Consider the following 56469-nt stretch of genomic DNA (forward strand, 5'->3'; position numbering starts at 1 on the left):
CGCACCTCGACCCGAGTAGCCGCTTCGCGGCGCTCCGCCAGCTCCGACGCCGGCACCCATTCGCCGCTCTCCTCGTCATAGACATAATCGTCGTCGCTCATCGTACCGGCTCCAGACCATGCTGTTCGGCCGCCTTAGACGAGCGGAACGACGGCTGCGACAAGGAAAGCCCCTGATAGCCGCATGACGAGGCCAGGACACGGGCTTGACCGGCCAGCGACGGCGTGATGACTGTGCTGTCAGCAAGATAATCGACGAGGATCCTCCCCCATGAACATTGCGATCAAGGCGGCGACGTCCGCCATGGCGCTCGCCGTCTGGCTGGCCGGCGCGCCAGCGATGGCGGCCGAAGCAGCACCGGCGGCGACCAGCGCCACAAGCGCCGCGCCCACCGCTGCCGAAGCCGATACCTTCGTGACCGACGCCGAAAAGCAGCTGAACGACCTCGGCATCTATGGCGCGCAGGTCGCCTGGATCAATTCGACCTATATCACCGACGACACCGACGCCGTGGCGGCGCGGGTCGGCGCCGAATATACCGAATTGCAGGTCCGGCTCGCCAAACAGGCCGCACGCTTCGACGGGGTTGCCGGCCTCGGCTATGACACGAAGCGCAAGCTCGACATCCTCAAGCAGGCGATCGTCCTGCCCGCCCCGTCGACGCCCGGCGCCGCGAAGGAGCTGAACGACCTCGCGACGCGGCTTCAGTCGACCTATGGCAAGGGCCGGGGCATGCTGCGCGGGCAGGAGATCACCGGTTCGGACATCGAAGCGGCGATGGGCAAGAACCGCAACCCTGCCGAACTCAAGGAGATGTGGGTCAGCTGGCACGACACTGTCGGCAAGCCGATGCGCCAGGATTATGCGCAGCTGGTCGGGATCGCCAACAAGGGCGCGGTCGAGCTCGGCTATAAGGATGTCGGGGCGATGTGGCGCGCGGGCTATGACATGCCCGCCGACGATTTCGCGAAGATGATGGACCGGCTGTGGATCCAGGTGAAGCCGCTCTACGACGCGCTGCACTGCTACACCCGCGCCAAGCTCAACGCCAAATATGGCGATGCGGTCCAGGCGAAGACCGGCCCGATCCGCGCGGACCTGCTCGGCAATATGTGGGCGCAGGAATGGGGCAATATCTATGACATCGTCGCCCCGCCGGGGACCGGTGACATCGGCTACGACATCGGCGAGCTGCTGAAGGCAAAGGACTATGACGCGATCCGGATGGTGAAGACCGGCGAGCGTTTCTACACTTCGCTCGGCTTCGCGCCGCTGCCCGACAGCTTCTGGACGCGATCGCAGATCACCAAGCCGCGCGACCGCGAGGTCGTCTGCCACGCCTCGGCCTGGGACGTCGACAACAAGGACGACCTGCGCATCAAGATGTGCACCAAGGTCAATGCCGACGACTTCGTGACGATCCACCACGAACTCGGCCATAATTTCTATCAGCGCGCCTATAACAAGCAGCCCTATCTCTATCTCAACGGCGCCAATGACGGCTTCCACGAGGCGATCGGCGATTTCATCGCGCTGTCGGTGACCCCGGACTATCTGGTGAAGATCGACCTGCTCGATCCGGCCAAGGTGCCGAGCGCCGACAAGGATATCGGGCTGCTGCTGCGGCAGGCGATGGACAAGGTCGCCTTCCTGCCCTTCGGCCTGCTGATGGACAAATGGCGCTGGGGCGTGTTCAGCGGCGAGACGCCGCCGAGCCAGTACAGCAAGGCGTGGACCGACCTGCGCCTGCGCTATCAGGGCATCGCCGCGCCCGAGCCGCGCGACGAGGGCGATTTCGATCCGGGCGCCAAATATCACATCCCCGGCAACACGCCCTATGCGCGCTACTTCCTCGCCCGCATTCTCCAGTTCCAGTTCTACAAGGCCGCCTGCGACCAGGTCGGCTGGAAGGGGCCGCTGCACCGCTGCTCCTTCTATGGCGACAAGCGGGTGGGCGAGAAGCTGAACGCGATGCTCGAAATGGGCGCGTCCAAGCCCTGGCCCGACGCGCTGGAGGCCTTTACCGGCACCCGCGAGATCGACGGGTCGGCGATGATCGCCTATTTCAAGCCGCTGATGACCTGGCTGAAGCAGCAGAACAAGGGGCAGCGCTGCGGCTGGTAAGCTGCGGGCGGGGTGCGTTCACGGACCACCCCGCCGCCTTTCGCCGGCATGACCACGCCGCTACGGCAGGCATGGCTTTCGGCATTGCCTTTTTCCCGGATTCGCTGCACTGGCGCGCCCCATCGGCCTGTCGGCATCGCCGCGGATGCGGGACGTCCGTCTTGCATGGGTCCGGAGGAAGACCATGTCGGCTGCGGTGGTGAACGTCATTACCCTATGCTTCGTGTCCGCTCTGCTCGCGGGGATGATGGTCGTCGCCTGGCACAGTTTCGGACGCCCGGCCCATGCGATGATCTGGGCAGTGTCCTATGGCGCCTCGACAATCGAATGGCTCTGCAACCTCTATTTTCGCTTGAGTCCTTTCAAGAACCAGCTCTTTCTGGGGTTCGCCTACGGTCTGTGCTGCCTCGCGAACGGGCTTCTCGCGGCGGGCTGCTACAGCCGCATGCGGCCAGCGTCGCCCCGGCTTCCGCCGCTGGTGCTTGCGCTCGGTGCCGCAACCCTGATCGGGGCGATCGTCACGATCGTCGATCATCAGGGTCTGCGCGACATATTGTGGCTTTCCTTCGCCGGGTCGATGTTGCTGATCTGCGCTGCCTGCATAGCTCACCCCCTCGGCTCTGCGTCGCTGCCGGAGCGCACGGTTGCGGCAATGTTCCTGCTCTTCGCACTGGTCGACTTCTCCCTGGCGATGATGGCCCCCGGACAGGGTGCGCATGGCGAAGGACCAGGCCACGCGCTGTTCCGGACGGTCCTCGTGATCGCCTATCCGCTCGCCTCCACCGGGGTGGGGTTGTTCACGGTCTTCCTGGTGGCAACCGACCTGGCGGAATCGATGCGGCAGCTCGCCACGTCGGACCAGCTCACCGGCATCCTCAACCGGCGCGGTTTCGAGGAGGCTGCCGAACGCGTGATCTTCAACGCGCAGCGACAGCATCAGCCACTCGCACTGGTCCTGGCGGACATCGATAATTTCAAGGTGATCAACGACCGCCACGGCCACGCCACGGGCGATTCGGCCTTGAAGCATTTCGCGCAGCGGCTCGAACGACTTGTCCGGCGCGGCGATCTGGTCGGCCGCATTGGTGGGGAGGAGTTCGCCCTGCTGCTGATGAACACGCGCGATGCGAACGCGCTGGACGTGGTCGAGCGCGTCCGCCGCGACATCGCTGCGGTTCCCGTGCAGGGTGCCGGTCCGCTGATGATGACCGCCAGCTTCGGCGTGACCGGCATCCGCCCCGGCGACACCTCGCTGGCGCAACTGCTGATGCGGGCGGACCGGGCACTCTACCGGTCCAAGCTGGACGGGCGCGACCGTGTCACCCATGCCGACGAGCTGGAGGAGGCTCTCGCCGTCACCCACGAGCGGGTTTAGCCGGGCAGCATCCGCGTCACCGGAAGGGCGGCTCGTTGAACGCGCGAAGCTTGCGGCTGTGCAGGCGTGAGCCCTCGCCGCGCAGCTGGTCGACGGCAGCGATACCGATCTGGAGATGCTCGGCGATCGCGCGTTCGTAGAAGCGATTGGCCTGACCCGGCAGCTTGATCTCGCCATGGATCGGCTTGTCCGACACGCATAACAGCGTCCCATAAGGCACGCGGAAACGATAGCCCTGCGCCGCCAGCGTCGCCGACTCCATGTCGATCGCGACTGCCCGGCTCTGGCTGAAGCGCAGCGCGGAGGCGGTGTAGCGCAGCTCCCAGTTGCGGTCGTCCGAGGTCACGACGGTGCCGGTGCGCATCCGCAGCTTGAGCTGCTCCATGCTCTGGCCCGAGACGATCTCCGCCGCGCGGGTCAGCGCCTGCTGCACTTCCGCAATGGCCGGTATCGGAATTTCGGGCGGCAGTACCGCGTCGAGCACATGATCGTCGCGCAGATAGGCGTGGGCGAGGACATAGTCGCCGATCCGCTGGCTGGGGCGCAGGCCGCCGCAATGGCCGATCATCAGCCAGGCCGCCGGGCGCATCACCGCGAGATGGTCGGTTATCGTCTTGGCGTTGGAGGGTCCGACCCCGATATTGACCAGCGTGATGCCCGAGCCGTCCTCTGCGACGAGATGATAGGCCGGCATCTGGTGCTTGCGCCACGCGCTGTCGGCGATGGCCGCTCGCGGATCGGGATCGCCGCGCCGGATCTCCACCCCGCCCGCACCGCTGAGCATCGTGTAGCGGTCGTCCTTGTTCAGCTGCTCGATCGCCCACTGGACGAACTCGTCGACATAGCGGTGATAGTTGGTGAACAGGATATAGTCCTGCACATGAGCCGGCGGCGTGCCGGTATAGTGGCGCAGGCGCGCGAGGCTGAAGTCGACACGCGGGCCGTCGAACAGCGCCAGCGGCCGGGCTGATTCCCCGTCCTGAAGCCAAAGCCCGTCCGCCAGCTCGTCGCCGATCTGCGCCAGTTCGGTCGACGGGAAGATGTGCGACAGTTCGACCGGCGAAGCGCCGGTCAGGTCGAGGTCGTCACCGGCATCGAGCACATAATTATAGGGGATCTCGGTCGCGCTGAGCCCGACCTCGACCTCGACGCCATAATCGGCGACCAGCAGGTCGATCTGCTGTTCCAGATAATGGCCGAACAGGGCGGGCTGCGTCACGGCGACGGCATAATCCCCGGCCTCCTGCAGCCGGCCGAAGGAGCGCCCGAGCGGCCCCGGGTCGCGGCCCCCTTCATAATGGAGGCGTATCTCGGGATAGGCGAAACTGCCATTGGCGCGCAGCGCCGGATCGGGCCGCTCGCCCGTGCGGATATAATGCGTCAACGCCGCGCGCAGGCGGGAAACCGATTGCCGATAGATGGTGTCGAGCTGTTCGACGATGTCGCGACCTTGAGACGGCAAATGCGGCTCCCTTTTCCTGTGTTGCAAATGATCAGAGCTGGCCGAGCATATGCTCGGCGCTGCTCAACTGAAAGTCGCGCGGCTGCTCGATGTTGAGCGTGGTGACCACCCCGTCCTCGACGATCATCGAGAAGCGCTGCCCGCGCATGCCGAGGCCGAACCCGCGACCGTCCATTTCCAGCCCGATCGCGCGGACGAAATCGCCATTGCCGTCGGCCAGCATCGAGACCTTGCCGTCGGCCCCCGCCGACTTGCCCCAGGCGCCCATCACGAAGGCGTCGTTGACCGCCGTGCAGACGATCTCGTCGACGCCCTTCGCCTTGATCGCGTCGGCCTTGTCGACGAAGCCCGGCAGGTGGCGCGCCGAGCAGGTCGGCGTGAAGGCGCCGGGCACCGAGAAGAGCGCGACCTTGCGGCCGGCGAACAGCGTCTCGCTCGATACGTCGACCGGGCCCTCTTCGGTCATCGTCTTGAACGTGACCGCGGGGATCGCGTCGCCGGTGCTGATCGTCATTGCATGGTCTCCTCGAAGGGCTGCCCGAAGGCGATAATCATCCATTGTTGCATTTTCCGGTGCCGGAAGGCGAGCCTGCCCCTTCAAACATGCTCGCGCAGCCGCAACAGCAGCGGCGCGAGGAAGGGGGCGAAGCGCATCAGCGCCAGTGCCCGGCGCCAGCGGGGGCTGCGGTCACCCACACCGAGCCGGACGAGATCCGCGACCCCCGCGCGATGCTGGCCTGCCCGGATGCGCGCGAAGGCCTGCTCGATCGCCATGTCGTGCTCGATCCGCCGGCACATCTCGGCGGCGGCGGCGGCTTCGGGGCGATCGCCCAGTTCGCGCCGGGCCTTGTCCATCACGGCATGGGCGGTCTGGAGCATCACCGGGGTGTTGCCCGACATCTGGCCCTCGCGCCGGCGATAGCGGGCAAGCGGGCGGGGTACGTGCGCGAGCCGCCAGCCTGCCGCCATCAACCGGATCCAGGCGTCCAGATCCTCGGACGATCGCAGGCTGGTGTCGAAGCCACCGATACCCTCGATCGCCTCGCGCCGCATCATCGTCAGACCGAAGACGTTGAACTCCCGCCGGATCAGCTTTTCCAGCGTCGGCGGCCCCGCCTGGGGGCAATAAGACGAGAACAGCTCGCCCACCCGATCCGCGCCGAAGAAGCTGGCGTCGCCGGTTGCGAAGCCCGCGCCCGAATCGGCCTCCAGCGCCGCGACCAGCGCCGACACATAATCGGGTTCGAGCATGTCGTCGCCGTCGAGCAGCGCGACATAAGGCGTCGTCGACTGGGCGATGGCGCGGTTGCGCGCAGTCGGCAGGCCGCCATTGTCGGTTTCGAGCAGGGTGATCCGCGGGTCGCCCAGATAGGGTTCGACATGCGGGCGCACCCGGCGGTCGCCATCGTCGACCACGATCAGTCGCCAGTCGGGGCGATCCTGGGCGAGGACGGAGTCGATCGCATCGGCCAGCATGTCGCCCACGCCATAGGCCGGAACGACGATGGTGACCGTAGCGGCAGGCGCGGGTTCGATCGCCCGACCGGCGGACGACCGGGTCTGTCCGCCTGTCTCATCCGGTTCGCCTGTTTGCGTCGCCATGCCGGAGGACTATATTGCCCTCCATGGATACGCCAGTCTCTCTTCGCGGCCAGTATCTCCTGGCCATGCCGGGGATAGGCGATCCCCGTTTCGAGAAGGCGGTGATCGCGATGTGCGGCCACGACGCGCAGGGCGCCTTCGGCGTCGGCGTCGACCGCATCGTTCCGGGCCTCACCCTCCACGGTCTCTACGAACAGCTCGGGCTGGAACCTGGTCTCGCGCCCGACTGTGAGATCCACCTGGGCGGGCCGGTCGAGCAGCAACGCGGTTTCGTGCTGCACAGCACCGACTGGATGGGCGAGGACAGCCTGAACGTCGACGGGCGCTGGGCGCTCACCTCGACGCTCGACGTGCTGCGCGCGATCGCGGAGGCGAAAGGGCCCGCGCAATGGCTGGTGGCGCTGGGCTATGCCGGCTGGGGCGAGGGGCAGCTCGACGACGAGATGCGCCGGCACGGATGGCTCGCCACGCCGGGCGAACAGCGGCTGCTGTTCGAGCATGAGGCCCCCGAGCGCTGGGAACAGGCGATGCGCGACGCGGGCATAGACCCGCGTCTGCTCGCCTCGACCAGCGGTCAGGCCTGACCGCCGCTCCGCTGCGCCGGGGACCGCTTTGGCTCGGCTGCGGTTGACCGCAACAGAGATATAAAGATATCTTTATATTTGCGTATTAATGGCTCCCCCGCTAAGGCGCAGCCATAGCTACCGGTCGGCATGTCGCCGGCCGATGCCCGTTCCCCGAAGGAGAAGCCCGGTGGCCACCGCCGTTGCGACTGATTTCAACGACTATGTGATTGCCGATCTGAGCCTGGCCGAATTCGGCCGGCGCGAGATCGAGATCGCCGAGACCGAAATGCCCGGCCTGATGGCTCTCCGCGAGGAATTCGGTGCATCCAAGCCGCTCAAGGGCGCGCGCATCACCGGCTCGCTGCACATGACGATCCAGACCGCCGTGCTGATCGAGACGCTGGTCGAGCTGGGCGCCGACGTGCGCTGGGCGACCTGCAACATCTATTCGACCCAGGACCATGCCGCTGCCGCCATCGCCGCGCGCGGCATCCCCGTGTTCGCCGTCAAGGGCGAGAGCCTGGCCGATTATTGGGACTATGTCGGTCGCATCTTCGACTGGGGTGACGACACCACCGCCAACATGATCCTCGACGACGGCGGCGACGCGACGATGTTCGCGCTGTGGGGCGCCAAGCTCGAAGCCGGCGCGAGCCTCGGCGAGCCGGGCAACGCCGAGGAAGTCGAATTCCAGCGTGCGCTGAAGGCCTATATCGCGGCCAAGCCGGGCTATCTGACCGAGAGCGTCAAGGCGATCCGCGGCGTTTCGGAAGAGACCACCACCGGCGTGCACCGCCTGTACGAGATCGCCAAGAAGGGCGAGCTGCCCTTCCCCGCGATCAACGTCAACGACAGCGTCACCAAGTCGAAGTTCGACAACCTCTATGGCTGCAAGGAATCGCTGGTCGATGCGATCCGTCGCGCGACCGACGTCATGCTCGCCGGCAAGGTCGCCTGCGTCGCGGGCTTCGGCGACGTCGGCAAGGGTTCGGCGGCCTCGCTGCGCAACGGTGGCGCCCGCGTGGTCGTGACCGAGATCGACCCGATCTGCGCGCTGCAGGCCGCGATGGAAGGCTATGAGGTCGTGACGATGGAGGAAGCGGTGACCCGCGCCGACATCTTCGTCACCGCCACCGGCAACGAGGACGTGATCACCGCCGAGCATATGAAGGCGATGAAGCCGATGTCGATCGTGTGCAACATCGGCCATTTCGACAGCGAGATCCAGATCGCCGCGCTCAGCAACTACAAGTGGACCGAGATCAAGCCGGGCACCGACCTGGTCGAGTTCCCCGACGGCAAGCAGATCCTGATCCTCGCCAAGGGCCGCCTCGTGAATCTCGGCTGCGCCACCGGCCATCCGAGCTTCGTGATGTCGTCGAGCTTCACCAACCAGGTGCTGGCGCAGATCGAGCTGTTCACCAAGCCGGGCGAATATGACAACAAGGTGTTCGTCCTGCCGAAGCATCTCGACGAGAAGGTGGCCGCGCTCCACCTCGAGAAGCTGGGCGTCAAGCTGACCAAGCTCAGCCCGAAGCAGGCCGCCTATATCGGCGTGACCACCGAGGGTCCGTTCAAGCCCGATCATTATCGCTACTGAGCGACGGGGCAGTGTTCTCGCCCGCCCCCGCATTGCGGTCAAGGAAACAGGCCTCGGCACCCCGCCGGGGCCTTTTTTCTTGGAACCGGGCACCGCGTTGCTTTTGCGGTTCGCAAGTGATTCCCCGGCGGCACAAATGACACTAGAAGCTACGCCATGTCGCACATGATCCAGCTCGACCCGATCGCCGCCATGATGCTCGCGATCATCGTTGCGCTGTGGGTCGCCGCCGCCGTGGCGGCGATCGTCATGGGCCTGCGCCGCGACGCGATCGCCAAGGCGCGATCGCGCGATCTCGACCGGCAGGCGGCGCTGCTCGGCAGTTGCCCGGCCATTCCGTTCCGCGTCGGCCTCGACGGCCGCGTCGGGGCGGACACGCGCCTCGCCCATTGGCTGGGCCTGACCGAGATACCGACGACGATCGACGCGATGGCGACGCATGGCGAAGGCGGCATCTCGGTCGTCGACGCCGAGGGCCTGGCCGCCGACATTCAGGCCGCCAACCAGGCCGGACGCCCGTTCGAGCGGATCCTGCGCCTGGCCGGCAGCGACCGGGTGCTGCTGGCACGCGGGCGACCTGCGCCGGTCGCGCTCGGCGACGGGGTGATCGTCTGGCTGTTCGACAACAGCGAGGCCGAGCGCACCATCGCGCGCCTGTCGCAGGAAACCGGGCTGATCAGCGACGCGCTCGACAGCTGCCTCGCGCTGATCGAGGCGGCCCCCTTCCCGATGTGGCACCGGGGACCCGACCTTAAGCTTGCGCTGGTAAATTCGGCCTATGTCGAGGCAGTCGAGGGCGACAGCGCCGAGGATGTGGTGACACGCGGGGTCGAGCTGATCGACGCGGCCGACGGACGCGCGCCCCGCGCGACAGCGCTGGCCGCGCGCGACAGTGGGCGGATCAACACGCAGGTCGTGCCGGTGACCCTCGGCGGCCAGCGGCGGACGATGCGGATCGTCGACGTGCCGATGGGCGAACATGGTGTCGCCGGCTATGCGTTCGACATCCAGGACCTCGAGCAGACCCGCGCCGAACTCGGCCGCTTCCAGGAGGTCCAGCGCGAACTGTTCGACCGGCTGTCGGCCGGCGTCGCGCAGTTCGGCGCCGATCGCAGCCTGATCTTCTTCAACCAGCCCTTCGTGCAGTTCTTCAGCCTGCCGCCCGAATGGCTGGTCGACCGTCCCGAATTCGACCGCATCCTCGAACGGCTGCGCGAGGTCCAGCGCCTGCCCGAGGTGCGCGACTTCCCGGGCTGGCGCAACGAGCGGCGCGCCTGGTTCAACGCCGTCGACGCGGTCGAGGAGACCTGGACGCTGCCGGGTGGCCAGCATCTGCGCGTGGTGGCGCAGCCGCTGCCCAATGGCGGCCTGCTGCTGTTCTTCGAGGACCGCACCGAGCAGGTTCAGCTGTCGAGCGCACGCGACACGCTGCTGCGTGTGCGCACCGCGACCTTCGAGAATTTGTTCGAGGCCATTGGTGTCTTTGCGGCAGACGGGCGCCTCCACATCTGGAACCAGAGCTTCCGCGACATATGGGGCCTGTCGGACGCCGACCTCGCCCAGAATCTGCGCGTCGACGCGATGGTCGAGCTGGTCGGCGCGAAGCTGGCCGATCCGTCGCGCGCGCAGCTGCTCCGCGACCTGGTCCGCATCGCCACGGTCGACCGGCAGGCAAGGACGGGCCGGATGGCGCTGGCCGACGGCCGCTATTTCGACTTCGCGGTCGTGCCGCTGCCCGACGGCAACGCGCTGTTCACCCTGCTCGACATCACCGCCTCGCGCGGGATCGAGGAAGCGTTGCGGGGCCGCGCCGATGCGCTGGAGGAGGCGGACAAGCTCAAGACCGCCTTCGTCGCGAACATGAGCTACGAGCTGCGCGTGCCGCTGACGTCGATCGCCGGCTTCGCCGAACTGCTCGACGGCGGCTATGCGGGGGAGCTTCCGCCGGTGGCGGGCGAATATGTGAAGGCGATCCTGTCCTCGGTCGGCCGCCTCGGCTCGCTGGTCGAGGACGTGCTCGACCTGACCCAGGGCGCGGCGGGCAGCCTGCCGCTCGCGGAAGAGCCGGTCGACCTGAGCCAGGTGCTCGGCGAGGCGGTGGACGCGGCGCGCAAGGCCGCCGAGGCCAAGCCCTTGAGCCTGTTCGTCGACATGGAGCCCGACCTCGGTGCCATGCGGGGCGATCCCCGCCGCCTGCGCCAGATCGCCGATCATCTGCTCAACAATGCGATCACCTACACCCCGCCCCAGGGCCGGGTGACGATCCGCGTCCATGGCGACGACGACATGATCATCTGGACGGTCTCGGACACCGGGCCCGGCATGGACCCCGCCCAGCGCGCGCGCATTTTCGACAGCTATCCGCGCATCGACGCGAGCAACGAGGAGGGCAAGCAGCTGATCGGCATCGGCCTGCCGCTGACCCGTCAGCTGGTCGAGGCGCATGGCGGGTCGATCGCGCTCGACAGCGAACCCGGCCGCGGCACCACCGTCACCATCCACCTGCCGCGCCGCCATGGCGAAGGCGTCAATGTCTGAGCAGGCCGACGGCGCCCTGATCCTGCGCGGTGCGGAGGACACGCTGGCGATCGGCGCGCGTCTCGCCGCGCTGCTGCGCCCCGGCGACGTGGTCGCGCTGTCGGGCGATCTCGGCGCTGGCAAGACGACGCTTGCCCGCGGGCTGCTGCACGCGCTCGGCTTCGAAGGTGAAGTGCCGAGCCCGAGCTTTCCGATCGTGATCCCCTATAGCCCGCCCGAGCTGCGCCTGCCGCTCTGGCATGTCGATCTCTACCGGATCGACGACCCGGAGGAGCTGTACGAACTCGGCCTCGACGAGGCGCGGCTCGACAGCGCGCTGCTGATCGAATGGCCCGAGCGGATGGGCGCGATGCTGTGGCCCGACGCGCTGCGCCTGGTGATCGAACCGGCGGGCGAGGATGCGCGCCGCTTGACTTGGACGGCGCCGGCGCCATGGGAAAGCCGATGGCCGCCTCGATGATTCCCCCCGCCCATGCCCCCGCCTTTCTCGACGCCGCCGGCTGGACCGGTGCGGAGATCCTGCCGCTGGCCGGAGACGCCAGCTTCCGGCGCTATTTCCGCGTCCGTCGCGGTGTTGACAGCGCCGTGCTGATGGATGCGCCGCCCGAGCATGAGGACAGCCGCCCCTTCCTCGCGGTGGCACGCCATCTCGAAGCGATCGGTTTCCGTGCGCCGCGCATCCTGTCGGAAGATCTGGGTGCGGGCCTGATCCTGCTCGAGGATTTCGGCGACGCCCGGATGAAGGAGGTGATCGACGCCGATCCGGCCGCCGAACAGGGCATTTACGGCCAGGCGATCGACCTGCTCGCCGATCTGCACGCAGCCTCTCCGGGTGCGCTGCCGCCCTATGACATGGCGGTCTATCAGCGCGAGGCCGGGCTGTTTCCCGAATGGTATATGCCGGCTGTCGGCATTGCCGCGGACGCTGCAGCCTATGCTGCCGCCTGGGACGAGGCGCTGGCGCCGATTGCGAGCGACCAGTCGATCACGGTGCTGCGCGATTATCACGCCGAGAACATCATGCTCCTCGGCGATGGCAGCCTCGGCCTGCTCGATTTCCAGGATGCGCTGGCGGGACACGCCACCTATGATCTCGTCTCCTTGCTGCAGGATGCGCGGCGCGACGTCGACCCGGCACTCGAACGCACGATGATCGACCGCTATGCCGCGCGGCGGCCGTTCGACGAGGCCGCCTATGCGCTGCTCGGCGCGCAGCGCAACGCCAAGATCCTCGGCATCTTCACCCGGCTGTGGAAGCGCGACGGCAAGCCGCGCTACCTCGCCTTCCAGCCGCGCGTCTGGGGCTATCTCGAACGCGATCTGGCCCATCCGGCGCTGGCCCCGGTGCGCGCCTGGTTCGACGCGCATGTCCCGGTCGAGGCCCGTGCGGCTTTCTGGGCGGAGCATCGGGCATGAGCGGCACGACACCCCCGATCGGCACCGCGATGGTGCTCGCCGCCGGGCTGGGCAAACGGATGCGCCCGCTCACCGCGACCCGCCCCAAGCCGCTCGTCGAAGTGGCGGGCAAGGCGCTGCTCGACCATGTGCTCGACCGGCTGCGCTCCGCCGGAATCGGCAAGGTGGTGGTCAACGCCCATTATCTCGCCGACGCGCTGGAAGCCCATCTCGCACGCAAGGCGGCCGATCTCGACGTCCGCCTCTCCGACGAACGCGCGCTGCTGCTGGAGACCGGCGGCGGGGTCGCGAAGGCGCTGCCGCTGATCGACGAGGACCAGTTCCTGATCGCCAACAGCGACAATCTGTGGATCGACGGCCCGGTCGACGCAATCGAGCTGCTTGCATCCAGCTGGGACGATGCCGCGATGGACGCGCTGCTGCTGCTGGTCCCGCTCGCCCGGGCCAATTGCCATAGCGGATTGGGCGATTTCCACATGGACGGGGCCGGCCGCATCGCCCGCCGCCGCCCGTCGCGGGTCGCGCCCTTCGTCTTCACCGGGGTGCAGATCGTTTCCAAGCGGCTGTTCCACGACCTGCCCGAAGGGGCCTTCTCGTTCAACCTGCTGTGGGACCGCGCCATCGCCGAGGGCCGCGCCTTCGGGCTCGTCCACCAGGGCCTGTGGTTCGACGTGGGCACTCCGCCGGCGATCGCCCGGACCGAGATGCTGCTCGGGCTGGCCTGAATCGGAGCCCGAATCGTACGTGTGGCCGATGACGGCTTCCGCCGCGCCACGCTGCGGCTAAGGTGACTCGCATGACCCGTCCCGCCGTCCTCACCATCGCCCCGCACCGCGCCTTCGCGGATGCGCTGGCGACCGGGCTGATGACGCTGCACGGCCCCGATCCGCTGCGCCTCGCGCGTACGATCCTGCTGCTGCCCAACAACCGCGCCGTGCGGGCGATCAACGATGCCTTCGTGCGGCGCGCCGAAGGCGGATTGCTGCTGCCCCGGCTCGTGGCGATCGGCGATCCGGAACTGGACGAGCGGCTGGGCGGCCTCCTCGATCCGATCGGCGGCGAGGACGACGAGCCCATCCCGCCCGCGATCGAACCGCTCGAACGGCAGATGATCCTCGCCCGCCTCGTCGCCGAGGCGCGTCTGGCGGCGGGCGACCCGATCGATGGCGGCGAGGCGATCCGCCTTGCGGGCGAACTGGGGCGCACGCTCGACCAGCTGCTGATCGAGCGTATCGATCCCGGCCGCCTGCGCGACATGGCGTCACTGCCCGAACTGTCGAGTCACTGGCAGGCCTCGCTCGACATGCTCGAGACGATCCTCGACCGCTGGCCCGAGGAACTGGCCCGGCGCGGCCGGATCGACATGGCCGAGCGGCGCAACCGGCTGCTCGACCGCGTCGCGCGGCGCTGGCGCACGGCGCCTCCACCGGGTCCCGTGGTCGCGGCCGGCATCGGCAGCGCGACCCCGGCGGTCGCGGCGCTGCTGGCGACCATCGCGCGGTTGCCGCAGGGCATGGTCGTGCTTCAGGGCCTCGACACCCTGTCGGACGATGCGGAATGGGACGCGCTCGGACCGCACATGCCCGCCGACGAGGGCGACCGCCCGCCACGCCCGATCGAGAGCCATCCGCAATATATGCTCAAGCGGCTGCTCGACCGGATGAGCGTCGGCCGCGCAGAGGTGCGCAGCTGGCGCTGGGGCGGCGGGCGCGATGCACGATCGGTCCGCGCCCGCGCGATCGTCAACGCCATGGCTCCCGCCATGTTCACCGACAAATGGTATCGCCTGCCCCCGACCGAGCGAGGCCTGTCGGGCGTGCGCGCGGTCGAACTCGCAAACCCGGCCGAAGAGGCCCAGACGATCGCGCTTGCCTTGCGCGAAGCGATCGAGACACCCGGCCGGACCGCCGCGCTCGTGACGCCCGATCGCGTATTGGCGCGGCGGGTGACGGCGCATCTGGCGCGCTGGGGCATCGTCGCCGACGATTCGGCCGGCACGCCGCTGTCGCTGACGCCGGCCGGCACCCTGCTGCTCGCGATCGCCGAGGCCGCCGCCGAAGGTTTCGCGCCGGTGCCGCTGCTGGCCCTGCTCAAGCATCCGCTGGTCCGACGCGGCGAGGAGCGTGGTCCCTGGCTCGATGGCGTCCGCCGTCTCGACGCCGCGCTGCGGGGGCCGAGGCCACCGGCCGGGCTCGACGGCATCGGCCGCTTCCTGCGCGACGGCGACGACCATGCCCAGCGCGTGCGCAAGCCGGCGATCGGCTGGTGGGAAGCCACACGGCCCCTGCTTGTCCCGCTGGCCGAGGCCATCGCGGCAGGCCCGACGAAGGGCGCCCTGGCCGCCCTGCTGGCTGCGATTCGCGAAGCTGCCTCGACCCTGGCCGGCGACGCCGCCTGGTCGGGGCCCGATGGCCGTGCCGCCGCCGACCTGATCGCCGAGCTGGAGGCGACGGCGCCGCTCGGGCCGAGCGACTTCACCGGGGCCAGCCTCGCCCCCACGCTGCGGCTGATGATGGATGGCGTCGCCGTCCGCCCACCCCAGGGCGGCCACCCCCGCCTGTCGATCTGGGGCCTGCTCGAAGCACGGTTGCAGCATGCCGATCTGATGGTGCTCGGCGGGCTGAACGAGGGGGTGTGGCCGCCGCTGCCGAGCCCCGATCCCTGGCTCGCCCCCCGCATCCGGAGCGAACTCGGCCTGATCGGCCTGGAGGCGCGCATCGGCCTGTCGGCGCATGACTTCGCCATGGCCTTGGGGGCGCCCGAGGTGCTGATCACCCGCGCGCGCCGGGACAGCCGCGCGCCGACCATCGCCTCGCGCTTCTGGCTGCGGCTGGAAGCGATGACCGGCGGGGTGACCCGCGAACATCGCCTGCCCGCCTGGGCCGCCGACATCGACCGGCCCGAGGGACCGCCGCGTCCGGCCGGCCGCCCGGCCCCGCGTCCGCCGGTGGAGGACCGGCCCAAGCTGATCGCCGTCACCAAGCTCGACCGGCTGAAAGCGGATCCCTTCGCCTTCTATGCCGACACCATGCTCAAGCTGCGGCGGATGGATGGGGTCGATGCCGACCCGACGCCGGCCTGGCGCGGCACGGCGGTGCATGCGATCTTCGAAGCGTGGATGCTTGAGGACGCTTGCAAGCCCGACCGGCTGCTCCCGCGCGCCCGTCAACTGCTCGACGGCATGGCCGCGCACCCGGTGATGCGCGCGCTGTGGGAGCCGCGCCTGTTCGCAGCGCTGGAATGGATCGCCGAGCGGATGGACGAGCTGGTGGCGGAAGGCCGCCGGCCGGTCGCGGCGGAGGTCGAGGGCCAGATCGAGATTGCCGGGATCACCCTCACCGGCAAGGTCGACCGCATCGATTCCGACGTGAACGGCAAGCTCGCCATCGTCGACTACAAGACCGGCATGCCGCCCAGCGCCGCGCAGGTGGCCGAAGGCTTCTCGATGCAGTTGGGCCTGCTCGGCCTGATCGCAGAGCGCGGTGGGTTCGAAACCGTGCGGGGCATTCCCGCCGACTTCGAATATTGGTCCTTGGCCAAGAACCGCACCGGCGGCTTCGGCTATGTCGCCAGCCCGGTCGGCGGGCGCAACGGGATCGACCCCGAAGGATTCACCGCGCTGGCCGCCAGCACACTGACCGAGGCGGTCGCGAACTGGCTGACCGGAGACGCCCCGTTCGAAGCCAAGATCGCTCCCGAATATGCCCCCTATGCCGATTATGACCAACTGATGCGTCTCGACGAATGGTATGGGCGCGAGCCGGTCGGTTCGGGGAGCAACCCTGCATGAGCGCCCGGCTGAAACCGCTCGATCCGCTGCTCGACCAGCAGCGGCTGGCCTCCGAGCCCGGCGAACTGATCTGGCTTTCGGCGTCGGCGGGCACGGGCAAGACCCATGTGCTGACCGCGCGCGTGCTGCGCCTGCTGCTGTCGGGCGCTGCACCCGAATCGATCCTGTGCCTGACCTTCACCAAGGCGGGGGCGGCCGAGATGGCCGAGCGCGTCCACCGGCGGCTGGCGCGCTGGGCGGGCCTCAAGGACGACCGCAAGCTTGTGCAGGATCTCAGCCGGCTGGGCGAGGATGCCAGCCCCGACGCGGTGCGCCGCGCCCGGCGGCTGTTCGCGCGTGTGCTCGACGCGCCGGGCGGCGGGCTGCGCATCCAGACGATCCACGCCTTCTGCCAGACATTGCTCGCCGCCTTCCCGTCGGAAGCGGGGCTGACCCCCGGCTTTCGTCCGCTGGAAGGGCGCGAGGAGCAGGCGCTGGCGCGGCGCACGCTGGCCGATCTGCTCGACCGGGCCGAGCGCGGCGGCGATTACGGCCTGCTGCGTGACATCCAGCATCTCAGCCTGCGCATCGGCGAGGCGCGTGCCGAATCCTATCTGGTCGAATGCGCGCGCAGTCCCGAGGCGATGGCCGCACTCGGCCTGCGCGACGCGATCGAACCGCGCCTGCGCCGCTTGCTGGGGGCTCCGACCGGCGATGTGGAGGAGGCGGTCGAGGCCGGCTGCGCGGCGCTCGACCTCGACTGTTTCCACGCCGTCGCGCAAGCGAACGCCGCCTGGGGCACCGCCACCGGCCTGCGTGACGCCGATATCGTCGTCGCCTTCCTCGCCGCTGCCCCGCGCAGCCGGGCAGCGATGCTCGATGCGGTCGTCAACGTCGTGCTGACCAAGAGCGGCGAGCCGCGCAAGGTCTCGGCAGGTCTGGCCAAGGTCGACGCCTGTTACGGCGATCATTGCAGCCGCCTCGCCGAACAGATCGGCCATCTGCTCGGCCTGCGCCGCCGTGCCGAACTTGCGGCGATGATCGGCGCCGCGCTGCGGGCGGGGCAGACCTATGCCGCCGCCTATGTTCAGGCGAAGCGCGATGCCGGTGTGGTCGACTTCGACGACCTGATCCGCGCCGCCGTCGACCTGCTCGCTACGCCGGGCATGGGCGACTGGGTCCGCTACAAGCTCGACCGCTCGACCGACCATATCCTCGTCGACGAGGCGCAGGACACCAACGCCCGCCAATGGGCGATCGTCGCCTCGCTGGCGTCCGAATTCTTCGCCGGAGCCGGCGCGCGCGGGAATGCGAAGCGGACCCTGTTCAGCGTCGGCGACTTCAAGCAGGCGATCTTCGGCTTCCAGGGCACCGATCCGCTCGCCTTCCTCGCCGCCAGCATCGGCTTTGCGCGCCGCGCCGACGAAGGCTCCGCAGAGCTACCCGACGAGGAGAAGCGCCGCTTCCACCAGCTGTCGCTCGATCGCAGCTTCCGCTCGGCGCCGGCCGTGCTCGAACTGGTCGATCAGGTGGTCGCCGATCTCGGCCCCGACCAGCTGGGCCTGAACGAGGAGACACCGCGCCACCAGCCCTGGAAGACCGATCTGCCGGGCCGCGTCACGCTGTGGAAGCCGCTCTCGGTCGACGGCATCGCCAGTCTCGAGGAGGAGGCCGGCGAGGAACAATGGGTCGACGATGCGACCCGCGCCTTCGCCACCCGGCTGGCGGCGCAGGTGCGCCGCTGGCTCGATGAGCGGCTGTGGCTGCACGGCGAGGGCCGCGCGATCCGGCCCGAGGACATATTGATCCTCGTCCGGCGTCGCGCCGAACTCGCCTCGCTGATCGTCGCCCGTCTCCATGCCGAGGGCGTGCCGGTCGCGGGCGTCGATCGCCTCCGCCTGACCGCCCCGCTGGCGGTCCGCGATCTGCTCGCGGCGGTGCGCTTCGCGGTCCAGCGGCAGGACGACCTCAGCCTGGCGGGCCTGCTCGTTTCCCCGCTGTTCGGCTGGAGCCAGGATGAGCTCTACCGCGTCGGCTTCGGCCGCAAGGGCCGCCCGCTGATCGACGCGGTGCGCGAACGGGGCGACGCCCAGACCATCGCCGCGCTCGACGACATCCTCGGCCGCGCCGACTTCACCACGCCCTATCGCTTCCTCGAACATCTGCTGAGCGGTCCGCTGCAGGGACGACGCAAGCTGATCGAGCGGCTGGGCCAGGAAGCGCGCGACCCGATCGAGGAACTGCTCGGCGCGGCGCTCCAGTTCGAGGGGACCGCCACCGCCTCGCTCCAGCGCTTTCTCGACTGGTTCGATCGCGGCGAGGTGGAGATTACGCGCGATCCTTCGGCCCCGGCCGATGCGGTGCGCGTCATGACCGTCCATGGCTCCAAGGGGCTCGAGGCGCCGCTCGTCATTCTCGCCGATGCGACCGGCAATCCCGACGCGACCCCGATCGGCAGCCTGCGCTGGAAAATGGGCGGCGAAAGTGAGGGTGTGCCGATCCCCCGCCCGCGCAAGGACGAGCTGGTCGAGGAAATCGCCGCCGACGCCGACGCGCTGGCGGCGCGCGAGCGGCAGGAACATTGGCGGCTGCTCTATGTCGCGCTGACGCGCGCCCGCGAGCACCTGGTGATCGGCGGCGCATTGGGCCCCCGCGCCCGCGGCGTTCCGCCCGAGGCAAGCTGGTACCATGCCGTCCGGCGCGCCATGGACGGGCTGGACTGCGAATCGGTCGCCGACGATTTGTGGGGCGAGGCGCATCATTTCCTCGGCCTGTCGCCGCCCAGCCGGACCGCCAGCCGCGCCGAAGCCAAGCCCCGGCGCGAACGCCCCCGGCTCGCGCCGCCGGAGTGGCTGCACCGCCCTGCGCCGGTCGAGGCGCGCCCGCCGCGCCCGCTGGCTCCTTCTTCGCTCGGCATCGACGACGTACCCAATCCCCCGCCGTCGGAAGCGATGCGCGCCGCGGCGCGGCGCGGAACCCTGCTCCATGCGCTGTTCGAAAGGCTGCCGGCGGTGGCGCCCGAACGAAGGACGATCGCAGCGATCCGCTGGCTGTCGGGTTCAGGCGGAATAGAGGATGAGCAGACCGCCCGCCTGCTTGCGGGGGATGCCTGCCGCGTCATCGACGACCCTCGATTCTCGGCGCTGTTCGGGCCGGATGCGCTGGCCGAGGCGCCCGTCGCCGCAGTGGTGGACGGCATCGTCGTCGCCGGCACGGTCGACCGGCTGCTGATCGAGCCCGACCGGATCCTGCTGGTCGACTTCAAGACGGGACGCCGGGTGCCCGAACGCGTCGAGGAAGCGCCGCTCCACCATGTCCGGCAGATGGCGGCCTATGCGGCGGCGCTGCGCACCATCTTTCCCGGCCGGACGATCGAGGCCGGACTGCTCTATACGGCAGGCCCGATCCTGCTGGCGCTGCCCGACGCGCTGATAGAGGCGCACAAGCCAGGCTTTAGGGCGGAGGAGCAAAACCACGGCCAAAGCCGTTGAGACTGTTGCGACCGCAGCTTACATCAGTTGCCGAAGAGACAAGGAGTTTTCCCCCCGATGGCTACCAACACAACCAGCGATTCCTCGTTCGAGAGTGACGTGCTTCAGGCCGACAAGCCGGTGCTGGTCGACTTCTGGGCGGAGTGGTGCGGCCCGTGCAGGATGATCGCCCCGGCCCTTGAGGAGATCGCGGACGAGCTGGGCGACAAGGTCAGCATCGTCAAGCTCAACATCGACGAGAATCCCGACGCTCCCGGCCGATATGGCGTGCGCGGTATCCCGACGATGATCCTGTTCAAGGATGGCATGCAGATCGCTACCAAGGTAGGCGCCGCGCCGAAGAGCGCGATCAAGGCCTGGATCGAACGCGAGCTTTGATCCCGGCCTGACCGGCGGCGGGCGCAGGCCCGTCGCCTGTCGGTCGACCCGGCGTCAGTCGAACAGAACGGCTTTCGCCAGATCCCACAGTTCGGGTGTGCTGGCCGCGATCGCGCCCTGCCCCGGAACGTCTAGCCGATAGGCGCTCCCATCGTTGCGCGCGATCCGGCCACCCGCTTCCTCCAGCATCAGGGCGCCTGCGGCGTGGTCCCATGGATGGGTCCGCTCGTAGAGTGCGATGTCGTTCTGGCCGAGGATCAGCCGGGGATATTGCTCGCCGGCGCAGCGCGGGATGTCGACGATCTCCAGATGCCCTTCGGCCCGCCGCCGCACCTCGGCCTGCCGCTCCTCAGGCATGAAATAGGTCGCGATCGCAGCCTTGGGCAAAGTCCCGTCCGAACGGCGCGACACCACCTTCTCGCCATCGATGTAGCAACCGCTACGCCGCGCGGCGTGGCAGATGCGCCCGCTGACCGGATCGAGGATCCAGCCCGCCTCGCGCGCGCCGTCGACCGACAGGCCGATCATGATTGCGAAGGGGCTGCGGCCCTCGGTGAAATTGTTGGTGCCGTCGAGCGGATCGATGATCCAGGCGACCCCATCGCCAATGCGGTCGACCACTCCGGGATCGAGCGCGGCCGCCTCCTCCCCTATAATGCGCGCCTCGGGCAGCAGGCGGGCCAGCGCCTCGCCCAGAAAGGCCTCGGACTCGCGGTCGACGATCGTGACATAATCGCCCGGCGTCTTCTCCGAAAACTGGTCGGCCGTGAGGCTGCGGAAACGCGGCATCATGATGTCCTGCGCGACCGCGCGCATCAGGCCCAGGACGGGTTCGTAGAGCGCGTGCATCAGGTCAGCGGAATCATGACGGTGTCGGCATAGCCGGGGCGCGTTTTCAGCCGTTCATACCAGGCTGCGACATGCGGGCGATCGGGTCGTTCGATCGGCAGCGTGAACCAGCTGTGTGCATAGACGCCCATCGGGATGTCACCGATGCCGAAATCCTCGCCCGACAGCCAGGGCCGCCGCACCAATTCCTCGTCGAGGATCGCCATCAGACCCCCGGTCATAACCGCCGAGCGCTCGATCGCCGCCTGATCGCGATCGGCTGGTGCAAACCGTACGAGGTTCAGAAAGGCGTCGCGCTGCGCATCGGCGAAAGAGAACTGCCAGTCCATCCAGCGGTCGCCCAGCGCCCGCAGCTGCGGATGTTCCGGCCAAAATGCGGGCGCATGCCGCGCGGCGAGGTAGCGGAGGATCGCGTTCGATTCCCACAGGACGAAGCCGTCATCCTCGATCGTGGGGATCAACCGGTTGGGGTTGAGCGCGAGATAGGCGTCGGTGAAGCCGAAGGCGCCGCCGATGTCCCGCCGCTCGTGCGGGATTCCTGCCTCGATCGCGAACCAGGCGACCTTCTTCACATTGTGCGAGTTGAGCCGGCCCCAGAGGATCATCGCTACCGCCTCAGCTCCGATAATCGGCGTTGATCGAGATATAGCCGTGCGTCAGGTCGCAGGTCCACACCGTCGCCCGGCCATTGCCCAGGCCGATGTCGACCCCGATCTCGATCTCCTGCCCGCGCAGATGCGCCGCGACGGGGGCCTCGTCATAGCCCTCGACCGCGAGGCCGCCGGTCGCGACCTGGGTTGCGCCGAAGCGGATCGACAATTTGTCGCGCTCGGCCGGCTCGCCCGCCTTACCGACCGCCATCACGACGCGGCCCCAATTGGCGTCCTCGCCGGCAATGGCGGTCTTCACCAGCGGAGAATTGGCGATCGACATGCCGATGCGGTGGGCGCTGTCGTCGTCGACCGCGCCCTCGACGCGGATCTCGATGAACTTGGATGCGCCTTCGCCGTCACGGACGACCTGCTGCGCCAGATCGAGGCAGAGCTCCGCCAGCGCCGCCTCGAAGGCGTCGGCACCGGCATCGTCCATCGACGACAGAGACGCATTGCCCGCCTTGCCCGTCGCAAAGGCGAGCACGGTGTCGCTGGTCGAGGTGTCGCCGTCGACGGTGATGCAGGAAAAGCTGCGACGGTTGGCGCGGTCGAGCATCGCCTGGAGCAGTGCCGGTTCGATCGCCGCATCGGTGAAGATGAAGCCGAGCATCGTCGCCATGTCCGGCGCGATCATCCCCGAACCCTTGATGATCCCGACCAGTTCGACGCGCGTGCCGCCAACGATCGCGGAGGCGCGGGCACCCTTGGCGAACGTATCGGTTGTCATGATCGTAGCGGCGGCCTCTTCCCAACCGGCCTCGGAAGCCTGCAGGACCGCGTCGATCCCGGCTTCGGCCTTGTCGATCGGCAGCGGCACGCCGATCACCCCGGTCGACGCGACGAATATGTCCGACGGCTGACAGCCCAGCGCACCCGCGACGCGCGCGGTGATCGCCTCGACCGCAGCGCGGCCGCGATTGCCGGTGAAGGCGTTGGAGTTGCCGGCGTTGACGACCAGCGCGCGGGCGCGGCCCAGCGGCAGCGCGGCGCGGCACCATTCGACCTCGGGCGAAGGGCATTTGCTCTGCGTGGTCACGCCCGCCACGGCGGTACCCTCGTCGAAAGCCGCGAAGGTCAGGTCGGCGCGGTCCCATGCCTTGTATCCGGCCCGCGCGACCGCGATGCGGACGCCCGCGACGGGCGGCAGATCCGGGAAGGCGGCGGGGGCGAGGGGGGAACGGTCCATGGCGCAACTCCATATGGGTCGTGCGCGCTATAGGGGCGGCCCGTGGCGTTTCAAATATCCCGCCACGCGATTCCACGCGGAAGGTACCGATTTATCGATCGCGGGGCGGAACGAGTTTCGCCGAGCACCGTTGGGCCTGCGAATTGACGTATCAGGGAACGGAACCTATCTGCACCCTGATCATTTGTGCGCCGGTCTCCTGGCCGGGTGCATGTCCCTGTATCAAGGAATGCCCATGTTCGGCGGCCTCGCCAAAGCTATCTTCGGGTCGTCGAACGACCGCTATGTGAAGTCGCTGCGCCCGATCGTGCAGCGCATCGCGACGTTCGAACCCACTCTACAGGCCATGAACGACGAGGAGCTGGCGGCCCAGACCGTCAAGTTCCGCCAGCGGCTCGACGCCGGAGAGACGCTCGATTCGCTGCTGCCGGAGGCCTTCGCAACGGTGCGCGAGGCGGCCCACCGCGTGCTGGGCCAGCGCCATTATGATGTGCAGATGATCGGCGGCATCGTGCTTCATCGCGGCGAAATCGCCGAGATGCGGACCGGCGAGGGCAAGACGCTGGTCGCGACGCTGGCGACCTATCTCAACGCGCTGCCCGGCAAGGGCGTCCACGTGGTCACGGTCAACGACTATCTCGCCAGCCGCGACGCGGAGTGGATGGGCCGGGTCTATCGCTTCCTGGGCCTCACAGTGGGCGTGATCGTTCCCAATCTGAGCGATCCCGAGCGCCGCGACGCCTATGCGTGCGACATCACCTACGGCACGAACAACGAATTCGGCTTCGACTATCTGCGCGACAACATGAAATATGACCGGTCGTTGATGGTCCACCGGCCGTTCAACTATGCGGTCGTCGACGAGGTCGACTCGGTGCTGATCGACGAGGCGCGTACCCCGCTGATCATCTCGGGCCCGACCGAGGACAAGACCGAGCTCTACCTGGCAGTCAACGCGATCGTGAAGCAGGTCACGCCCGAGGATTATGAGTTCGACGAAAAACAGCGCTCGGTCGTCCTGACCGAGGACGGCACCGAGCGGATCGAGCGGCTGCTCGAGACCGCCGGCCTGCTGGAGGGTGGCAATCTCTATGCCTTCGAGAATACCCAGGTGGTTCACCATCTGAACCAGGCGCTGCGCGCCAACATCGCCTTCCGCGCGGACATCGATTATATCGTCAAGGACGGCGAGGTCGTCATCATCGACGAGTTTACCGGCCGCATGATGGACGGGCGCCGCTGGTCGGACGGTCTGCACCAGGCAGTCGAGGCCAAGGAAGGCGTCGAGATCAAGCCCGAGAACCAGACGCTCGCTTCGATCACCTTCCAGAATTATTTCCGCATGTACCCCAAGATCGGCGGAATGACGGGCACGGCTGCGACCGAAGCCCATGAATTCTACCAGATCTACAAGATGAACGTCGTCACGATCCCGACCAATCTGCCGGTACAGCGGATCGACCAGGACGACGAATTCTACAAGAACATGCAGGACAAGTTCGCTGCGATCACCAAGGCGATCCGCGAGGCGAAGGAACATGGGCAACCGGTGCTGGTCGGCACCGTCTCGATCGAGAAGTCCGAGCTGCTTTCGGAGTTCCTCACCCGCGAGGGCGTGCCGCACAATGTGCTCAACGCGCGCTACCACGAGCAGGAAGCCCCCATCGTGGCGCAGGCCGGCCGCTTCGGCGCGGTAACGATCGCCACCAACATGGCCGGTCGCGGCACCGACATTCAGCTGGGCGGCAATCTCGAATTCCGCATGCGCGACGAGCATCCCGAGCTGGTCGCGGGCACGCCCGAATATGACGCCGTCGCGGAGCGCATCCGTGGCGAGATCGCCGCCGAAAAGGCGAAGGTGCTCGCCGCCGGCGGCCTGTTCGTGCTCGGCACCGAGCGCCACGAGAGCCGGCGCATCGACAATCAGCTGCGCGGCCGTTCGGGCCGGCAGGGCGATCCGGGCCTGAGCCGCTTCTATCTGTCGCTCGACGACGATCTGCTGCGCATCTTCGGCCCGCAGACCATGTTCGCGCGAATGATGAACAAGAATCTCGCCGACGGCGAGGCGATCGTCAGTCCGTGGATTTCCAAGGCGATCGAGACCGCGCAGAAGAAGGTCGAGGCACGCAACTACGACATCCGCAAGCAGGTCGTCGAATATGACGACGTGATGAACGACCAGCGCAAGGTCATCTACGAACAGCGTGCCGACATCATGGATGCCGAGACGGTCGACGACGTCGTAACCGACATGCGGGTCGAGACCGCCAACGCGCTTGTCGGAGAATGCTGCCCGCCGAACAGCTATCCCGAACAGTGGGATGTCGAGATGCTCAAGGAGCGGGTCTCGGGCACGCTGGGCATCGCCCCGCCGATCGACGAGTGGGTCGCCCAGGACGGCATCGATCCCGAAATCCTGCTCGAGAAGGTCCAGGCCGAAGCCGAAGCCGTGATCCAGGCCAAGAAGGACGCGATCGGCGAGGAACATTGGCACAGCCTCGAGAAGAATGTGCTGCTCCAGACGCTCGACCATCATTGGAAGGAGCACCTGGCGACGCTCGACGCGCTGCGTCAGGTCATCCATCTGCGCGCTTATGCGCAGAAGACCCCGATCAACGAGTATAAGCAGGAAGCCTTCGCTCTGTTCGAGCGCATGCTGGTCGAGATCCGCGAAGAGGTGACCCGCATCCTGGCGCTGGCCCGCTTCGAAATGGCGCCGCCCGAACTGCCGCCGATGCCGGACTTCATCACCAGCCATATCGACCCGCTGACGGGCGAAGATGACACGTATGACCGGGATGCCGGAACGGGTGGCGGCTTCGTTACGACGCGCCTGCCCCAGGCGATTTCGGCTCTGGCGAGTGACGATTTCCAGATCCCGGCCGACGTCGCCGCGACGCTCAGCCGCAATTCGCCCTGCCCGTGCGGGTCGGGGTTGAAGTACAAGCACTGCCACGGCGCGCTCTGATCGAAGGCATGCCGCGCCCTTGAAACAGCGCGGCACCCTTCCGATGATCGCCGCGTCGCCGGGAGGGGGGCGATTGAGGATCATGGCCATGACCGGTCTCCATGCCTGATCCGACGCACCATTCCGGCGATACCGACGACGGCCGGCCCATTCATGGTCCGGTGAAGCGCTGGGCATGGTTCCTGCTGGGCTGGGTGATGGTCGGTCTCGGCTTCATCGGCGCGATGTTGCCGGTGATGCCGACGACGATCTTTCTGATCCTGGCAGCCGCCTGTTTCGGCCATTCCAGTCCGCGCTTCGAACGCTGGCTGCTTGAGCATCGCTGGTTCGGGGAGCCGATCCGCCGCTGGCGGGAGAATCGCGCCATCCCCTTCAAGGCGAAGATCATCGCCATCGTCAGTATGGCCGGGGGCTTCGTCATGATGCTGCTCACCGCCGCGCCGCCGCTCTGGGCCGATCTGGTCGTGGCAGCGTCGCTGACCGTCTGCGCCGCCTATGTCGCGACCCGCCCCAATGGCTGAGACCGTGCGCAAGCCGCTCAAGAATTAACGAAAGTTTGCAATCGCGCCTTTCCCTTATCCTTCATCCCTATCTATTAAGGATGCGGGCAAGGGGCACCGAAGGAGCAAGGCCAATTCCGCCGGAGACCGTAGCAGAGGCCATTCATCTGCTGACCATCGCCGAGTCCCTCGCGGGGGCAGGCCATTGGCGGTCGGATGCTTCGCGCAATTTCTTCCTTTGGTCTCCCGAGATCTACCGCATTCTCGGCCTCGATCCGGACACGCCGCCGACCGTAGACGTCGTCTGCAGCCATTATCATCCCGACGACGTGCAACGGATCATGCTGTCGATGCAGGAATCGACCGCAACGGGTATCCTCGCACCCTTCCGCTTTCGCTGGATCCGCCCCGATGGGCAGACGATCCACGTCCAGGTTGCCGGCCGCGTGAACCAGGGCACCGAGATGATCGGCATCATGCGCGACGTCACGCAGGAGGTGGAGACCGAGCGTGCATTGCTCGCGACACGCGATCAGGTGCGCGCGGCGGAGCGCGGCAAGGCGGAAATGCTCGAACTGCTGCGCCGCGAAGTCCGCGGACCGATCCAGTCGCTCATGACGTCGCTCGACAGCCTTCGGCTCAGCACGGGCGAAGCGCAGCGCACGGCGCAGATCGCCACATTGGCGCAGACCGCGGACGGCGTGCTGGGCGTGATCGACGAGATGCTCGATTTCACCCGCGTCGATGCTGGCCGGGTCGTCATAGAGAGCATCAATTTCGACCTGCGCGCGCTGGTTCGCACCACCGCCGACCTGTTCGCCGGAGCGGCCGCCGCCAAAGGTCTGACGCTTGAGGGCCATGGTCTCGACGGTGAGCCGGTCGCAGTCCGCGGCGATCCCGCGCGGTTGCAGCAGATATTGTCGAACCTGCTCGGCAACGCCGTCAAATACACCGGATCGGGCATCGTCTCGATCGCGCTGTCGCCGACCCGGTCCGATGACGAGAGCGACTGGTGGATGGTGATCGTCCGCGACAGCGGCCAGGGGATCGACCAGGAGATATTGGGCCGCATCTTCGCGCGTGGCGAGCAGGTCGACGCGGCACGGCTCCGCCTGCATGGCCGCAGCGGACTGGGGCTGGCGATCAGCCAGCAGCTCGCCGAAGCCATGGGCGGTTCGATCGCGGTGTCGAGCGACGCGGGCAAGGGAACGACCTTCTCGATCGAACTCCCCTTCCGGCGCAGCGACGGCGTCCTCCAACTGTCGCCCGAGCATGAGACGACCGGGCCGATGCGCATCCTGCTGGCGGAGGACAATCCGATCAACCGCCGGCTGATGGCAGGCCTGCTCAGCCGCGAGGGCCATGACGTGGTCGCCGTCGAGGACGGCCGCAAGGCGCTGTCCGCCATCGCCACCCAGCCCTTCGACCTCGTCCTCATGGACATGCAGATGCCCGAGCTCGACGGGCTCGATGCAACCCGCGCCGTCCGCGCACTCGACCCCCCTGCGGCGAATGTGCCGATCCTCGCGATCAGCGCGGATTCCGCACCCGAGCGCCGCCGCATCTATTTCGATGCGGGCATCGACAGCTTCCTGCCCAAGCCGATCGTCTCCAGCCAGCTGCTCGAGATGATCGGAACGATGCGCCGCGCCCGGCCGGCGGCTTCATCATCGAGCGGGGACCGGTTCGACCGTGAGCGGCTGAACCTGCTGGTCGAGCAGGCAGGCTATGAGGAAGCCGCATTGCTGATGCGCACATTGCTCGCCGATCTGGCCGATCGCCCGCGCCGGATCGCCGCCGCCATCCGCGCACAGGCGTGGGAAATCGCGGCGGCCGAGGCTGACGCGTTGCGAACGATGCTCGACTGCTTCGGCACCTTCAGCCTGTCCCGGCTGCTCGCCGCCATCGGCCGCCAATGCAGTCGGCGCGAATGCCAGCCTGCCGTGGTCGCCGAACTGTTCGACCAGGCCAAGGCGCTTGCCATCGTTCTGGAGCAGGAGATGGGATCGCCGGCGGCCATCAGCCCCGCTGCCGTTTCAACCGGGTAGGCGCATATCCGCCACGGCGGATCCGATCAGAGGCCGAGCGCCGCGTCGCTCGCCAGCTTGTCGGCCCGTTCATTGTCGGGATGGCCGGCATGGCCTTTGACCCAGACCCAGTCGATCCGGTGCTGCGTCGAGGCGGCGAGAAGCTCCTGCCAGAGCTCTGCATTCTTGACCGGCTTCTTGTCTGCCGTCTTCCAGCCATTGCGACGCCAGCCATGAATCCACTTGGTGAGACCATCCATGACATAGCGGCTGTCGGTCGACAGCTTGATCCGGCAGGGGCGGTTGAGCGCCTGCAATGCCTTGATCGCCGCGGTCAGCTCCATCCGGTTGTTGGTCGACGGATTTTCCCCGCCCGACAGTTCCTTCTCGCGCCCGCCGAAGCGCAGCACCGCGCCCCAGCCCCCGGGTCCGGGATTGCCCTTGCACGCGCCATCGGTCGCGATCTCGACATAGGGAAGCTCGTCCATGACGGTCAGCCCGATGCCAGCAGCATTTCGGGATCGACCTCGGCATAGAAGTCCAGCCGGCGCTGGAAGGCGAGCGGGTCCTTCCGGGTGACCAGAGCGTCGGCCGGCGTGTTGAGCCAGTCCCAGGCACGGGTCAGCAGGAAGCGCAGGCAGGATCCCCGCGCGAGAATCGGGAAAGCGAGGCGCTCTTCGGTCGAAAGACCGAAGCGGCGATCATAGCCAGCGATCAGCGAGCGCCCGAGATCGGGATGATAGCCGGTGCCGTCATTTTCGAAGCACCAGGCGCTATGCGTCACGGCCACGTCCCAGGCGCGGATATCGGTGCAGGCGAAATAGAAATCGATTACCCCGCTGACCTCGTCGCCGAGCATCAGCACATTGTCCGGGAACAGATCGGCATGGATCACCGACGTCGCCAGATGGCGCGGCCAGTTGGCCTCCAGAAATGCGAGTTCGCCCATGACCCGCGCGCGCAGGCCGGGCGAGATGCGGTCGAGATCTTCGCCGCAGCGTTCGGCCAGCGCGCGCCATCCGGCGATGTCGAGGCTGTTGGGGCGACCGAGCCTGAAATCGGCGAGCGCGCGGTGCATGTCGCCAAGCGCACCGCCCGCCGCAAAGGCCTGGGTCGGGGTCGGGTGGGTTACGGACACGCCCTGCAGGAATTCGATCAGGCAGGCGGGCCGCCCGGCGAGCGTCTGAAGCTGCTCACCGCGCCGGTCGCTGAGCATCCGTGGGATGTTGAGCCCCTTAGACGCCAGATGATCGGTCAGCGCGCAGAAGAAGGGGAGATCGGCCGCGTCGACGCGCTTCTCGTAAAGGGTGAGGATGAAGCGCCCGCCGGTCGTTTCGACCAGATAGTTGCTGTTCTCGACGCCCTCCGCGATCCCCTTGGCCGAGAGCAGCGTTCCGACGTCATACCGGCGCAGGAAGTCGCTCATCGCCTCGGTCGAGACCTGCGTGTACACGGCCATCGTCGACGTTCCTTCAGGCCACGAGCGCGCGCGGCAGCTTGAACAGCATATTCTCGGTCACCGTCGCCGCTTCGGTCTCGCTGACGGCGAAGCGGGTGCCGAGCAGGTCGACGACCTCGCGGACGAGAACTTCGGGCGCAGACGCCCCGGCGGTGATGCCCAGCGTGGCGACGCCGTCGAGCCAGACGAAGTCGATGTCGCTTGCGCGCTGGATCAGCCGCGCCTTGACGCCACTGCGCTCGGCCACCTCGACGAGGCGGAGCGAGTTGGAGCTGTTGGGCGCCCCGATCACCAGCATCGCGTCGCAGCGCTCGGCGATCGCCTTGACCGCGCCCTGCCGGTTCGACGTGGCATAGCAGATGTCCTCGCTGTCGGGGGCGACGATCTCCGGGAAGCGGCGGCGCACGGCAGCGATGATCTCGGCGGTGTCGTCGACCGACAGCGTCGTCTGGCTGAGGAAGGCCAGCGGCGCACCATCGGGCACCGCGACCGTCTCGGCATCGGCGACCGTCTCGATCAAGGTGATCGCGCCGTCGGGAACCTGCCCGAAGGTCCCGATGACCTCGGGATGGCCGCGATGGCCGATGAACAGAATATGCTGCCCGTTCTTCACCAGGCGCTCTGCCTGACGGTGCACTTTGGACACGAGCGGGCAGGTTGCATCGAGAAAGTTGAGGCCGCGCTCGATCGCCTTGGCCGGCACCGCCTTGGGCACGCCATGGGCCGAGAAGACCACGGGCACGCCATCGGGCACCTCGTCCAGCTCCTCGACGAAGATCGCGCCCTTGGCCTTCAGGTCGTCGACGACATATTTGTTGTGGACGATCTCATGCCGGACATAGACCGGCGGACCGAATTTCTCGATCGTCAGCTCGACGATGCGGATCGCGCGATCGACCCCCGCACAGAAGCCGCGCGGCGCGGCGATCAACAGGTTCAGCGGCGGCAGCGACGATGCGGTCATGGCATAGCGCATAGGCGATTGCGCGGCGGGGCGGAAGCCGCTTCGACGTCGGCCGTCCAAAAGCCTGTGCCGGGCGGCGGACGGAGCAGGCCGGTTTGCAAAGCGCTTCCCCCTGCGCCGAACTGGCTCTATGGATGCGCGACCGGGCGGCGCCCCCGATCCGCCACGGCCGACGAAGTGAAGGATGCCTGCTCCGTGCGATTCCCCAAGACCTCCGCGATTCTCCTCGCCGCACTGACGCTCGCAGCCTGCAAGACGGACACCGAATTCGACGAGCGCGGCGGCTTCAAGATCGCGCGCTCGCCTTGCCCCGCGGCGGCTATCCCGACCTACACCGGCGACATCACGCTGTTCGATCCGCCGGCCGAACGCCGCGTCGAGGCGATCGACGTGACCGCCGCCATCGCCAATCTGAAATCCGCCTGCACCGACAGCCGCGGCGCGGCGCAGGTCCAGCTGCGGGTCGATTTCGATGTCTTCGCCCGCCGCACCAATGCCGGCGCTGCGCGCACGGTGACGCTGCCCTATTTCGCGACGGTTCTGCGCGCCGGTACCGAGATCCAGGCGAAGCAGCTCGGTACGGTGACGATCGAGTTCCCGGCAGGGCAGCTGCGCGGATCGGCCCATGCCTCCGCCACCGCCGTGGTGACGCGCGCGGCGGCCACGCTGCCGCCGGAAGTGCTTGAGCGGGTCAACCGCAAGCGCAAGGCCGGCGACGCCGACGCCGCGCTCGATCCGATGAACGAGCCGAGCGTGCGCGAAGCGATGAACCAGGCCAATTTCGAGCTGCTGGTCGGCTTCCAGCTCAGCGAAAGCCAGCTCGCCTACAACGCCGCGCGCTAAGCGGGCGGGCGGGCTGCCCGCGCCTTCTCCACAGCCATTCGCGCCCGGTCTCATTCCAGCGTTGACTTAGGCCGGGCCGCGCGCCAAGGCAGCCAAGTCGTCGCCGGGCAACCGGTGCTGGCCATGCGGGAGAGTGCCGGGTCCGTCCCGGCCGCCGAAGGAGCAACCGCCCCGGAATCTCTCAGGTCACCGGACCGCGTGGCAAGGATCGACACTCTGGAAAGCGGATGGGCGGGAAACCGCGCCATCCCACCGAAGGGGTAAGCCGGACCGTCGCAGGTCGGGCGAAAGCTCTCAGGTTCCGTGACAGAGGGGGCAATGACCGGCGGGCGCGGTGCGTCCGGCCGTCATTGACCGTCACGGAGAACAGAGTGAACGACGAAGACGATATCGCCGACATCATCCAGACCTTGCCGCTCGACGGCTGGCATCGCGATCGCGGCGCCCGGATGGTGTCGTTCGCCGGCTATTCGATGCCGATCCAATATGAGGGCATCATCGCCGAGCATCTGTGGACGCGCGAGTCCGCCGGGCTGTTCGACGTGTCGCATATGGGCCAGCTTCTGGTCGGCGGTGACGGTGTCGACGTCGCGCTCGAAACGATCATGCCGGGCGATTTCGTCAATCTCGGCACCGACCGGATGCGCTATTCGCTGCTGCTCGACGAGCAGGGCGGCATCCTCGACGACCTGATGGTCACGCGCCGCGCGGGCGACTTCTATCTCGTCGTCAACGGCGCGATGAAGGCCGACGACATCGCCCATCTCCATGAGACGCTCCCCGAGGAGCTCGTCCTCAACCATCTCGACGAACATGCGCTTCTGGCGCTGCAGGGGCCGAAGGCGGTCGACGCGCTGTCGCGGGTCTGCCCCGGCGTCGAACTGCTGACCTTCATGTCGGGCGGCGCCTTCACCCTGGCGGGCGCGCCGGTGTGGATCAGCCGCTCGGGCTATACCGGCGAGGACGGCTATGAAATCTCGATCCCCGGTGAGGCGGCCGAGGCGGTCGCCCATCTGCTCGCGGCCCAGCCCGAGGTGAAGCCGATCGGCCTCGGCGCGCGCGATTCGCTGCGGCTCGAGGCGGGACTGCCGCTCTACGGCCATGATCTCGACACCGGCACCGATCCGGCGATGGCAGGCCTCGGCTTTGCGGTGCCCAAGCGCCGCCGCCTCGAAGGCGGGTTCCCCGGCGCAACCACTGTCTGCCGCCACCTCGCCGAGGGCGCACCGCGCAAGCGCGTCGGGCTGATCCTGAGCGGCCGCCAGCCGGCACGCGAAGGCGCCGAGATCTTCGACGGTGACGTGAAAGTCGGCACGATCACCTCGGGCGGCTTCTCGCCCTCGCTGCAGGTGCCGATCGCGATGGGCTATGTCGCCGCCGGCCATGCCGACACCGATCGCGCGCTGCAGATCGAGGTGCGCGGCAAGCGGCTCGACGCCGTCGTCGCCCCGATGCCTTTCGTCCCCCATCGTTACGTCCGCCAAGGGAGCTGAGCCCATGACGACCTATTTTACCGAAGACCATGAGTGGATCTCCGTCGAGGGCGGCACCGCCACCGTCGGCATCACCGACTATGCGCAGGCGCAGCTGGGCGACATCGTGTTCGTCGAGTTGCCCGCACCCGGCACCACCGTGTCGAAGGGCGGCGAGGCGGCCGTGGTCGAATCGGTCAAGGCCGCGTCCGACGTGTTCGCGCCGGTCACAGGCACGGTCAGCGAGGCCAATGGCGCACTCGAGGGCGATCCGGCGCTCGTCAACAGCGCGCCCGAGGGCGACGGCTGGTTCTTCAAGCTGACGCTCGCCGACGCTGCCGAGCTCGAAGGCCTGATGAACGCCGAAGGCTACAAGGCCTATTGCGACGGCCTCTGATCGATAGCGGAGCGGCCCCTTGGGTCGCTTCGCCATCCCGCGACGATGAAGACCGGCCCCGCGCCTGGAGACAGAGATGCGTTATCTTCCCCTGACTGATGCCGACCGCAGCGCGATGCTGGCGACGATCGGCGCCGCCTCGATCGATGACCTGTTCGTCGACGTCCCCGCCGAGGCGCACCAGGCCGGTCCGATCGCGGGCCTGCCGATGCATGCGTCCGAACTGGCGGTCGAGCGTCACATGAACCGCCTCGCGCGGCAGAATCTGACCGCCGGCGACGCACCTTTCTTCCTCGGCTGTGGCGCCTATCGCCACCATGTCCCCGCCAGCGTCGACCATCTGATCCAGCGCGGCGAGTTCCTGACCAGCTACACCCCCTATCAGCCCGAAATCGCGCAGGGCACGTTGCAGGCGCTGTTCGAATTCCAGACGCAGGTCGCCCGCCTCTATGGCTGTGACGTCGCCAATGCCTCGATGTACGACGGCTCCACCGCCTGCTGGGAAGCGATCACCATGGCCCGCCGCGTCACGCGGCGCGGCAAGGCGATCCTGTCGGCCGGCCTCCACCCGCATTATGTCTCATTGGCGCGGACCATGGCGCGCTTCACGGGCGACCAGCTCGAAACTGCGCTGCCGACGCTCACCCCCGGCGCGCCGGGCGACGACATGGCCCGGCTGCTCGCGGCGGTCGACGGCGACACCAGCTGCGTCGTCGTCCAGAACCCCAACATCCTCGGCCATGTCGCCGACCTGTCCGAGCTTGCCGCGCGCTGCCATGAAAAGGGCGCGCTGCTGATCGCGGTGGTGACCGAACCGGTCGCGCTCGGCGCGATCCGCTCGCCGGGCGAGATGGGTGCGGACATCGTCGTCGGCGAGGGCCAGTCGCTCGGCGTAGGGCTCAATTTCGGTGGCCCCTATGTCGGCCTGTTCGCCTGCAACGAGAAATATGTCCGGCAGATGCCCGGTCGCCTCGCCGGCGTGACGCAGGATGCCGAGGGCCAGCGCGGCTTCGTGCTGACGTTGTCGACCCGCGAACAGCATATCCGCCGCGAAAAGGCGACGTCTAACATCTGCACCAATGCAGGTCTCTGCGCACTCGCCTTCTCGATCCACCTGACCCTTCTCGGCGAGACCGGGCTGCGCAGGCTCGCCGCGCTCAACCATGCCGGTGCGGTGGCCGCCGCCGACCGGCTCTCGCGCATCGCCGGGGTCGAGCTGGTCAACGACAGCTTCTTCAACGAATTCACCCTCAAGCTGCCGGTCGAAGCCCGCCCGGTGGTCCGCGCGCTCGCCGACAAGGGCGTACTCGGCGGCGTGTCGCTCGGCCGGCTCTATCCGGGTGCGCCCGATCTGGCGGGCGGCCTCGTCGTGGCCGTCACCGAGACGGCGAGCGAGGCGGATGTCGAAACCCTGGCCCAGGCCCTCGAAGCGGAGATCGCGGCATGAGCATGAACAGCGAAGGCCGGGTGACCCGCCCGGAGACCGACGGCAGCGCCGCCGCCGCAGCCTCCTACAGCTTCACCGGCAACCGCGCGCTGATGCTTGAGGAAGCGCTGATCTTCGAGCGCGACGACTATGCCCGCTCGGGTGTCGACCTGCCCGACGCGCCTGCGGTCAAGAGCCGTCTCGGCGGGCTGGAACGCAACCGCGCGATCGGCCTGCCCGGCCTGCCCGAGCCCGAGACGGTGCGTCACTACACCCGCCTCAGCCGCCAGAATTACGGCATCGACCTCGGCCTGTTCCCGCTCGGTTCGTGCACGATGAAGCATAATCCGCGGCTGAACGAGAAGATGGCCCGGCTGCCCGGCTTCGCCGACGTCCACCCGCTCGCCCCCGTCGACACGGTGCAGGGCGCGCTGGCGGTGATCCACGAGCTGTCGGCCTGGCTGGTCACCCTGACCGGCATGCACGCGGTGGCGATGAGCCCCAAGGCCGGCGCGCATGGCGAGCTGTGCGGCCTGCTGGCGATTCGCGCGGCGCATGACGCGCAGGGCAGCGACCGCTCGGTGATCCTCGTCCCCGAATCGGCGCATGGCACCAACCCGGCCACCGCCGCCTTCTGCGGCTACCGGGTCGAAAATATCCCCGCCACCGCCGACGGCCGCGTCGACCTCGACGCGCTGACCGGCCGGCTGGGCCCCGACGTGGCGGGGGTGATGATCACCAACCCGAACACTTGCGGCCTGTTCGAGCGCGACATGAAGCGCATCTCCGACGCGGTCCATGCGGCGGGCGGCTATGTCTATTGCGACGGCGCCAATTTCAACGCGATCGTCGGTCGGGTCCGCCCCGGCGACCTCGGCATCGACGCGATGCACATCAATCTGCACAAGACCTTCTCGACCCCGCATGGCGGCGGCGGGCCGGGCTCCGGCCCGGTTGTCCTGTCCGAGGCGCTGGCGCCCTATGCCCCGCTCCCCTTTGTGACCAAGCTGGCCGATGGCGGCTTCCGCCTGATCGAGGAAGAGACGGCCGGCGAGGACCATCCCGAGAGCTTCGGGCGCATGGCCGCCTTCAACGGGCAGATGGGCATGTTCACCCGCGCGCTGACCTATATCCTCAGCCATGGCGCCGACGGCCTGCGGCAGGTGGCGGAGGATGCGGTGCTCAACGCCAATTATGTGCTGCGCAGCCTCGACGACCTTCTTGACGCGCCGTTCGGCCATGCCGGGCCGTGCATGCACGAAGCGCTGTTCAGCGACGACGGGCTCGCGCAGGGCTTCACCACGCTCGACATCGCCAAGGGGCTGATCGACGAGGGCTTCCACCCGATGACGATGTACTTTCCGCTGGTCGTCCACGGCGCGATGCTGATCGAGCCGACCGAGACCGAGGGCAAGGCCACGCTCGACCAGTTCATCGGCGCGCTGCGCTCGGTCGCAGAGCGGGCGAAGGCCGGCGATGCGGCATTGAAGGCAGCCCCCGCCTTCGCCCCGCGCCGCCGCCTCGACGAAACGCTGGCCGCGCGCAAGCCGGTGCTGGTGTGGAAGGACGCGGCGCTTCCCGAAGCCGCCGAGTGACGGTCCGGGCGGGAGCGGCGCAAACCCACAGGTCGCCGCCCCCGTCCGCCGCACTGGCGACAGGGCCTGGGCCGGCTATAAGCACCGCATGACCGACGCCCGCCGCCACGCCCCCGCCACCGAACGCAACCGCGAGCCCATCGCCGACATCCTGCGCACGGTGCTACCTGCGGAGGGATTGATCCTCGAGGTCGCCAGCGGCACCGGCGAACATGCGATCCACTTCGCCCAGGCTTTCCCCGCGCTGAGCTGGCAACCGAGCGACCCCGATCCCGCCGCCATCGCCTCGATCCGCGCCTGGGCCGAAACTGCGCGGCTCCCCAATCTCCGTCCTCCGCTGACGCTGGACGCCTCGGCCGAACGCTGGCCGATCGAGCGGGCGGACGCGATACTGTGCATCAACATGGTCCATATCTCGCCCTGGGAGGCGACGGTCGGACTGATGACCAACGCCGCGAAGCTGCTGCCGCCCGGCGGGCCCCTGATCCTCTATGGGCCCTATCTCCAGCGGGGCGTGGACACAGCATCGAGCAACCTGGCGTTCGATGAGAGCCTGAAGATGCGCGACCCCCGGTGGGGGTTGCGGCAGCTGGAGGATGTCATCGCGCTGGCCGAGGGTCTCGGGCTGCGGATGGAGGCGGTGCATGCGATGCCCGCGAACAATCTGATCGTGGTTTTGCGGATAGGTGAGTAGGAGGCAGTCGAGTGCCCCCAATTCCTCCCCGGCACGGGGAGGGGAACCATCCGAAGGATGGTGGAGGGGCAGCGCTGGTCGCGGGGTGGTCGTGCGGAGTAGGGCGGATTCCCCTCCACCGCCTTTGGCGGTCCCCCTCCCCGTGCCGGGGAGGAGCTGCAGCTGGATTAGCACCGATGGCGGGCGCCATTGCTGGCTGATGAACGCATCACCGCAAACCAATACGTCAGGACGGTATTCCGTTCCTCCCCGTGCCGGGGAGGATTTGGCGGGCAATGAAGCGGCGACATCGCCCTTCACACCCACGAAAAAGGGCGGCACCCGCAGGCGCCGCCCCCTTCCGTCTCGCTCGTCCGCGTCTCAGAAACGGTCGAGGTTCGTCACCTTGGTCCAGGCCTTGACGAAGTCCTGCACGAACTTTGCCTTGGCGTCGTCCGAGGCGTAAACCTCGGACACCGCGCGCAGCTCCGAGTTGGAGCCGAAGGCGAGGTCAACCGGAGTCGCGGTCCAGCGCAGCTTGCCGGTCGCGCGGTCGGACCCTTCATAGAGGCCCGGGGTCTTCTCCGACTTGGCCCACTTGTTGCCCATGTCGAGCAGGTTGACGAAGAAGTCGTTGCTCAGCGTGCCCGGACGGTCGGTGAACACGCCCGCCGTCGACTGACCGGCGTTGGCGCCCAGCGCGCGCAGGCCGCCAACGAGCACGGTCATCTCGGGCACGGTCAGCGTCAGCGTGCTCGCCTTGTCGATGAGCATCTCCGCCGGGCCATGGTCGGCATCCGGGGCATAATAGTTGCGGAAACCGTCGGCCTTGGGCTTCAGATAGTCATAGGACTTCACGTCGGTCTGCGCCTGGGTGGCATCGACGCGGCCGGGGGTGAAGGGGACGGCGACGTCATAGCCGGCCTTCTTCGCGGCGCGCTCGATCGCGCTGTTGCCGCCCAGGATGATCAGGTCGGCCATCGAGACTTTCTTGCCGCCCTTGGCCGAGCGGTTGAAGTCCTGCTGGACCTTGCCGAGCGCCGCCAGAGTCTTGGCGAGTTCGGCCGGGTCGTTGGCCGCCCAGTCCTTAGCCGGAGCCAGCCGGACGCGCGCACCGTTCGCACCACCGCGCATGTCGGTGCCGCGGAAGGTGGAGGCCGAGGCCCAGGCCACCTTCACCAGCTCGCGATCGCCGATGCCGGCCGCCGCGATCCGGTCCTTGAGCAGCGCCACGTCGGCCGTGTCGATCGTCGCATAGTCGGCCTTGGGCAGCGGATCCTGCCAGGAGTAGCTCTCCTTCGGCACGTCCGGGCCCAGGTAACGCGCGCTCGGCCCCATGTCGCGGTGGGTGAGCTTGAACCAGGCGCGGGCGAAGGCGAGGGCGAACTCGTTCGGATCCTTGTGGAAGCGCTCGGAGATCTTGCGGAAGCCGGGATCCTCCTTCAGCGCCAGATCGGTCGTGAACATGATCGGCGCGTGGCGCTTGTCGGCGATATGCGCGTCGGGCACGAGCTGCCCCGCATTCGGATCTTTTGGCACCCACTGGATCGCGCCGGCAGGGCTGCGCGTCTGGACCCAGTCGAAGCCGAACAGATTGTCGAAATATTGCGTGGTCCAGGCGATAGGATTGGCCGACCAGGCGCCTTCGAGGCCGCTGCTGACCGTATCTTCCGAATGGCCCTTGCCGCATTTGTTCGCCCAGCCGAAGCCCTGCGCCTCGGTCGGAGCCGCCGAAGGATCGACGCCCACGCACTCCTCGGGCTTGTGAGCGCCATGCGCCTTGCCGAAGGTGTGGCCGCCCGCGATCAGGGCGATCGTTTCTTCGTCGGACATCGCCATATTGCCGAAGGCCAGGCGGATGTCGGCGGCGGCGGCGAGCGGGTCGGGCTTGCCGTTCGGGCCTTCCGGATTGACGTAGATCAGGCCCATCTGGGTCGCGGCGAGCGGCCCCTTGAGCCCGCCCTTGCCGTCGCGGCGGGCATCGGCGAGGAACTTCGTCTCGGGACCCCAGAAGACCAGATCGGGCTCCCATGCGTCGACGCGGCCACCGGCGAAGCCGACCGTCTTGAAGCCCATATTCTCCAGCGCGACATTACCGGCGAGGACCATCAGGTCGCCCCAGGAGAGCTTGCGGCCATATTTCTGCTTGATCGGCCACACCAGGCGGCGGGCCTTGTCGAGGCTGACATTGTCCGGCCAGCTGTTGAGCGGCTCGAAACGCTGCTCGCCGCCATCCGAACCGCCGCGCCCGTCGGCGGTGCGATAGGTGCCCGCGCTGTGCCACGCCATGCGGATGAAGAAGGGACCGTAATTGCCATAGTCGGCGGGCCACCAGGGCTGCGAGGTGGTCAGGACCTTCTCGATGTCCTTCTTGACCGCCGCCAGGTCGAGCGTCGCGAACTCGGCGGCATAGTTGAAATCGGCCCCATAGGGATTGGCGCCGGAATCGTTCTGGCGCAGCGGCGCCAGGTCGAGCTTGTTGGGCCACCAGTCCTTGTTGGTCATGATCTTGTCTTCGGCCCGCGCGGGGGCGGCGACGACGATGGGCGAGAGCGCCGCGACGAGCAGCGCGGTGAACGAGATAGTGGATCTGAGCATGGAGAGCCCCTCCTGTTGTCTGGGTATGTCAGAGCTACGCAGAGCAACGAAGGAAGGAAAACGGGAAACTCTGATTAGAGTGATCGGAGCTTTGACTTACTCCAGCGCGGTTTTTCCTGTTTGTTTCTGGCCGGTTGCCGGTCGTTTCAGTCCCGCCGTGGGCGGAAAGGCGCAAGCCGTTCGAGATAGGCGATGAAGTCGGCGATGTCGGTCGCTTCCCACGGATCGGACGGCATGTCGGGGTGCCCGGCGACGATCCCTTCGGCCAGCGCCTCGTCGAGGCTCTCGACCGGATAGCGACGGCCAAGCGTGCGGAAAGGCGGGGCCGCGCGCAGCGGGCTGCGGCCGCGGGCCTCCACCGCATGGCAGGCGCCGCAACGCGCGACGGCGAGGTCGTGACCCCGGTCGGCATCGCCAGCACCTGCGCTGCCGGCGTCATCGGCCAGTACGGGCGATGCGAGCGCGAGCGCGGCAAGGACGAGGATTTTCGATCCGAACACAGGCTTCTCCCGCTCCTGTCACCGGGGTGGCAGCTCGGCCGGGCGCCGGCCATCGGGAAAGATACGCAGAGGAATGCGATCTGTCGGCGAGCCCGCATGACAGCTTGCCGTAGCGTCTGCTACACCCGTCAGCGAATCGGGGGATTCGCTATGACCACTACCGAAGCGCGCGCCGCCAAGCGCCAGCGCCTGACCGAATCGCTTGCCGACATCGTCTTGTCGGACGGGCTAGACGCGCTGGCGCTGCGGCCGGCGGCGGCGCAACTCGGCACCAGCGACCGGATGCTGCTCTATTATTTCGGGACCAAGGCCGCGCTGATGCGCGAGGTGCTCGCCTGCGTATCGCGGCGCTTTGCCGACTGGCTGTCGGAAAAGACGAGGGGCGTCCGTATCCCGCCACACCAGATGATCGGCCACACCGTCGCATTGATGGCCGCAGAGGATGCGCGCCCCTATGTCGGTCTGTGGTTCGAGATCGCGGCACGCGCTGCGCGCGGCGAGACGCTCTATGCAGGCGCGGCCGAAGAGATCGCCGAAAGCTGGACCGACTGGATCGTGCGCAGCGTCCATTTCCCGGCCGGGGTCGCATCGCGCAACGCGGCGGCGATGATGCTGGCGATCGTCAACGGCATCGCCCTGCTCGATTCGACCGCGCCCGCCGTGGCGCTGGCCGCCCGGTCTAGAGTGCAGACCGCAGCAGCGTGATCCGCGCCTTGCCGTGGACGCGGTCGGCCTCGACCGTGAAGCCGGCGGGTGCCACGGCCTCGTCGCGGCCGGTCTCGACGCTGGCCCAGCCGCCCGGCGCGAAGCCGATTTTCGGCAGGACCTTGTTCGCGAGACCCGTTCCATAAGGCGGGTCCATCAGAACGAGGTCATAGGCCCCGCCCGCGAAACTCTCCGCCGCGATCGGTCGGATATCAGCCTCGGCGCCGAGCGCTGCGACGTTGCGCCGAAGCGCCTCGATCGCCGCCCGGTCGCGCTCGACGAAGGTGCAATGCGCGGCACCACGCGACAGCGCCTCGAGCCCCAGCGCCCCGGTCCCGGCGCAGATGTCGGCGACCTTGAGACCCTCGAGCGTCCCCAGCCGGCTGACCAGCATCGAGAAGAGCGCCTCTCGCGCACGATCCGAGGTGGGGCGCGTCGCGTCACCCGCAGGGGCCACGAGCACGCGACCGCGCCAGCGCCCGGCGATTATCCGCATGTCGCCACCGTCACGCGCCCTCGCCGGGCTTCGACGATTTGGCAGGCTTGAGCGTCCGGCGGAAGGCGACCAGCTGGTGCTGGGCGATTTCGCCCACCTCGCCCGGCTGCAGATCGCCGAGTTCGAACGCGCCATAAGCGACTCGGATAAGCCGCGACACTTCGAGGCCCAGATATTCCAGCACGCGCCGGACCTCGCGATTCTTGCCCTCGCGCAGCTTCATCTCGATCCACACATTGGCGCCGGTGCGCCGCTCGATATTGGCGTCGATCGAGCCGTAGCGGACACCCTCGATCTCGACGCCTTCACTCAGCGATTCGAGCTGGTCCTGCGTCACCTTGCCATAGGCGCGCGCACGATAGATGCGTTCGACCCCGGTCGATGGCAGCTCCAGCTGGCGCTTGAACTCGCCATCGGTCGTCAGCAGCAACAGACCTTCGGTGTTCATGTCGAGCCGGCCGACCGGCATCACCCGCGGCAGCCCCTCGGGCAGCTCGTCATAGATGGTGCGCCTTCCCTTGGGATCGCGCTCGGTCGTCAGCAGGCCGCGCGGCTTATAATAGAGGAACAGCTGGGTATAAGCGGGCGGCGCCACCGGCTTGCCGTCCACCGTCACGCCCTTGAGCGACTGGAGCAGCGTGGCCGGGGTGTCGATCGCGGTGCCGTCGATCGCGACGCGGCCATCGGCGATCATCCGCTCGATCTCGCGGCGCGAGGCGATGCCGGCGCGGGCGAGCAGCTTGGCGATGCGCTGCGGCTCACGGCCGGGCGCGGCACCGGTGCGCGCGGGATGCGGGTTTGCAGAGGCCGCCGACTGGGCGGTGCGCGCCTGGCGGCGGCCGCGGCGCGGCGCGGGAAGGGGCTTGCCCGGCGTGGATCTGGAAGGGGGACGCATGGCTGCGGCTTAGCGCCCTCGAGGCCTTCCCGCCAGTTATAGCTTCGACGAGCGGGATCGAGGCCTCATTCCTCGACGAAGCGGCTTTCGATGCAGCCCAGCCAACCGAGGCCGCGATAGGTTTCGTAGCCGGGCGTCAAAGCGAAGGCGACCAGCTTGCCGTCGCGCTGATAATAACCGCTGTCCTTGCGGCCCGTGTCGAGCGGATAGATTTCGGAGCAGAGCCCCTGCCCGTCCGACGAGGCGATCACCCGGTGGCTGGCGTCGAGCAGCATCAGCCTCGAGGTCGCGCGTTCTGCAGGGGACAGGCCGATCCCGTCGAGCACCCCCTGTGCCTGGGGTGCCCAGTCGAAAAAGATGCCCAGCGCCCCCATGGCCGTGCCGCGCGTCGTGCCGCCCGCGCGCACGGCGGTCGAATAGGTGGCGACCTGCGCATTGCCGAGCGTGGCATTGGCGGCGATGTCGCAGACGCGAAACTCCTCGCCGCTCTGCGTCGCCATCGCTTCACGGAACCAGCGTTCGCCCGACACGTCGAAGCCGAGCGCGTGGGGGTAGCGGTCGGGACGGCCGGTCGCGACGACGCGGCCGTTGGCGTCAGCCACCCACAGGTCGAGATAGACGGTGTAGGAGCGCAGGATGGTCGCGAGGCGATCGGTCGCATGGGCGATGCTCGCAGGGGTCGGTCGGTCGAGCACCTCGATCACCGAACTGTCGGTCGCCCACCAGCGCACGTCGCACGATCGCTCGTAGAGATTGCGATCGACGATCTCGACCGCCGAGCGCGCGAGATCGGTAAAGCGCGTACCCTTGAAGTCGACGAGCATCTTGCTGCCCGCCGTCCGCAACGAGGCAATGTTGGAGGCGATGGCAGAGCGCAGCTCGCCCCCGATGGCGGAGATCGAACTCGCGACCGTGCCCAACTCCTGCGCCACCACCGAAAAGGCACGGCCCGCGTCGCCGGCGCGCGCCGCTTCGAGCCGCGCATTGATCGCCAGCATACCCGTCTGCTTCATCACCTGGTCGATCCGGTCGACCTTTTCCTCCGTTATGCGCGAGACCTCGTAGGCCAGGCGCAAGATGTCGTCCTGCATGTCCGGTCACCTCTCGTCGTTCCCGGTTGGCGGCATGGCGGCGGGGTGCGGGTGGCAATCCCGGGCCGTTTCAGCGAAAAGGCTCGGTGAAAATGGTGAACAATTGGTAACGCCCTTGTAGTTTTCCTGAGGAAAGCGTCAGTTGCCGCACCGCAATATGGAGATTCGACATGACGGATACACGCTCGGCCTGGGCGGAGGTCGCGGCCACGACGGTCCCGACGCTGGCTGACCTGTTCGCGGCTGAACCCGACCGACTCACCCGGCTGACGGTCGAGGAAAGCGGGATCCTGTTCGATTTCTCCAAGACGCATCTTTCGAAACAGCTGATCGACCGCTTCGTCGCCCTTTCGGAGGCAAGCGGCTTTGCGGCCAAGCGCGATGCGCTGTTCGCAGGCGAGGCGGTCAACGTCACCGAAGGGCGGGCCGCGGAACATAGCGCCGAGCGCGGTCAGGGCGCGCCCGAAAGCGTCGCGCGCGCCGCCCAACTCCATGCCCGGATGCGCGGTCTGATCGACGCGATCGAGGCCGAGCTGTTCGGTCCGGTGCGCCACATCCTGCATGTCGGCATCGGCGGTTCGGCGCTGGGCCCCGATCTGCTGATGGATGCGCTGGGCCGCGACGCCGACCGCTATGACGTGGCGGTCGTCTCCAATGTCGATGGCGCCGCGCTCGACGAGGTGTTCCGCCGCTTCGATCCCCAGGCGACGCTGCTGGTCGTCGCTTCCAAGACCTTCACCACGACCGAGACGATGCTCAACGCGCGCAGCGTCCTGTCCTGGATGGAGGAGGACAATGTCGAGGATCCCTATTCGCGTGTGATCGCGCTGACCGCCGCACCCGACAAGGCGGTCGAATGGGGCGTCGACGAAACGCGCATCCTGCCCTTCTCCGAAAGCGTCGGCGGGCGCTATTCGCTGTGGTCGTCGATCGGCTTCCCGGCAGCGCTCGGCCTCGGCTGGGATGCGTTCGAGAGGCTGCTGGAGGGAGCGGCAGCGATGGACCGCCATTTCCGCCTTGCCCCGCCCGAACGCAACGCGCCGCTGCTCGCGGCCTTCAGCGACCAATATTATTCGGTCGTGCGCGGCGCCGAGACGCGCGCCACCTTCGCCTATGACGAGCGGCTGCGGCTGCTGCCTTCCTATCTTCAGCAGCTGGAGATGGAATCGAACGGCAAGAGCGTGAAGGCCGACGGGTCGCCCGTCGACCAGCCCACCGCCGCGATCACCTGGGGCGGTGTCGGCACCGACGCGCAGCACGCGGTGTTCCAGCTGCTCCATCAGGGCACGCGGCTCGTCCCCGTCGAGTTCGTCGCCGCGATCGAGCCCGATCATGCGTTGGATGAAGCGCATCATCGCACCCTGCTGGTCAACTGCTTCGCCCAGGGCGCGGCGCTGATGGCCGGGCGCGCCAATGATGCCGACCCGGCGCGCGCCTATTCCGGCGATCGTCCTTCAAGCACGATCCTGCTCGACCGCGTCGATCCGGCGCGTCTCGGTGCGCTGCTCGCCTTTTACGAACAGCGCACCTTCGCCAACGCCGTGCTGCTGGGGATCAACCCGTTCGACCAGTTCGGGGTCGAGCTGGGCAAGGAGATCGCGAAGTCGATCGAGAGTGAGGGAACGGCAAATTTCGATCCGTCGACCCGCGCCCTGATCGCCCGCGCGCTCGGCTGAGGGCCCGCGTCGCGCGGATCAGCCGGTCGATCACTGTCATCAGCATGATCGGTTTGCGCGATCGACCGGCCATCGCCATATCGGCGGCATCTCATTCGAAAGGATCCCTGGCCGATGGCCGAGTTCGACTATGACCTGTTCGTGATCGGTGCCGGCTCCGGCGGGGTGCGGGCTTCGCGCGTCGCGGCGGCGCATGGCGCTCGCGTGGCGGTGGCCGAGGAGCATCGCGTCGGCGGGACCTGCGTGATCCGCGGCTGCGTGCCCAAGAAGATGCTGGTCTATGGCGCGCATTATGCGGAGGACCTGCATGATGCCGCGCGCTTCGGCTGGGAACTGGGCGAGACGCGCTTCGACTGGAAGACGCTGCGCGACAATATCAACGCCGACGTCGACCGGCTCGAGGGGCTTTACGAGAACACGCTCGACAACAACAAGGTCGAGCTGTTCCGCGAGCGCGCAACCGTCAGCGGCCCGAACGAAGTCACGCTGGCGAGCGGGCGCAGGATCAGCGCGAAGATCATCCTGATCGCGACCGGCGCCTGGCCGGTCGTCCCCGACGTGCCCGGCGCGGAACATGGCATCACCTCGAACGAGGTGTTCTACATCGACGAACTGCCCAAGCGCGTCGTCATCGCGGGTGCCGGCTATATCGCCAATGAGTTCGCCGGCATCTTCCACGGCCTCGGCAGCAAGGTGACCGTCGTCAACCGCTCCGACCAGATCTTGCGCGGCTATGACGAGCAGATCCGCGACCGGCTGCTCCAGATCTCGACCCAGAAGGGCATCGAGTTCGTTTTCAACGCCGCCTTCGAGAAGGTCGAAAAGGCCGAGGACGGGTCGCTCTGCGTCCATTTCAAGGACCATGAGCGCTGCGACACCGACCTGCTGCTGTTCGCGATCGGCCGCAAGCCGAAGACGGACGGGCTGGGCCTGGAGGCGGCCGGCGTCGAGCTGAACGAGAAGGGCGCGATCGTCGTCGACGAGGACAACCGCTCGACCGTTCCGTCCATCTATGCGGTCGGCGATGTGACCGACCGGGTACAGTTGACCCCCGTGGCGATCCGCGAGGGGCAGGCCTTTGCCGACACGCTGTTCGGCGGCAAGCCGCACCGCGTCGATTATCAGATGATCCCCAATGCGGTGTTCAGCAGCCCGCCCATGGCTGGCGTGGGCCTGACCGAGCGGCAGGCGCGCGAGCAGCACGGCACGGTCAAGATCTTCACCTCGGACTTCCGGCCGATGCGCAACGTGCTGGCCGGTCGCAACGAGCGGTCGCTGTACAAGCTGGTCGTGCACCCGGAAACCGACGTGGTGCTCGGCGTCCACATGATCAGCCCCGATGCGCCCGAAATCCTGCAGGCGGCGGCGATCGCCGTGCGCGCGGGCCTGACCAAGGCGCAGTTCGACCAGACCGTCGCGCTGCACCCGTCGATGGCCGAGGAACTCGTCCTGATGAAGTGAGCCGCGCGGCCGGTGTCGACCGGCCGCCGCTTCACGCCTCAGGCGCGGACGGGAAGCCCCGCCGCGCGCAAGGCGGCGTGCGCTTCGGCGACGCTGTGCTGGCCGAAGTGGAAGATCGAGGCGGCGAGCACCGCGCTGGCGCCCCCCTTCGTAACGCCTTCGACCAGATGGTCGAGATTGCCGACGCCGCCGCTGGCGATCACCGGCACCGGCACCGAATCGGCAATCGCACGGGTCAGCGCGAGGTCATAGCCATCGCGGGTGCCGTCGCGGTCCATCGAGGTGAGCAATATCTCGCCCGCGCCCAGCGAGGCGAGGCGCCTGGCATGTTCGACCGCATCGATGCCGGTCGGCTTGCGCCCGCCATGGGTGTAGATTTCCCATTTGCCGGGGCCGACATTGCGGGCATCGACCGCGCCGACCACGCATTGCGCGCCGAAGCGCTCGGCCATGTCGGCGCACAGCTCGGGCCGGGCGACCGCCGCCGAATTGACCGCGACCTTGTCGGCGCCGGCCAGCAGAAGCGCGCGGGCATCGTCGGCGCTGCGCACCCCGCCGCCGACGGTCAGCGGCATGAAGCAGACCGCCGCGGTGCGCGCGACGACGTCGAGGATCGTGCCGCGCCCTTCATGGCTGGCGGTGATGTCGAGGAAGCAGAGCTCGTCCGCGCCGGCCGCATCATAGACGCGCGCCTGTTCGACCGGATCGCCAGCATCGGCGAGGTCGACGAAATTGACGCCCTTCACGACGCGCCCGCCGGCCACGTCGAGGCAGGGGATGACACGGACGCGGACGCTCATCCGCGCGCCACCCGCAGCGCCTCGGCCAGATCGAGCCGGCCGTCGTAGAGCGCACGGCCGGAGATCACCCCTTCGATGCCGTCGGCTGCATGGGGCACCAGCGCCTCGATGTCGGCGATGCTGGCCACACCGCCGCTGGCGATGACCGGGATGCTGGCGTGGCGAGCGAGCGCGACCGTCGCCTCGACATTGCAGCCCTTGAGCAGCCCATCGCGACCGACATCGGTGAACAGAAGCGAAGCGACCCCGGCATCGGCGAAGCGGTCGGCCAAGTCGGTGATGCTGACGGTCGACACTTCGGCCCAGCCATGGGTCGCGACGAAGCCGTCGCGCGCGTCGACGCCGACGACGATGCGCCCGGGCAGAGCCTTCGCCGCCTCGCGCACCAGATCGGGATTCTGCAGCGCCGCCGTGCCGATGATGACGCGTTCGACGCCCAGCTCCAGCCAGCGGTCGATCCCGGCGCGGTCACGAATGCCCCCGCCGAGTTCGACCTTGCCCGGAAAGGCGCGAATGATCGCCTCGACGGCCTCGGCATTGACCGCACGACCGGCAAAGGCGCCGTCGAGATCGACGACGTGAAGCCATTCGGCCCCGGCCTCGGCGAAGCTGCGCGCCTGGGCGGCGGGGTCGTCGCCATAGATGGTGGCCCGGTCCATGTCCCCTTCGGCCAGACGGACGACCTGGCCGCCCTTCAGATCGATGGCGGGAAAGACGATGATGCTCATATTCTTCAATCCTCCCTGAAGGGGAGGGGGACCATGCAAAGCATGGTGGAGGGGTCTACGCCGCCTCTCCCCTCCACCATCCTGCGGATGGTCCCCCTCCCCGTGCCGGGGAGGATCGTGAACGGGTCGATCATGGCTTCCATGCGAGGAAGCGCTCGAGGAAGGACAGGCCATAAGCCTGGCTCTTCTCCGGATGGAACTGGACCCCGACGATGTTCGCCCGCCCGACCGCGCCGGTGACCGCGCCGCCATGATCGGTCGTCGCCAGCCGCGCCGCCGGATCGGCGACGTCGAATGCATAGCTGTGCAGATAATAGGCTTCGCCGCGCTGGATCAGCGGGTGATCGCCGGTCGGAAGCACGTCGTTCCAGCCCATATGGGGCACCTTATGAGCTGGCCCCGGGGTCAGCAGGCGCACATCGCCGCCGATCCAGCCGAGCCCCGGCGTCCGACCATGTTCATGCCCTGCATCGGCGAGCAGCTGCATGCCGACGCACACGCCCAGAAAAGGCACGCCCCGCCCCCGCACCGCCTGCTCCATCGCCTCGATCAGGCCGGGAACCGCCGAAAGGCCCGCCATGCACGCCGCGAAGGCGCCGACGCCCGGCAGCACGATCCGGTCGGCCTTGGCGACAACGTCCGGGTCGGCGGTCACGGTCGGGCTTCCGCCGGCGGCCTTCAGCGCATTGTCGACCGAACGGAGATTGCCGGCGCCATAGTCGATCAGCGCGATCGTCTCCGGCACCTCAGAGCATCCCCTTGGTCGACGGGATGGCATCGGCCTTGCGCGGATCGATCTCGACGGCGGTACGCAACGCGCGCGCCAGGCCCTTGTAGCAGCTCTCGACGATATGATGCTGGTTGCTGCCATAGAGCGTCTCGACATGCAGCGTCAGACCCGCCGCCTGCGAAAAGCTGTGGAACCAGTGCTCGATCAGCTCGGTGTCCCACTCGCCGAGGCGCGGCCCCGCCAGTGCGACCTTCCACACCAGATAGGGGCGCCCGGAAATGTCGAGCGCAACGCGGGTCAGCGTCTCGTCCATCGGCGCATAGGCATGGCCGTAGCGGGTGATCCCCTTCTTGTCGCCGAGCGCCTTGGCGAGCGCCTCGCCGATCGCGATGCCGCAATCCTCGGTCGTGTGATGCTGGTCTATGTGCAGGTCGCCGGCGATCCGGACCTTGAGGTCGATCAGCGAATGGCGCGACAGCTGTTCGAGCATGTGATCGAAAAAACCGATGCCGGTCGACACGTCATAGCTGCCGGTCCCGTCCAGGTTCAGCTCGACCGAAATGTCGGTTTCGCTGGTCTTTCGCACGATCGATGCGGTCCGCATGGCCCATCCCTCTGCTCTGTGGCAAAAGTTCCACAGCAATGCGCGCCGCTATAGCGAGGTTGCGCCGCGCTGCAACGCACGACTTGACCCGGCGCTTTCGCACGTCCACCAAAGCGCCATGAGCGACCAAGCGCCCGACAGCCTGATTCCATATGACGAGATCGTCCAGGAGGCGCTTCGCGCCGTCGTCGGACGCGTGCTGGGCGAGGTCGAGGCGGCCGGCGGGCTGCCGGGCGAGCATCACTTCTACATCACCTTCAAGACCCAGGGCGCGGGCGTCGACATCCCCCGCCATCTGGTCGAGCGTTTCCCGGACGAGATGACGATCGTCATCCAGAACCGCTTCTGGGAGCTCCGCGTTAAGCCCGACGGGTTCGAGGTCGGCCTGTCCTTCAACCAGGTTCCGGCCAAGCTGATCATTCCGTTCGCGGCGGTCACCGGCTTCGTCGACCCGGCGGTCAATTTCGCGCTGCAGTTCCAGGCCCAGGCCGACGACGCCGAGGAAGACACCGAGCACAGCTCGGCCGGCAACGACTCGCCGATCGAACCCGTCGAGGACGGCTCCAACGTCGTCTCGGTCGACTTTACCCGCAAGAAATAGTCGCGCGCGGCTACTGGCACCGGCCCTCGCGGCTATTGCCGATCCCAGGCGCCGCCCCCAAATCTCCTCCAGGCCCGGAGGACGACATGACGAGCGACAGCCGTACCGAGAGCGACAGTTTCGGGCCGATCGAGGTTCCGGCCCATGCCTATTGGGGCGCGCAGACCCAGCGATCGATCGAGAATTTCCCCTTCGGTCCCGAAGAACGCATGCCGATCGGCATCGTCCATGCGCTGGCGATCGTGAAGCGTGCGGCGGCGCGGATCAACCGGCGGCACGGCCTCGATCCCGCCCTCGCCGATGCGATCGACCAGGCCGCCGGCGAGGTGATCGACGGCCGTCTCGACGAGCATTTCCCGCTCGTCATCTGGCAGACCGGATCGGGCACCCAGAGCAACATGAACGTCAACGAGGTTATCGCGGGCCGCGCCAACGAGATCCTCACCGGCACGCGCGGCGGCAAGGCACCCGTTCATCCGAACGACCATGTGAATATGGGCCAGTCGTCGAACGACAGCTTCCCGACGGCGTTGCACGTGGCGGCGGCGATCGCCGTGCAGCGCGATCTCTATCCGGCGCTCGACCGGATGGAGACGGCGCTGATCGCCAAGGTCGAGGCGTGGGACGACATCGTCAAGATCGGCCGCACCCATTTGCAGGACGCAACCCCGCTGACGCTGGGGCAGGAATTTTCGGGCTATGTGGCGCAGCTGATCGCCGCCCGGCGCAGGCTGGAGGGAGCGGTCAACGGCGGGATCGTCAAGCTCGCGCAGGGCGGTACCGCCGTCGGCACCGGCCTGAATGCCGCGCCGGGCTTTGCCGAGGATATGGCGGCGGAGATCGCACAGCTGACCGGCATTCCCTTCGTTACCGCGCCCAACAAGTTCGAGGCGCTCGCTTCGAATGATGCGCTGGTACATCTGTCGGCCGCGCTGGCGACGCTGGCGGTCTCGCTGACGAAGATCGCCAACGACATCCGCCTGCTGGGATCGGGACCGCGATCGGGCCTGGGCGAACTGATCCTGCCCGAGAACGAACCGGGCAGTTCGATCATGCCGGGCAAGGTCAACCCGACGCAGTGCGAGATGCTGACGATGGTCGCGGCGCAGGTGATCGGCAACCATCAGGCGGTGACCGTCGGCGGGCTGCAGGGGCATCTCGAACTCAATGTGTTCAAACCGCTGATCGGAGCAGGCGTGTTGCGGTCGATCGCCCTGCTCGCCACCGGCATGCTGAGCTTCACCGAACGCACGCTCGACGGGCTGGAGCCCGATCGCGCCCGGATCGCCGATCTCGTCGGCCGCTCGCTGATGCTGGTGACAGCGCTGGCACCCGAGATCGGCTATGACAATGCCGCGACAATCGCCAAGCATGCGCATCATCACGGCATGACGCTCAGGGAAGCGGGGCTCGCGCTCGGCCTGATCGACGAGGCGCGCTTCGACCACATCGTGCGCCCCGAGGCGATGGTCGGGCGGTGATTCGTCCTGCCACCGGAACTTTCTACCCCGGTCGGGCGATTCCCCGCCGACCAAATAAGGAGACAGATATGCTCGGCAAGCTTTTGGGTGCGTTCATCGGCAGCAAGATCGACAAGCGCGACGGCCGGGGCGGCGTCAAGGGCGCGGTGATCGGCGCCGTCGCGGCCGGCGCGATCCGTCGCGCGGGACCGCTGGGCCTGCTGCTGGGCGGCGCCTATGTCGCCAAGAAGGCGTTCGACAAGCGCAAGGCGGGCCGTACGGGCGCCCCGCGCCCCTGACACCTTACCCCCTCGCCACCGCCTGGCGGCATTGCCTTGGCGGGTTCATGGCGATTCCGACGTTGACGAGTCGGGCCATGGCGGGGCAAGTGCCGCCATGGCCCATAGTTCGTTCAAGCGCCGCGGCGTCCTGTTCATCCTCTCCTCCCCGTCGGGAGCAGGCAAGTCCACGATCGCCCGCCGCCTTCTGGCATCCGATTCCAACCTGAAGATGTCGGTGTCCGCGACGACCCGACCAATGCGTCCCGGCGAAGTCGACGGTGTCGATTATCATTTCGTCGACCTGGAGCATTTTCGCGAAATGGTGGCCGACCACCAGTTTCTCGAATGGGCACATGTCTTCAACCATCGTTATGGCAGTCCCGCCAAGCCGATCGAGGAGATGCTGAGCTCCGGGCTCGACGTGCTGTTCGACATCGACTGGCAGGGCGCGCAGCAACTCTATCAGACCTGCGGCGGCGACGTCGTCCGCGTCTTCATCCTGCCGCCGTCGATGCCCGAGCTGGAAAACCGCCTGCGCACGCGCGGGACCGACAGCGAAGAGGTCATCACCGGACGCATGCAGCGCGCGGCCGCCGAAGTCAGCCACTGGGATGGCTATGACTATGTGCTGCTCAACGACGACATCGATCGCTGCTTCGGCGAGGTCCAGCACATCCTAGAAGCCGAGCGACTGAAGCGCCACCGGCAGACGGGCCTGATCGGTTTCATCCGCAAATTGACCACTCCGGTCGCCTGATCCCAGCCACAGAGGCCTGTTGGCATCCGTCCGGTTGCCAAATGCAACGCTCCGACGACTTCCCGTTTGTACGTTCGACAGGCTGTCATAGCGTGTCGCACCTATCGTTGGAGGGTCCGGAATGGCCAAAACCTTGTTCGGCGGCGTGTTCGGCGGCGTTGCGCTGTATCTGATCGGCTTTCTCTTCTGGGGTACGCCGCTCGCGCGGCTGGCCTATAACCGGCTCGAAGAACCGCAGACGTCGGCACTGCACCAGGCCATGGCAGAGGCGCTGACGGGGAGTGGCACGGGCACCTATCTGGTCCCCACAACCGGGACTGCGGCGGGCGATCTGCTCTATGCACGCGGGCCGGTCGCGACGGTTCATTTCAATATGGGGGGCTTTCCCATCGTCGACACCGGGTCGCTCGGCACCGGATTCCTCCTCACGATCCTCACCGGACTGGTGCTGGCATTCGCGCTGGGGGCAGCCGGTGCACGAATTCCCGACTTCCTGAGCCGCGCGCGGATCGCGATCGGCTTCGCGCTTGCCGCCGCCCTCTACATCGACATCGGCCAGCCGGTGTTCAACCATTATGGCTATGGCTACTGGATCTACATGTTCTTCGCCGACTTCATCGGTCTGTCGGTCGCAGGCCTGATCATCGCGCGCTGGTTCCTGCCGCGCGGCGGTATCCAGAGCTGACGCGCGGGAGCGGGAAGCCGCTCCCGGCAAGCCTCAGGCGAGGCTCTTCGACACCTGCTCGAACATGTCCTTCGACAGACCTGGCGAATCGACCAGCCGCTGCAGTTCGGCGCGCATGAGTGCAGCGCGCTTCTCGTCGAAGCGTCGCCACCGCCCGAGCGGGGGGACGAGCTTCGCAGCGGTCTGCGGGTTGAGCGCGTCGACTTTCAGCAGCATGTCCGCGAGAAAGCGATAGGCGCGTCCGCTTTCGTCGTGGAAGATCAGCTGATTGCCTGACATCGCCCCGACCAGCGAACGGAGCCGGTTCGGGTTGGTCAGCGTGAAGTCCGGATGGCGCGACAGCTGTTCGACGCGATCGAGCGTGTCGGGACGGATCGAGAAGGCCTGGGTCGAGAACCATTTGTCGAGCACCAGCCCATTGTCGCGGAAGCGCTCGTAAAAGGCCTCGACCACGACGTCGCGTTCGGGCGCCATGCTGTTCGCCAGCACGCCGAAGGCGCCCTGGCGGTCGGTCATGTTGGTCGCATCGCGGAACTGCGCCAGCGCGAGCCCCGGCGCGTCCTCCGCCCCGCTCGCCATGATGAAGCCAAGCGCGATCGTGCGCAGGCGGCGCGCACCCTTTGCCTGCGGGGTCAGCTCGAACCGGTCGGCGCGAGATCGCGCATAGGCATCGCGCCACGCCTCCTCGAGTTCGCTGCCGAGCGCATGGCGCAGCGCTTCGCGGGCGCGATGGATCGCCACCGGATCGACCATCGGCATCTGGTCGCCGATAAAGGATTCGGACGGCAGCAGCATAGCTTCGCCGATGAAGGCCGCATCGAGCGCCGGATCGGTCAGCGTGTTGCGGACGGCATCGATCACCGGGCCGTGATCGGCCGTGCCGGTCGCCACCGCCGACACCAGCGTGTCGAGCATCAGTTGCTGCATCGCCTCGTAGCGGGCGAACGGATCGTCGTCATGCGCCGACAGGAAGGCCAGATCGGCCGCCGAGCGATCGGACTCGATCACGACCGGGGCGGAGAAGCCGCGGTTGATCGACAGGATCGGGCGCTCACCTATGCCCTCGAACAATATCTCGTGCCGCTCGCCATCGACGACGACCAGCCGCTCCTCCTCGAACTTGCGCTGCGACCGCTCGCAGAACAGGGCGATGCGCAGCGGAATCGGCATGGGCTGTTTGTCGGGCTGGCCGGGCGTCGGCGGAACCGACTGTTCGAGCGTCAGCAGCGCGCGGCCACCGGCCGGTTCGTGGCTCAGCCTGGCGCGGACGCGCGGCGTGCCGGCCTGCGCATACCAGAGGCGGAACTGGGTCAGATCGACGCCGCTGGCATCCTCCATCGCCAGCACGAAATCCTCGCAGGTCGCTGCCGTGCCGTCATGGCGCGAGAAATAGAGATCGGCGCCCGCGCGGAATTTCTGCGGCCCCAACATGGTGTGGAGCATGCGGATGATCTCGGCGCCCTTGTTGTAGACGGTCGCCGTGTAGAAGTTCGAGATCTCGATATAGCTTTCCGGACGGATCGGATGGGCGAGCGGCCCGGCATCCTCGGGAAACTGCACCGCGCGGAGCAGGCGGACATCCTCGATCCGCTTGACCGCCGCCGATCCCTGATCTGCCGTAAAGCTCTGGTCGCGAAAGACGGTGAAGCCTTCCTTCAGCGACAGCTGGAACCAGTCGCGACAGGTGACGCGGTTGCCCGACCAGTTGTGGAAATATTCGTGCGCGACCACCCCCGACACGCCGTCATAGTCGATGTCGGTCGCGGTTTCCGGGTCGGCGAGGATGTAGCGCGAATTGAAGATGTTGAGGCTCTTATTCTCCATCGCGCCGAAGTTGAAATCGGACACGGCGACGATGTTGAATTCGCCCAGATCATATTCGCGGCCATAGACCTTCTCGTCCCAGGCCATCGACGCCTTGAGCGCCTCCATCGCATGTTCGGTCTTGGGCAGATCGCTCTCGACCACCCAGATGGCGAGCTTCACCTCGCGCCCGCTGCGCGTCGTGAAGCTGTCGATATTGGCGGCGAGGTTCGCCGCGACCAGCGCGAACAGATAGCTGGGCTTGGGGAAGGGATCGGTCCATTCGGCGAAATGGCGCCCGCCGTCGAGCGATCCGCTGTCGGTCAGGTCGCCATTGGACAGCAGCACCGGAAAGCGCTCGCGATCGGCTTCGAGCCGAACGACATAGCGGCTGAGCACGTCGGGGCGGTCGACCGCGAAGATCACCCGGCGAAAGCCCTCGGGCTCGCACTGGGTGCACAGATTGCCGCCCGAGGCATAAAGCCCCATCAGCTGAGAATTGGCCTCCGGCGCGATTTCGACATGAGTCTCGACGACATGGCTGTCGCCGGGAAGGTCGATGAGCAGGTCGGGGCCGTCCATCCGCCAGGCATCGGCCTGTGCTTCGCCGTCGATCAGAACCGTCAGCGGGGTCAGCCCGTCGCCATTCAGGCGCAGCGGGTGGCCATGCTTTCCATTGCGCGTCACGCTCAGGCGACCGGTGACCACCGTCTTTGCAGGATCCAGCCGGAAGTCGAGCCGGACATCGGGCACCAGCCAGTCGGGGCGACGATAGTCCTCGCGGCGGATGGCGGACGGGGCGGCGGCGGCAGATTGGGCGTCGAGCATGGCCTTGGTCTAATCCCGCCGAAGGCGACAAACAATGGTGGCGAGGGCATCGTCACGCGCTAGATCGATGCCATGGCAAGGCTTCTCATCTTCGGTCCCGGCTACACCGCATCGCGCATCGCGGCGGCCGCCGAGTCGCGTGGCTTCGCGGTCGACCGGATCGGCCGCGCGCGTCTGACCGATGGCGACGGCGTCGCCGCAGCGATCGGGCGCGCGACGCATATCCTGTCCTCGGTCCCGCCGGAGGGCGATGGCGAGCCGGTGCTCGACCGCTATGCCGATGCCCTTGGTGGCGCGGATGCAGCCTGGATCGGCTATCTCTCCTCGACCGGGGTCTATGGCGACGCGCAGGGGGCCTGGGTCGACGAAAGCGCACCCGTCGGCCAGGGACGGCGCACGGCGCGTTCGGCGGCGGACCAGACATGGGCGGCGCTGCA

Annotated in this window: 49 protein-coding genes and 2 riboswitches (2 of these 51 only partly in view); of the genes, 29 read left to right on the forward strand and 20 right to left on the reverse strand. The window is 67.6% G+C overall.

What is annotated here, in order from left to right; all coding sequences use genetic code 11:
* Positions 1-101, reverse strand: partial view of an alkylphosphonate utilization protein gene (locus ACNI3R_RS10090; RefSeq protein WP_426182784.1) — the 5' portion only. 202 nt of this gene lie to the left of the window's left edge; 101 of the gene's 303 nt are visible here — the first part of the coding sequence; the start codon lies at positions 99-101; its stop codon lies off the left edge, out of view.
* Between the two features lie 169 nt (positions 102-270).
* Here ACNI3R_RS10090 and ACNI3R_RS10095 point away from each other — a divergent pair, with 169 nt between their 5' ends.
* Both ACNI3R_RS10095 and ACNI3R_RS10100 read left to right on the forward strand, forming a co-directional pair.
* Positions 271-2124: a M2 family metallopeptidase gene (locus ACNI3R_RS10095; protein ID WP_426182787.1), complete on the forward strand. Its 1854-nt coding sequence runs from the start codon at positions 271-273 to the stop codon at positions 2122-2124.
* Between the two features lie 184 nt (positions 2125-2308).
* Positions 2309-3499 carry a GGDEF domain-containing protein gene (locus ACNI3R_RS10100; RefSeq protein WP_426182790.1) on the forward strand — a complete coding sequence of 397 codons (1191 nt, stop codon included), beginning with the start codon at positions 2309-2311 and terminating at the stop codon, positions 3497-3499.
* 16 nt (positions 3500-3515) lie between these two features.
* Here ACNI3R_RS10100 and ACNI3R_RS10105 read toward each other — a convergent pair whose 3' ends face one another.
* The 3 genes from ACNI3R_RS10105 to ACNI3R_RS10115 form a co-directional block, all read right to left on the reverse strand.
* On the reverse strand, positions 3516-4961 hold the full coding sequence (locus tag ACNI3R_RS10105) for an AMP nucleosidase (protein ID WP_426182793.1): 1446 nt from the start codon (positions 4959-4961) through the stop codon (positions 3516-3518).
* 31 nt (positions 4962-4992) lie between these two features.
* Positions 4993-5475, reverse strand: a complete 483-nt coding sequence (locus ACNI3R_RS10110; RefSeq protein WP_426182795.1) for a peroxiredoxin — start codon at positions 5473-5475, stop codon at positions 4993-4995.
* Positions 5476-5558: 83 nt separating this feature from the next.
* Positions 5559-6563: a glycosyltransferase family A protein gene (locus ACNI3R_RS10115; protein ID WP_426182798.1), complete on the reverse strand. Its 1005-nt coding sequence runs from the start codon at positions 6561-6563 to the stop codon at positions 5559-5561.
* A gap of 23 nt (positions 6564-6586) precedes the next feature.
* Here ACNI3R_RS10115 and ACNI3R_RS10120 point away from each other — a divergent pair, with 23 nt between their 5' ends.
* The 9 genes from ACNI3R_RS10120 (at position 6587) to trxA (ending at position 20321) form a co-directional block, all read left to right on the forward strand.
* Complete coding sequence (locus tag ACNI3R_RS10120) at positions 6587-7147, forward strand: YqgE/AlgH family protein (protein ID WP_426182800.1); 561 nt, start codon at positions 6587-6589, stop codon at positions 7145-7147.
* Between the two features lie 142 nt (positions 7148-7289).
* On the forward strand, positions 7290-8729 hold the full coding sequence (ahcY, locus tag ACNI3R_RS10125) for an adenosylhomocysteinase (protein ID WP_426182802.1): 1440 nt from the start codon (positions 7290-7292) through the stop codon (positions 8727-8729).
* A 156-nt stretch (positions 8730-8885) separates the two neighbouring features.
* The gene (locus ACNI3R_RS10130) at positions 8886-11267 is read left to right on the forward strand and encodes a sensor histidine kinase (protein WP_426182805.1); all 2382 of its coding nucleotides are present in this window, start codon (positions 8886-8888) and stop codon (positions 11265-11267) included.
* Positions 11260-11727, forward strand: a complete 468-nt coding sequence (gene tsaE, locus ACNI3R_RS10135) for a tRNA (adenosine(37)-N6)-threonylcarbamoyltransferase complex ATPase subunit type 1 TsaE (protein ID WP_426182807.1) — start codon at positions 11260-11262, stop codon at positions 11725-11727. The genes ACNI3R_RS10130 and tsaE overlap by 8 nt, the downstream gene beginning before the upstream one ends.
* Positions 11724-12683: an aminoglycoside phosphotransferase family protein gene (locus tag ACNI3R_RS10140; protein ID WP_426183140.1), complete on the forward strand. Its 960-nt coding sequence runs from the start codon at positions 11724-11726 to the stop codon at positions 12681-12683. The genes tsaE and ACNI3R_RS10140 overlap by 4 nt, the downstream gene beginning before the upstream one ends.
* Positions 12680-13408, forward strand: coding sequence for a nucleotidyltransferase family protein (locus ACNI3R_RS10145; protein ID WP_426182810.1), 729 nt, complete (start codon positions 12680-12682; stop codon positions 13406-13408). Before ACNI3R_RS10140 ends, ACNI3R_RS10145 begins: the two co-directional genes overlap by 4 nt.
* Before the next feature lie 71 nt (positions 13409-13479).
* On the forward strand, positions 13480-16473 hold the full coding sequence (gene addB, locus ACNI3R_RS10150; protein ID WP_426182812.1) for a double-strand break repair protein AddB: 2994 nt from the start codon (positions 13480-13482) through the stop codon (positions 16471-16473).
* Positions 16470-19943, forward strand: a complete 3474-nt coding sequence (gene addA / locus ACNI3R_RS10155) for a double-strand break repair helicase AddA (RefSeq protein WP_426182814.1) — start codon at positions 16470-16472, stop codon at positions 19941-19943. Before addB ends, addA begins: the two co-directional genes overlap by 4 nt.
* A gap of 57 nt (positions 19944-20000) precedes the next feature.
* Entirely contained in the window at positions 20001-20321 is a 321-nt protein-coding gene (gene trxA / locus ACNI3R_RS10160; protein WP_426182816.1) for a thioredoxin, read from the forward strand.
* Between the two features lie 54 nt (positions 20322-20375).
* On the opposite strand, the gene ACNI3R_RS10165 is transcribed toward trxA, so the two are convergent.
* Genes ACNI3R_RS10165 through argJ form a run of 3 tightly spaced genes read right to left on the reverse strand, consistent with a single transcriptional unit; the run spans position 20376 to position 23009 of the window.
* Complete coding sequence (locus ACNI3R_RS10165; RefSeq protein WP_426182819.1) at positions 20376-21170, reverse strand: inositol monophosphatase family protein; 795 nt, start codon at positions 21168-21170, stop codon at positions 20376-20378.
* Positions 21170-21775 carry a glutathione S-transferase family protein gene (locus tag ACNI3R_RS10170; RefSeq protein WP_426182822.1) on the reverse strand — a complete coding sequence of 202 codons (606 nt, stop codon included), beginning with the start codon at positions 21773-21775 and terminating at the stop codon, positions 21170-21172. The genes ACNI3R_RS10165 and ACNI3R_RS10170 overlap by 1 nt, the downstream gene beginning before the upstream one ends.
* Before the next feature lie 10 nt (positions 21776-21785).
* The gene (gene argJ / locus ACNI3R_RS10175) at positions 21786-23009 is read right to left on the reverse strand and encodes a bifunctional glutamate N-acetyltransferase/amino-acid acetyltransferase ArgJ (RefSeq protein ID WP_426182824.1); all 1224 of its coding nucleotides are present in this window, start codon (positions 23007-23009) and stop codon (positions 21786-21788) included.
* A 235-nt stretch (positions 23010-23244) separates the two neighbouring features.
* Here argJ and secA point away from each other — a divergent pair, with 235 nt between their 5' ends.
* The 3 genes from secA (at position 23245) to ACNI3R_RS10190 (ending at position 28525) form a co-directional block, all read left to right on the forward strand.
* Complete coding sequence (gene secA / locus ACNI3R_RS10180) at positions 23245-25977, forward strand: preprotein translocase subunit SecA (protein ID WP_426182826.1); 2733 nt, start codon at positions 23245-23247, stop codon at positions 25975-25977.
* A gap of 101 nt (positions 25978-26078) precedes the next feature.
* Entirely contained in the window at positions 26079-26498 is a 420-nt protein-coding gene (locus ACNI3R_RS10185) for a YbaN family protein (protein ID WP_426182829.1), read from the forward strand.
* Positions 26499-26578: 80 nt separating this feature from the next.
* Entirely contained in the window at positions 26579-28525 is a 1947-nt protein-coding gene (locus tag ACNI3R_RS10190; protein WP_426182832.1) for a sensor histidine kinase, read from the forward strand.
* A 26-nt stretch (positions 28526-28551) separates the two neighbouring features.
* Here the strand turns inward: ACNI3R_RS10190 and rnhA are convergent, their stop codons facing one another.
* From rnhA to ispH, 3 genes are read right to left on the reverse strand one after another with little or no spacing between them, the layout of a single operon-like run.
* Positions 28552-28992 carry a ribonuclease HI gene (gene rnhA, locus ACNI3R_RS10195; protein WP_426182835.1) on the reverse strand — a complete coding sequence of 147 codons (441 nt, stop codon included), beginning with the start codon at positions 28990-28992 and terminating at the stop codon, positions 28552-28554.
* Between the two features lie 5 nt (positions 28993-28997).
* A complete protein-coding gene (gene thrB / locus ACNI3R_RS10200) occupies positions 28998-29963 on the reverse strand; it encodes a homoserine kinase (RefSeq protein WP_426182838.1) in 966 nt (321 codons plus the stop codon).
* A gap of 13 nt (positions 29964-29976) precedes the next feature.
* Positions 29977-30927, reverse strand: coding sequence for a 4-hydroxy-3-methylbut-2-enyl diphosphate reductase (gene ispH / locus ACNI3R_RS10205; protein WP_426182841.1), 951 nt, complete (start codon positions 30925-30927; stop codon positions 29977-29979).
* Positions 30928-31122: 195 nt separating this feature from the next.
* Between ispH and ACNI3R_RS10210 the strand changes: the two genes are divergently transcribed.
* The 6 genes from ACNI3R_RS10210 (at position 31123) to ACNI3R_RS10235 (ending at position 37354) form a co-directional block, all read left to right on the forward strand.
* On the forward strand, positions 31123-31770 hold the full coding sequence (locus tag ACNI3R_RS10210; protein ID WP_426182844.1) for a hypothetical protein: 648 nt from the start codon (positions 31123-31125) through the stop codon (positions 31768-31770).
* 116 nt (positions 31771-31886) lie between these two features.
* Positions 31887-31977: riboswitch (glycine riboswitch) on the forward strand.
* A gap of 1 nt (position 31978) precedes the next feature.
* Positions 31979-32090, forward strand: a riboswitch (glycine riboswitch).
* A gap of 51 nt (positions 32091-32141) precedes the next feature.
* Complete coding sequence (gene gcvT, locus ACNI3R_RS10215) at positions 32142-33263, forward strand: glycine cleavage system aminomethyltransferase GcvT (RefSeq protein WP_426182847.1); 1122 nt, start codon at positions 32142-32144, stop codon at positions 33261-33263.
* A gap of 4 nt (positions 33264-33267) precedes the next feature.
* Positions 33268-33639: a glycine cleavage system protein GcvH gene (gene gcvH, locus ACNI3R_RS10220; protein WP_426182850.1), complete on the forward strand. Its 372-nt coding sequence runs from the start codon at positions 33268-33270 to the stop codon at positions 33637-33639.
* 76 nt (positions 33640-33715) lie between these two features.
* Entirely contained in the window at positions 33716-35086 is a 1371-nt protein-coding gene (gcvPA, locus tag ACNI3R_RS10225) for an aminomethyl-transferring glycine dehydrogenase subunit GcvPA (RefSeq protein WP_426182853.1), read from the forward strand.
* Complete coding sequence (gene gcvPB / locus ACNI3R_RS10230) at positions 35083-36660, forward strand: aminomethyl-transferring glycine dehydrogenase subunit GcvPB (RefSeq protein WP_426182856.1); 1578 nt, start codon at positions 35083-35085, stop codon at positions 36658-36660. The genes gcvPA and gcvPB overlap by 4 nt, the downstream gene beginning before the upstream one ends.
* 88 nt (positions 36661-36748) lie before the next feature.
* Positions 36749-37354, forward strand: a complete 606-nt coding sequence (locus ACNI3R_RS10235) for a DUF938 domain-containing protein (protein WP_426182858.1) — start codon at positions 36749-36751, stop codon at positions 37352-37354.
* Positions 37355-37714: 360 nt separating this feature from the next.
* Here ACNI3R_RS10235 and katG read toward each other — a convergent pair whose 3' ends face one another.
* Both katG and ACNI3R_RS10245 read right to left on the reverse strand, forming a co-directional pair.
* Positions 37715-39931 (reverse strand): catalase/peroxidase HPI, encoded by a 2217-nt coding sequence (gene katG, locus ACNI3R_RS10240; RefSeq protein WP_426182861.1) that lies wholly within the window; start codon positions 39929-39931, stop codon positions 37715-37717.
* A 146-nt stretch (positions 39932-40077) separates the two neighbouring features.
* On the reverse strand, positions 40078-40431 hold the full coding sequence (locus tag ACNI3R_RS10245) for a c-type cytochrome (protein WP_426182864.1): 354 nt from the start codon (positions 40429-40431) through the stop codon (positions 40078-40080).
* A 150-nt stretch (positions 40432-40581) separates the two neighbouring features.
* Here ACNI3R_RS10245 and ACNI3R_RS10250 point away from each other — a divergent pair, with 150 nt between their 5' ends.
* The gene (locus ACNI3R_RS10250; protein WP_426182867.1) at positions 40582-41136 is read left to right on the forward strand and encodes a TetR family transcriptional regulator; all 555 of its coding nucleotides are present in this window, start codon (positions 40582-40584) and stop codon (positions 41134-41136) included.
* On the opposite strand, the gene rsmD is transcribed toward ACNI3R_RS10250, so the two are convergent.
* The 3 genes from rsmD to ACNI3R_RS10265 form a co-directional block, all read right to left on the reverse strand.
* Positions 41111-41632, reverse strand: a complete 522-nt coding sequence (gene rsmD, locus ACNI3R_RS10255) for a 16S rRNA (guanine(966)-N(2))-methyltransferase RsmD (protein WP_426182870.1) — start codon at positions 41630-41632, stop codon at positions 41111-41113. The genes ACNI3R_RS10250 and rsmD overlap by 26 nt on opposite strands.
* A 10-nt stretch (positions 41633-41642) precedes the next feature.
* The gene (locus tag ACNI3R_RS10260; protein ID WP_426182873.1) at positions 41643-42527 is read right to left on the reverse strand and encodes a pseudouridine synthase; all 885 of its coding nucleotides are present in this window, start codon (positions 42525-42527) and stop codon (positions 41643-41645) included.
* Between the two features lie 65 nt (positions 42528-42592).
* A complete protein-coding gene (locus ACNI3R_RS10265; RefSeq protein ID WP_426182876.1) occupies positions 42593-43618 on the reverse strand; it encodes a cache domain-containing protein in 1026 nt (341 codons plus the stop codon).
* A 170-nt stretch (positions 43619-43788) separates the two neighbouring features.
* Here ACNI3R_RS10265 and pgi point away from each other — a divergent pair, with 170 nt between their 5' ends.
* Together pgi and gor are read left to right on the forward strand one after the other, a co-directional pair.
* The gene (pgi, locus tag ACNI3R_RS10270) at positions 43789-45294 is read left to right on the forward strand and encodes a glucose-6-phosphate isomerase (protein ID WP_426182879.1); all 1506 of its coding nucleotides are present in this window, start codon (positions 43789-43791) and stop codon (positions 45292-45294) included.
* 114 nt (positions 45295-45408) lie between these two features.
* Positions 45409-46755 (forward strand): glutathione-disulfide reductase, encoded by a 1347-nt coding sequence (gene gor, locus ACNI3R_RS10275; protein WP_426182882.1) that lies wholly within the window; start codon positions 45409-45411, stop codon positions 46753-46755.
* A 38-nt stretch (positions 46756-46793) separates the two neighbouring features.
* Here the strand turns inward: gor and hisF are convergent, their stop codons facing one another.
* From hisF to hisB, 4 genes are all read right to left on the reverse strand, one after another.
* On the reverse strand, positions 46794-47555 hold the full coding sequence (hisF, locus tag ACNI3R_RS10280; RefSeq protein ID WP_426182885.1) for an imidazole glycerol phosphate synthase subunit HisF: 762 nt from the start codon (positions 47553-47555) through the stop codon (positions 46794-46796).
* A complete protein-coding gene (gene hisA / locus ACNI3R_RS10285; RefSeq protein WP_426182888.1) occupies positions 47552-48283 on the reverse strand; it encodes a 1-(5-phosphoribosyl)-5-[(5-phosphoribosylamino)methylideneamino]imidazole-4-carboxamide isomerase in 732 nt (243 codons plus the stop codon). Before hisA ends, hisF begins: the two co-directional genes overlap by 4 nt.
* Positions 48284-48413: 130 nt before the next feature.
* Positions 48414-49061: an imidazole glycerol phosphate synthase subunit HisH gene (hisH, locus tag ACNI3R_RS10290; RefSeq protein WP_426182891.1), complete on the reverse strand. Its 648-nt coding sequence runs from the start codon at positions 49059-49061 to the stop codon at positions 48414-48416.
* On the reverse strand, positions 49030-49617 hold the full coding sequence (gene hisB / locus ACNI3R_RS10295) for an imidazoleglycerol-phosphate dehydratase HisB (RefSeq protein ID WP_426182894.1): 588 nt from the start codon (positions 49615-49617) through the stop codon (positions 49030-49032). Before hisB ends, hisH begins: the two co-directional genes overlap by 32 nt.
* Before the next feature lie 118 nt (positions 49618-49735).
* Between hisB and ACNI3R_RS10300 the strand changes: the two genes are divergently transcribed.
* The 5 genes from ACNI3R_RS10300 (at position 49736) to ACNI3R_RS10320 (ending at position 53401) form a co-directional block, all read left to right on the forward strand.
* Positions 49736-50218, forward strand: a complete 483-nt coding sequence (locus tag ACNI3R_RS10300) for an SspB family protein (protein ID WP_426182897.1) — start codon at positions 49736-49738, stop codon at positions 50216-50218.
* Positions 50219-50304: 86 nt separating this feature from the next.
* Positions 50305-51699, forward strand: a complete 1395-nt coding sequence (gene fumC / locus ACNI3R_RS10305) for a class II fumarate hydratase (protein WP_426182899.1) — start codon at positions 50305-50307, stop codon at positions 51697-51699.
* Between the two features lie 68 nt (positions 51700-51767).
* Entirely contained in the window at positions 51768-51977 is a 210-nt protein-coding gene (locus ACNI3R_RS10310; protein ID WP_426182902.1) for a hypothetical protein, read from the forward strand.
* Positions 51978-52074: 97 nt separating this feature from the next.
* Positions 52075-52716: a guanylate kinase gene (gene gmk, locus ACNI3R_RS10315; RefSeq protein WP_426182905.1), complete on the forward strand. Its 642-nt coding sequence runs from the start codon at positions 52075-52077 to the stop codon at positions 52714-52716.
* Positions 52717-52837: 121 nt separating this feature from the next.
* Positions 52838-53401, forward strand: coding sequence for a hypothetical protein (locus ACNI3R_RS10320; protein ID WP_426182908.1), 564 nt, complete (start codon positions 52838-52840; stop codon positions 53399-53401).
* 33 nt (positions 53402-53434) lie between these two features.
* On the opposite strand, the gene pepN is transcribed toward ACNI3R_RS10320, so the two are convergent.
* On the reverse strand, positions 53435-56032 hold the full coding sequence (gene pepN / locus ACNI3R_RS10325) for an aminopeptidase N (RefSeq protein ID WP_426182911.1): 2598 nt from the start codon (positions 56030-56032) through the stop codon (positions 53435-53437).
* Between the two features lie 72 nt (positions 56033-56104).
* On the opposite strand from pepN, the gene ACNI3R_RS10330 reads away from it, so the two are divergent.
* Positions 56105-56469 carry the beginning of a Rossmann-fold NAD(P)-binding domain-containing protein gene (locus ACNI3R_RS10330; RefSeq protein ID WP_426182914.1) on the forward strand. The gene runs 427 nt beyond the window's last position, so 365 of the gene's 792 nt are visible here — the first part of the coding sequence; the start codon lies at positions 56105-56107; its stop codon lies off the right edge, out of view.

It is taken from the genome of Rhizorhabdus antheiae (assembly GCF_049889055.1).
In the GTDB taxonomy this organism is placed as follows: Bacteria; Pseudomonadota; Alphaproteobacteria; order Sphingomonadales; family Sphingomonadaceae; genus Rhizorhabdus.

Coding starts and splice junctions, on each gene's coding strand:
- ACNI3R_RS10095 (WP_426182787.1), top strand. CDS start 271: ATGAACATTGCGATCAAGGCGGCGACGTCCGCCATGGCGCTCGCCGTC.
- ACNI3R_RS10100 (WP_426182790.1), top strand. CDS start 2,309: ATGTCGGCTGCGGTGGTGAACGTCATTACCCTATGCTTCGTGTCCGCT.
- ACNI3R_RS10110 (WP_426182795.1), bottom strand. CDS start 5,475: ATGACGATCAGCACCGGCGACGCGATCCCCGCGGTCACGTTCAAGACG.
- ACNI3R_RS10115 (WP_426182798.1), bottom strand. CDS start 6,563: ATGGCGACGCAAACAGGCGAACCGGATGAGACAGGCGGACAGACCCGG.
- ACNI3R_RS10120 (WP_426182800.1), top strand. CDS start 6,587: ATGGATACGCCAGTCTCTCTTCGCGGCCAGTATCTCCTGGCCATGCCG.
- ahcY (WP_426182802.1), top strand. CDS start 7,290: ATGCCCGTTCCCCGAAGGAGAAGCCCGGTGGCCACCGCCGTTGCGACT.
- ACNI3R_RS10130 (WP_426182805.1), top strand. CDS start 8,886: ATGTCGCACATGATCCAGCTCGACCCGATCGCCGCCATGATGCTCGCG.
- tsaE (WP_426182807.1), top strand. CDS start 11,260: ATGTCTGAGCAGGCCGACGGCGCCCTGATCCTGCGCGGTGCGGAGGAC.
- ACNI3R_RS10140 (WP_426183140.1), top strand. CDS start 11,724: ATGATTCCCCCCGCCCATGCCCCCGCCTTTCTCGACGCCGCCGGCTGG.
- ACNI3R_RS10145 (WP_426182810.1), top strand. CDS start 12,680: ATGAGCGGCACGACACCCCCGATCGGCACCGCGATGGTGCTCGCCGCC.
- addB (WP_426182812.1), top strand. CDS start 13,480: ATGACCCGTCCCGCCGTCCTCACCATCGCCCCGCACCGCGCCTTCGCG.
- addA (WP_426182814.1), top strand. CDS start 16,470: ATGAGCGCCCGGCTGAAACCGCTCGATCCGCTGCTCGACCAGCAGCGG.
- trxA (WP_426182816.1), top strand. CDS start 20,001: ATGGCTACCAACACAACCAGCGATTCCTCGTTCGAGAGTGACGTGCTT.
- ACNI3R_RS10165 (WP_426182819.1), bottom strand. CDS start 21,170: ATGCACGCGCTCTACGAACCCGTCCTGGGCCTGATGCGCGCGGTCGCG.
- ACNI3R_RS10170 (WP_426182822.1), bottom strand. CDS start 21,775: ATGATCCTCTGGGGCCGGCTCAACTCGCACAATGTGAAGAAGGTCGCC.
- argJ (WP_426182824.1), bottom strand. CDS start 23,009: ATGGACCGTTCCCCCCTCGCCCCCGCCGCCTTCCCGGATCTGCCGCCC.
- secA (WP_426182826.1), top strand. CDS start 23,245: ATGTTCGGCGGCCTCGCCAAAGCTATCTTCGGGTCGTCGAACGACCGC.
- ACNI3R_RS10185 (WP_426182829.1), top strand. CDS start 26,079: ATGCCTGATCCGACGCACCATTCCGGCGATACCGACGACGGCCGGCCC.
- ACNI3R_RS10190 (WP_426182832.1), top strand. CDS start 26,579: ATGCGGGCAAGGGGCACCGAAGGAGCAAGGCCAATTCCGCCGGAGACC.
- rnhA (WP_426182835.1), bottom strand. CDS start 28,992: ATGGACGAGCTTCCCTATGTCGAGATCGCGACCGATGGCGCGTGCAAG.
- thrB (WP_426182838.1), bottom strand. CDS start 29,963: ATGGCCGTGTACACGCAGGTCTCGACCGAGGCGATGAGCGACTTCCTG.
- ispH (WP_426182841.1), bottom strand. CDS start 30,927: ATGACCGCATCGTCGCTGCCGCCGCTGAACCTGTTGATCGCCGCGCCG.
- gcvH (WP_426182850.1), top strand. CDS start 33,268: ATGACGACCTATTTTACCGAAGACCATGAGTGGATCTCCGTCGAGGGC.
- gcvPA (WP_426182853.1), top strand. CDS start 33,716: ATGCGTTATCTTCCCCTGACTGATGCCGACCGCAGCGCGATGCTGGCG.
- gcvPB (WP_426182856.1), top strand. CDS start 35,083: ATGAGCATGAACAGCGAAGGCCGGGTGACCCGCCCGGAGACCGACGGC.
- ACNI3R_RS10235 (WP_426182858.1), top strand. CDS start 36,749: ATGACCGACGCCCGCCGCCACGCCCCCGCCACCGAACGCAACCGCGAG.
- katG (WP_426182861.1), bottom strand. CDS start 39,931: ATGCTCAGATCCACTATCTCGTTCACCGCGCTGCTCGTCGCGGCGCTC.
- ACNI3R_RS10250 (WP_426182867.1), top strand. CDS start 40,582: ATGACCACTACCGAAGCGCGCGCCGCCAAGCGCCAGCGCCTGACCGAA.
- rsmD (WP_426182870.1), bottom strand. CDS start 41,632: ATGCGGATAATCGCCGGGCGCTGGCGCGGTCGCGTGCTCGTGGCCCCT.
- ACNI3R_RS10260 (WP_426182873.1), bottom strand. CDS start 42,527: ATGCGTCCCCCTTCCAGATCCACGCCGGGCAAGCCCCTTCCCGCGCCG.
- ACNI3R_RS10265 (WP_426182876.1), bottom strand. CDS start 43,618: ATGCAGGACGACATCTTGCGCCTGGCCTACGAGGTCTCGCGCATAACG.
- pgi (WP_426182879.1), top strand. CDS start 43,789: ATGACGGATACACGCTCGGCCTGGGCGGAGGTCGCGGCCACGACGGTC.
- gor (WP_426182882.1), top strand. CDS start 45,409: ATGGCCGAGTTCGACTATGACCTGTTCGTGATCGGTGCCGGCTCCGGC.
- hisF (WP_426182885.1), bottom strand. CDS start 47,555: ATGAGCGTCCGCGTCCGTGTCATCCCCTGCCTCGACGTGGCCGGCGGG.
- hisA (WP_426182888.1), bottom strand. CDS start 48,283: ATGAGCATCATCGTCTTTCCCGCCATCGATCTGAAGGGCGGCCAGGTC.
- hisH (WP_426182891.1), bottom strand. CDS start 49,061: ATGCCATCCCGTCGACCAAGGGGATGCTCTGAGGTGCCGGAGACGATC.
- hisB (WP_426182894.1), bottom strand. CDS start 49,617: ATGCGGACCGCATCGATCGTGCGAAAGACCAGCGAAACCGACATTTCG.
- ACNI3R_RS10300 (WP_426182897.1), top strand. CDS start 49,736: ATGAGCGACCAAGCGCCCGACAGCCTGATTCCATATGACGAGATCGTC.
- fumC (WP_426182899.1), top strand. CDS start 50,305: ATGACGAGCGACAGCCGTACCGAGAGCGACAGTTTCGGGCCGATCGAG.
- ACNI3R_RS10310 (WP_426182902.1), top strand. CDS start 51,768: ATGCTCGGCAAGCTTTTGGGTGCGTTCATCGGCAGCAAGATCGACAAG.
- gmk (WP_426182905.1), top strand. CDS start 52,075: ATGGCCCATAGTTCGTTCAAGCGCCGCGGCGTCCTGTTCATCCTCTCC.
- ACNI3R_RS10320 (WP_426182908.1), top strand. CDS start 52,838: ATGGCCAAAACCTTGTTCGGCGGCGTGTTCGGCGGCGTTGCGCTGTAT.
- pepN (WP_426182911.1), bottom strand. CDS start 56,032: ATGCTCGACGCCCAATCTGCCGCCGCCGCCCCGTCCGCCATCCGCCGC.